47 protein-coding genes and 2 pseudogenes (1 of these 49 running past the window's edge) are annotated in these 57,671 nt (G+C 57.0%); 29 read left to right on the top strand and 20 right to left on the bottom strand.

Going from position 1 to position 57,671, the window contains the following annotated elements; translation table 11 throughout:
- From QPL95_RS15625 to QPL95_RS15560, 14 genes and pseudogenes are all read left to right on the top strand, one after another.
- Positions 1-492, top strand: the 3' portion of a protein-coding gene (locus QPL95_RS15625) for an NADH-quinone oxidoreductase subunit B (RefSeq protein ID WP_286803849.1). The gene continues 186 nt to the left of window position 1, outside the view; the window shows 492 of its 678 coding nt (coding positions 187-678); the start codon falls outside the window, past its left edge; the stop codon is at positions 490-492.
- 48 nt (positions 493-540) lie between these two features.
- Positions 541-2,319: an NADH-quinone oxidoreductase subunit C/D gene (gene nuoC / locus QPL95_RS15620; protein WP_008169457.1), complete on the top strand. Its 1,779-nt coding sequence runs from the start codon at positions 541-543 to the stop codon at positions 2,317-2,319.
- Complete coding sequence (gene nuoE / locus QPL95_RS15615; protein ID WP_273017227.1) at positions 2,319-2,834, top strand: NADH-quinone oxidoreductase subunit NuoE; 516 nt, start codon at positions 2,319-2,321, stop codon at positions 2,832-2,834. Before nuoC ends, nuoE begins: the two co-directional genes overlap by 1 nt.
- Positions 2,831-4,231 carry an NADH-quinone oxidoreductase subunit NuoF gene (gene nuoF / locus QPL95_RS15610; RefSeq protein WP_303291899.1) on the top strand — a complete coding sequence of 467 codons (1,401 nt, stop codon included), beginning with the start codon at positions 2,831-2,833 and terminating at the stop codon, positions 4,229-4,231. The genes nuoE and nuoF overlap by 4 nt, the downstream gene beginning before the upstream one ends.
- Positions 4,232-4,291: 60 nt before the next feature.
- On the top strand, positions 4,292-7,048 hold the full coding sequence (gene nuoG, locus QPL95_RS15605; RefSeq protein WP_303291898.1) for an NADH-quinone oxidoreductase subunit NuoG: 2,757 nt from the start codon (positions 4,292-4,294) through the stop codon (positions 7,046-7,048).
- Positions 7,045-8,022, top strand: a complete 978-nt coding sequence (gene nuoH, locus QPL95_RS15600; RefSeq protein ID WP_008169464.1) for an NADH-quinone oxidoreductase subunit NuoH — start codon at positions 7,045-7,047, stop codon at positions 8,020-8,022. Before nuoG ends, nuoH begins: the two co-directional genes overlap by 4 nt.
- Before the next feature lie 9 nt (positions 8,023-8,031).
- Positions 8,032-8,592 (top strand): NADH-quinone oxidoreductase subunit NuoI, encoded by a 561-nt coding sequence (nuoI, locus tag QPL95_RS15595; RefSeq protein WP_039881756.1) that lies wholly within the window; start codon positions 8,032-8,034, stop codon positions 8,590-8,592.
- Positions 8,593-8,610: 18 nt separating this feature from the next.
- A complete protein-coding gene (gene nuoJ / locus QPL95_RS15590) occupies positions 8,611-9,135 on the top strand; it encodes an NADH-quinone oxidoreductase subunit J (RefSeq protein WP_117620015.1) in 525 nt (174 codons plus the stop codon).
- Positions 9,132-9,440: an NADH-quinone oxidoreductase subunit NuoK gene (gene nuoK, locus QPL95_RS15585; RefSeq protein WP_153741180.1), complete on the top strand. Its 309-nt coding sequence runs from the start codon at positions 9,132-9,134 to the stop codon at positions 9,438-9,440. The genes nuoJ and nuoK overlap by 4 nt, the downstream gene beginning before the upstream one ends.
- Positions 9,437-11,305, top strand: a complete 1,869-nt coding sequence (gene nuoL, locus QPL95_RS15580; protein ID WP_303291897.1) for an NADH-quinone oxidoreductase subunit L — start codon at positions 9,437-9,439, stop codon at positions 11,303-11,305. Before nuoK ends, nuoL begins: the two co-directional genes overlap by 4 nt.
- Positions 11,302-12,825 carry an NADH-quinone oxidoreductase subunit M gene (nuoM, locus tag QPL95_RS15575; protein WP_092031080.1) on the top strand — a complete coding sequence of 508 codons (1,524 nt, stop codon included), beginning with the start codon at positions 11,302-11,304 and terminating at the stop codon, positions 12,823-12,825. The genes nuoL and nuoM overlap by 4 nt, the downstream gene beginning before the upstream one ends.
- Positions 12,825-14,267, top strand: coding sequence for an NADH-quinone oxidoreductase subunit NuoN (gene nuoN, locus QPL95_RS15570; protein WP_303291896.1), 1,443 nt, complete (start codon positions 12,825-12,827; stop codon positions 14,265-14,267). Before nuoM ends, nuoN begins: the two co-directional genes overlap by 1 nt.
- Before the next feature lie 136 nt (positions 14,268-14,403).
- A pseudogene (locus QPL95_RS15565) lies at positions 14,404-14,724 on the top strand (P-II family nitrogen regulator).
- Positions 14,725-14,824: 100 nt separating this feature from the next.
- A complete protein-coding gene (locus tag QPL95_RS15560; RefSeq protein WP_158217735.1) occupies positions 14,825-15,961 on the top strand; it encodes an NAD(P)/FAD-dependent oxidoreductase in 1,137 nt (378 codons plus the stop codon).
- A gap of 208 nt (positions 15,962-16,169) precedes the next feature.
- On the opposite strand, the gene QPL95_RS15555 is transcribed toward QPL95_RS15560, so the two are convergent.
- Positions 16,170-16,604, bottom strand: coding sequence for a hypothetical protein (locus QPL95_RS15555; protein ID WP_303291895.1), 435 nt, complete (start codon positions 16,602-16,604; stop codon positions 16,170-16,172).
- A 438-nt stretch (positions 16,605-17,042) separates the two neighbouring features.
- Here QPL95_RS15555 and QPL95_RS15550 point away from each other — a divergent pair, with 438 nt between their 5' ends.
- The 3 genes from QPL95_RS15550 (at position 17,043) to QPL95_RS15540 (ending at position 20,770) form a co-directional block, all read left to right on the top strand.
- The gene (locus QPL95_RS15550) at positions 17,043-17,405 is read left to right on the top strand and encodes a hypothetical protein (protein ID WP_008174513.1); all 363 of its coding nucleotides are present in this window, start codon (positions 17,043-17,045) and stop codon (positions 17,403-17,405) included.
- A gap of 358 nt (positions 17,406-17,763) precedes the next feature.
- A complete protein-coding gene (locus tag QPL95_RS15545; protein ID WP_303291894.1) occupies positions 17,764-19,125 on the top strand; it encodes a hypothetical protein in 1,362 nt (453 codons plus the stop codon).
- A 58-nt stretch (positions 19,126-19,183) separates the two neighbouring features.
- On the top strand, positions 19,184-20,770 hold the full coding sequence (locus QPL95_RS15540; RefSeq protein ID WP_303291893.1) for a hypothetical protein: 1,587 nt from the start codon (positions 19,184-19,186) through the stop codon (positions 20,768-20,770).
- Here the strand turns inward: QPL95_RS15540 and QPL95_RS15535 are convergent.
- From QPL95_RS15535 to QPL95_RS15525, 3 genes are all read right to left on the bottom strand, one after another.
- Positions 20,767-21,144, bottom strand: a complete 378-nt coding sequence (locus QPL95_RS15535) for a cytochrome c biogenesis protein CcdA (protein ID WP_319795863.1) — start codon at positions 21,142-21,144, stop codon at positions 20,767-20,769. The genes QPL95_RS15540 and QPL95_RS15535 overlap by 4 nt on opposite strands.
- 107 nt (positions 21,145-21,251) lie before the next feature.
- Positions 21,252-21,755, bottom strand: coding sequence for a hypothetical protein (locus QPL95_RS15530; RefSeq protein WP_303291892.1), 504 nt, complete (start codon positions 21,753-21,755; stop codon positions 21,252-21,254).
- The gene (locus tag QPL95_RS15525; protein WP_194841919.1) at positions 21,704-21,952 is read right to left on the bottom strand and encodes a hypothetical protein; all 249 of its coding nucleotides are present in this window, start codon (positions 21,950-21,952) and stop codon (positions 21,704-21,706) included. The genes QPL95_RS15530 and QPL95_RS15525 overlap by 52 nt, the downstream gene beginning before the upstream one ends.
- Positions 21,953-22,236: 284 nt before the next feature.
- Between QPL95_RS15525 and QPL95_RS15520 the strand changes: the two genes are divergently transcribed.
- Positions 22,237-23,592 carry a hypothetical protein gene (locus QPL95_RS15520; protein WP_303291891.1) on the top strand — a complete coding sequence of 452 codons (1,356 nt, stop codon included), beginning with the start codon at positions 22,237-22,239 and terminating at the stop codon, positions 23,590-23,592.
- A gap of 167 nt (positions 23,593-23,759) precedes the next feature.
- Here the strand turns inward: QPL95_RS15520 and QPL95_RS15515 are convergent, their stop codons facing one another.
- Both QPL95_RS15515 and QPL95_RS15510 read right to left on the bottom strand, forming a co-directional pair.
- Complete coding sequence (locus QPL95_RS15515) at positions 23,760-24,533, bottom strand: copper resistance protein B (protein ID WP_063744308.1); 774 nt, start codon at positions 24,531-24,533, stop codon at positions 23,760-23,762.
- A gap of 11 nt (positions 24,534-24,544) precedes the next feature.
- Positions 24,545-26,383 carry a copper resistance system multicopper oxidase gene (locus QPL95_RS15510; RefSeq protein WP_303291926.1) on the bottom strand — a complete coding sequence of 613 codons (1,839 nt, stop codon included), beginning with the start codon at positions 26,381-26,383 and terminating at the stop codon, positions 24,545-24,547.
- A gap of 234 nt (positions 26,384-26,617) precedes the next feature.
- Here QPL95_RS15510 and QPL95_RS15505 point away from each other — a divergent pair, with 234 nt between their 5' ends.
- Together QPL95_RS15505 and QPL95_RS15500 are read left to right on the top strand one after the other, a co-directional pair.
- A complete protein-coding gene (locus QPL95_RS15505; RefSeq protein ID WP_303291890.1) occupies positions 26,618-27,289 on the top strand; it encodes a response regulator transcription factor in 672 nt (223 codons plus the stop codon).
- Entirely contained in the window at positions 27,249-28,637 is a 1,389-nt protein-coding gene (locus tag QPL95_RS15500) for an ATP-binding protein (RefSeq protein WP_227497845.1), read from the top strand. Before QPL95_RS15505 ends, QPL95_RS15500 begins: the two co-directional genes overlap by 41 nt.
- A gap of 52 nt (positions 28,638-28,689) precedes the next feature.
- On the opposite strand, the gene QPL95_RS15495 is transcribed toward QPL95_RS15500, so the two are convergent.
- From QPL95_RS15495 to QPL95_RS15455, 9 genes are all read right to left on the bottom strand, one after another.
- Positions 28,690-31,887 carry an efflux RND transporter permease subunit gene (locus tag QPL95_RS15495; RefSeq protein ID WP_303291889.1) on the bottom strand — a complete coding sequence of 1,066 codons (3,198 nt, stop codon included), beginning with the start codon at positions 31,885-31,887 and terminating at the stop codon, positions 28,690-28,692.
- A 14-nt stretch (positions 31,888-31,901) separates the two neighbouring features.
- Complete coding sequence (locus QPL95_RS15490) at positions 31,902-33,110, bottom strand: efflux RND transporter periplasmic adaptor subunit (protein ID WP_199456066.1); 1,209 nt, start codon at positions 33,108-33,110, stop codon at positions 31,902-31,904.
- Between the two features lie 21 nt (positions 33,111-33,131).
- Entirely contained in the window at positions 33,132-34,271 is a 1,140-nt protein-coding gene (locus QPL95_RS15485; RefSeq protein ID WP_303291888.1) for a TolC family protein, read from the bottom strand.
- Between the two features lie 285 nt (positions 34,272-34,556).
- Positions 34,557-34,913: a P-II family nitrogen regulator gene (locus tag QPL95_RS15480; protein WP_303291887.1), complete on the bottom strand. Its 357-nt coding sequence runs from the start codon at positions 34,911-34,913 to the stop codon at positions 34,557-34,559.
- Positions 34,914-34,930: 17 nt separating this feature from the next.
- Positions 34,931-38,038 carry an efflux RND transporter permease subunit gene (locus tag QPL95_RS15475; RefSeq protein ID WP_288944191.1) on the bottom strand — a complete coding sequence of 1,036 codons (3,108 nt, stop codon included), beginning with the start codon at positions 38,036-38,038 and terminating at the stop codon, positions 34,931-34,933.
- A gap of 14 nt (positions 38,039-38,052) precedes the next feature.
- Positions 38,053-39,237, bottom strand: a complete 1,185-nt coding sequence (locus tag QPL95_RS15470; RefSeq protein WP_303291886.1) for an efflux RND transporter periplasmic adaptor subunit — start codon at positions 39,235-39,237, stop codon at positions 38,053-38,055.
- Positions 39,238-39,286: 49 nt separating this feature from the next.
- On the bottom strand, positions 39,287-39,913 hold the full coding sequence (locus QPL95_RS15465) for a TolC family protein (RefSeq protein ID WP_303291885.1): 627 nt from the start codon (positions 39,911-39,913) through the stop codon (positions 39,287-39,289).
- 19 nt (positions 39,914-39,932) lie between these two features.
- A complete protein-coding gene (locus QPL95_RS15460) occupies positions 39,933-40,154 on the bottom strand; it encodes a hypothetical protein (protein WP_303291884.1) in 222 nt (73 codons plus the stop codon).
- A 284-nt stretch (positions 40,155-40,438) separates the two neighbouring features.
- Positions 40,439-41,167: a TorF family putative porin gene (locus QPL95_RS15455; RefSeq protein ID WP_303291883.1), complete on the bottom strand. Its 729-nt coding sequence runs from the start codon at positions 41,165-41,167 to the stop codon at positions 40,439-40,441.
- Positions 41,168-41,447: 280 nt separating this feature from the next.
- Here QPL95_RS15455 and QPL95_RS15450 point away from each other — a divergent pair, with 280 nt between their 5' ends.
- Positions 41,448-42,533 carry an OprO/OprP family phosphate-selective porin gene (locus QPL95_RS15450; RefSeq protein ID WP_303291882.1) on the top strand — a complete coding sequence of 362 codons (1,086 nt, stop codon included), beginning with the start codon at positions 41,448-41,450 and terminating at the stop codon, positions 42,531-42,533.
- 410 nt (positions 42,534-42,943) lie between these two features.
- Here the strand turns inward: QPL95_RS15450 and QPL95_RS15445 are convergent, their stop codons facing one another.
- A complete protein-coding gene (locus tag QPL95_RS15445) occupies positions 42,944-45,085 on the bottom strand; it encodes a TonB-dependent receptor (protein ID WP_303291881.1) in 2,142 nt (713 codons plus the stop codon).
- A gap of 539 nt (positions 45,086-45,624) precedes the next feature.
- Between QPL95_RS15445 and QPL95_RS15440 the strand changes: the two genes are divergently transcribed.
- Both QPL95_RS15440 and QPL95_RS15435 read left to right on the top strand, forming a co-directional pair.
- Complete coding sequence (locus tag QPL95_RS15440) at positions 45,625-46,869, top strand: alginate export family protein (protein ID WP_303291880.1); 1,245 nt, start codon at positions 45,625-45,627, stop codon at positions 46,867-46,869.
- Positions 46,870-47,195: 326 nt separating this feature from the next.
- Positions 47,196-47,393: a hypothetical protein gene (locus QPL95_RS15435; protein ID WP_091855216.1), complete on the top strand. Its 198-nt coding sequence runs from the start codon at positions 47,196-47,198 to the stop codon at positions 47,391-47,393.
- Positions 47,394-47,814: 421 nt separating this feature from the next.
- Here QPL95_RS15435 and QPL95_RS15430 read toward each other — a convergent pair whose 3' ends face one another.
- The 4 genes and pseudogenes from QPL95_RS15430 to QPL95_RS15420 all read right to left on the bottom strand — a co-directional run bounded on the left by QPL95_RS15430 (position 47,815) and on the right by QPL95_RS15420 (position 50,117).
- Complete coding sequence (locus QPL95_RS15430) at positions 47,815-48,312, bottom strand: hypothetical protein (RefSeq protein ID WP_092034298.1); 498 nt, start codon at positions 48,310-48,312, stop codon at positions 47,815-47,817.
- Between the two features lie 10 nt (positions 48,313-48,322).
- The gene (locus tag QPL95_RS15425) at positions 48,323-48,562 is read right to left on the bottom strand and encodes a hypothetical protein (protein ID WP_091855218.1); all 240 of its coding nucleotides are present in this window, start codon (positions 48,560-48,562) and stop codon (positions 48,323-48,325) included.
- Positions 48,563-48,699: 137 nt separating this feature from the next.
- Positions 48,700-48,948 (bottom strand): annotated as a pseudogene (locus QPL95_RS18560) (hypothetical protein); the annotation flags it as partial.
- A gap of 128 nt (positions 48,949-49,076) precedes the next feature.
- On the bottom strand, positions 49,077-50,117 hold the full coding sequence (locus tag QPL95_RS15420; protein ID WP_303291879.1) for a cyclopropane-fatty-acyl-phospholipid synthase family protein: 1,041 nt from the start codon (positions 50,115-50,117) through the stop codon (positions 49,077-49,079).
- Between the two features lie 432 nt (positions 50,118-50,549).
- Here QPL95_RS15420 and QPL95_RS15415 point away from each other — a divergent pair, with 432 nt between their 5' ends.
- The 6 genes from QPL95_RS15415 to QPL95_RS15390 form a co-directional block, all read left to right on the top strand.
- A complete protein-coding gene (locus tag QPL95_RS15415; RefSeq protein WP_091854502.1) occupies positions 50,550-50,822 on the top strand; it encodes a DUF5676 family membrane protein in 273 nt (90 codons plus the stop codon).
- Between the two features lie 40 nt (positions 50,823-50,862).
- Positions 50,863-53,217, top strand: a complete 2,355-nt coding sequence (locus tag QPL95_RS15410) for a cation-translocating P-type ATPase (protein WP_303291878.1) — start codon at positions 50,863-50,865, stop codon at positions 53,215-53,217.
- A gap of 169 nt (positions 53,218-53,386) precedes the next feature.
- Positions 53,387-53,845, top strand: coding sequence for an ATPase (locus QPL95_RS15405; RefSeq protein ID WP_303291877.1), 459 nt, complete (start codon positions 53,387-53,389; stop codon positions 53,843-53,845).
- Positions 53,846-53,891: 46 nt separating this feature from the next.
- Positions 53,892-55,406 carry a thymidine phosphorylase family protein gene (locus QPL95_RS15400; protein ID WP_303291876.1) on the top strand — a complete coding sequence of 505 codons (1,515 nt, stop codon included), beginning with the start codon at positions 53,892-53,894 and terminating at the stop codon, positions 55,404-55,406.
- The gene (locus QPL95_RS15395) at positions 55,403-56,323 is read left to right on the top strand and encodes a ribose-phosphate diphosphokinase (protein WP_303291875.1); all 921 of its coding nucleotides are present in this window, start codon (positions 55,403-55,405) and stop codon (positions 56,321-56,323) included. Before QPL95_RS15400 ends, QPL95_RS15395 begins: the two co-directional genes overlap by 4 nt.
- The coding region (locus tag QPL95_RS15390; RefSeq protein WP_273085723.1) for an MBL fold metallo-hydrolase RNA specificity domain-containing protein at positions 56,320-57,671 on the top strand (1,352 nt) is incomplete at its 3' end. The genes QPL95_RS15395 and QPL95_RS15390, both read left to right, overlap by 4 nt.

Below are 57,671 nucleotides of genomic sequence, written 5' to 3'. Positions count from 1 at the left end.
AACTTCGGTCTGTCCTGCTGCTACGTGGAAATGACTACCGCATTTACCTCGCCCCATGACATTGCGCGCTTCGGGTCGGAGGTGATCCGCGCCTCGCCGAGGCAGGCCGACTTTATGGTGATAGCGGGTACCTGTTTCATCAAAATGGCTCCGGTTATTCAGCAGCTCTACGATCAGATGCTGGAACCCAAGTGGGTCATTTCCATGGGCTCCTGCGCCAACTCTGGCGGTATGTACGACATCTATTCGGTGGTTCAGGGGGTTGACAAGTTCTTGCCCGTGGATGTCTATGTAGCGGGCTGTCCGCCGCGGCCCGAGGCCTTCCTGCAGGCACTTCAGTTGTTGCAGGACTCGATTCAGGAGGAGCGCCGGCCGCTGTCCTGGGTCGTGGGGGATCAAGGGGTTTACAAGGCCGAGATGGGGTCCCAGCGGGAGCAGAAACGGAGCCAGCGAATCGAGGCCACCGAACTGAGGACTCCGGACAAACTCTGAGCGCCGCCTCCCGATTTGCCCAACCTTGACAGGAGATGAGTCAGCATCATGAGCACAGACGCTCTCGACAGGCATGCACCGGCCCAGTCCGGCATTGACCGGGCCCTCGGGCTTCTGGACGGATTCCGGGAACACATCGAGCACGTTCAGCCTACCCTGACCGGGCTTCCGGTGCTGTGGGTGCGACGTGAGCGGATAGTGGAGATACTGCGCCACCTGAAGGCGCCGCCGGCGTCTTTTTCCATGCTTTACGATCTCTCTGCCGTGGACGAGCGGCTCCGTGCCCACCGTGACGGGCTACCAGCCGCGGATTTCACGGTCTTCTATCATCTGCTGTCGGTGGATCGTAATGAAGACCTGATCATCAAGGTGGCGCTGACCGGTGGCGACCCGAACCTGCCAAGCGTGACCCGGGTGTTTGCCAATGCCAACTGGTATGAGCGGGAAATCTGGGATCTGTTCGGCATTACCGCAACCGGCCATCCCCATCTGCAACGGCTGCTTATGCCGCCCACCTGGCATGGCCACCCATTACGCAAGGACTATCCCGCGCGGGCCACGGAATTCGACCCCTACACCCTGACAGTGGAGGGGCAGCAGACGGAGCAGGAGGCGCTGAAATTCGAACCGGAAGCCTGGGGCATGCAGCGTGAGCGGGATGGCAGCGAGTTCATGTTCCTCAATCTGGGCCCCAATCATCCCTCTGCCCACGGTGCCTTCCGGATCGTGCTTCAACTGGACGGCGAGGAGATCATCGACTGCGTGCCGGATATTGGCTATCACCACCGGGGCGCGGAAAAAATGGCCGAGCGCCAGACCTGGCACAGCTTCATTCCCTATACCGACCGCATCGACTACACCGGCGGCGTAATGAACAACCTTCCCTATGTCCTTGCGGTTGAGAAACTGGCGGGTATCGAGGTGCCCGACCGGGTCAAGACGGTCCGGGTGATGATGGCGGAGATGTTCCGTATTAGCAGCCATTTGCTGTTCCTGGGGACCTACCTGCAGGATCTGGGCGCCATGTCGCCGGTGTTCTACAGCTTCACTGACCGCCAGCGGGCCTACAAGGTGATTGAGGGCATCACCGGTTTTCGCATGCATCCGGCCTGGTACCGGATCGGCGGCCTTGCCCAGGACCTGCCCGTGGGCTGGCAGCAACTGGTGCAGGAGTTCCTTGACTGGATGCCGCCGCGGCTGCGGGAATACGAGCTGGCCATGATGAAAAACGCCCTGGTGCGGGAGCGGACCCGGCATGTGGCTGCCTTCACCACCACCGAGGCCCTGGAATGGGGCGTGACCGGTCCCAACCTGCGGGCCACTGGCTGCAACTTCGATCTGCGCAAACAGCGGCCCTATTCCGGCTATGAGAACTTCGACTTCGAGGTGCCTCTGGGGCAGCACGGAGACGTTTTTGACCGGGGCCAGCTGCGTATTGAGGAAATGCGGCAGAGCCTGCGCATTATCCAGCAATGCGTCGATCACATGCCCGCGGGCGACTACAAGGCGGACCACCCGTTGACCACCCCGCCACCCAGGGAGCGGATGTTGCAGCACATCGAAACGCTGATCACGCACTTTCTGCAGGTGTCCTGGGGTCCGGTTCTGAAACCCGGCGAATCCCTGCAAATGGTGGAGGCCACCAAAGGCATAAACAGTTATTACCTGACCAGCGACGGCAATAACATGAGCTACCGAACCCGCATCCGGACTCCGAGCTTTCCGCACCTGCAGCAGATACCGTCCTTGATGCGCGGAGGCTTCGTGCCGGACATGATCGCCCACCTGGGCAGTATCGATTTCGTAATGGCAGACGTGGATCGCTGATGATGGCAACAACCCCGCACACAACCGAACTGATCGGCAGTGACCGTTTTGAACTGCACCCGGACGACGAAGCCGCGATTCTCCGGGAAAAGGAACACTACGAGCAGCCCCAGGCCGCTTGTATCGAGGCGTTGAAGATCGTCCAGCGCCGCCATGGCTGGGTTCCCGACGGTGCCATCATGGCCATCGGGCGGTTGCTGGGCCTGGGATTCGCCGCGGTGGACGGCGTGGCTACCTTTTACAGCCTGATTTTCCGTCAGCCGGTAGGGCGCCATGTGATCCTGGTCTGCGACAGCAGCTCCTGCTTCCTGACCGGGTATGAAACGCTGAAACAGGCCCTGGTGGAGAAGCTGGGAGTGGACTACGGCGCCACCACCGCCGATGGCCGCTTCACCCTGTTACCCGTGTGTTGTCTCGGCGCCTGTGACGGTGCCCCGGCGCTGATGATTGACGGCGAAACCTTCGGGCCGGTCACACCGGAGGATCTGTCCGACCTGCTGGAGGGCTACGAATGAGCGGATCCACCTCAGGTCAAGGCAACCCGCTGCGTTATCACAGCCGGATACGGCAATCCGGTACCGAGCGTCAACCCGAAACCCATCCGCTGACCTGGAGGCTGAGGGACGACGGCGAGGTGGTCTGGCTCGGCGAATATCTGGATAAGGATGGTTATCAGTCGGTCCGCCGGGCATTGGCCGAGAGCGACCCCCAGGGCATCATCACCGTGGTGAAAGACGCCAATGTGCGTGGCCGGGGCGGCGCCGGTTTTTCCGCTGGCGTCAAGTGGAGCCTGACGCTGCAGGGGGGTGACATGCCCCGGGGCTACCTGATCTGCAACGCGGATGAAATGGAACCGGGCACCTTCAAGGACCGGTTGCTGATGGAGCAGCAACCCCACCTGCTGATTGAGGGGATGATCCTCGGAGCCCGGGCCAACAACGCCCGGCAAGGCTACATTTTTCTGCGGGGTGAATACGTGGAGGCGGCCCGGGTGCTGAACCGGGCCATTGATGAGGCCCGCGAAGCCGGCTGGCTGGGGCCGGATATTGATGGCAGCGGGTTCGATTTCGACATCGCGGTGCATACCGGGGCGGGGCGCTACATCTGCGGCGAGGAAACGGCTCTGATCAATGCACTGGAGGGGAAGCGCGCCAATCCCCGGGCCAAGCCGCCGTTCCCCGGCCAGTCCGGAGCCTGGGGCAGGCCCACGGTAGTTAACAACGTCGAGACCCTGTGCAACATACCCGCCGTGATTCTCCATGGCGCTGACTGGTATCAGAACCTGTCCGGCAACCGTACCGGTGACGGCGGCACCAAGCTTTATGGCGTGTCGGGGCCGGTTGCGGAGCCGGGCCTCTGGGAGCTGCCCATGGGCGTCACCGGGGCCGAGCTGCTCGACCGGGCCGGGGGGCTGCGGCAAGGCCTCCGGCTCAAGACATGGTTGCCCGGCGGCACCAGCACCGGCTTCCTGTTGCCGGAGCATCTGGAGCTGCCCCTGGACTTTGACTCTATCGCCAATGTCGGCAGCCGGCTGGGCACCGGCCTGATGATGGCGGTCCCCGAGGACCGGGGCATGGTATCGCTGATGCGCAACCTGGAGGAGTTCTTCGCCCGGGAATCCTGCGGCTGGTGCACTCCGTGCCGTGATGGTCTGCCCTGGGTGGTAAAACTGCTCCGGGACCTGGAAAAGGGACAGGGGCAGGCCGGCGACATCGAATTGCTCGACAAGCTGGCGGCGGACTGTGGCCCGGGGCTGACATTCTGCGCCCTTGCCCCTGGCGCCGCCATGCCGCTGGAGACAGCGCTGCGGCACTTCCGGCAGGAGTTTGAGCAGGGCATTGGCAAGGTAAGCGGCGACACCCGGGGCGTTCCGGACCGGGTCGCAGCGGACGCGCCGGCAAACAACCGTTAGTTTCAACAGTCACTTTCAACAAACAGTGATCGTACTTTCTAGGTGAAGGCAGAAGCAAGCATGGCGACGATTCACGTGGACGGAAAAACCTACGAGGTCAACGGGGCGCACAACCTGCTCCAGGCCTGTCTGTCACTGGGCCTGGATATTCCCTATTTCTGCTGGCATCCGGCCATGGGAAGTGTCGGCGCCTGTCGCCAGTGCGCGGTGCGCCAGTACAAGGACAAGGACGACAACAAGGGCGTTCTGGTCATGTCCTGTATGACCCCGGCGGCGGACCAGACCCGAATCGATATCGATGACGAGGAAGCCCGGGCTTTCCGGGCCAGTGTGGTGGAGTGGCTGATGATCAATCACCCCCACGACTGCCCGGTGTGCGAGGAGGGCGGCCATTGCCACCTGCAGGACATGACGGTAATGACCGGCCATGACCGCCGCCGCTACCGGTTCAACAAGCGCACTCGCCGCAACCAGTACCTGGGGCCGTTCATCGCCCACGAAATGAACCGCTGCATTACCTGCTACCGGTGCGTGCGCTTTTACAACGACTACGCCGGTGGCACCGATCTGGGCGCCTTTGGTGCCCGGGACAACATCTACTTCGGACGATACGCCGAAGGCGCACTGGAAAGCCCGTTCTCCGGCAACCTCACCGAAGTCTGCCCCACTGGGGTGTTCACCGACCAGAGTCATTCCGATCACTACACCCGAAAGTGGGACCTGCAGTATGCCCCCGGCATCTGCCACCAGTGCGCGGTCGGTTGCAACATCAGCCCCGGGGAACGCTACGGCGAGATTCGCCGCATCGAAAACCGCTACCACGGTGAGGTTAACAGCCACTTCCTCTGTGACCGCGGCCGGTTTGGTTACGGATACGTCAACCGCGCCGACCGGCCACGGGTTCCGGAATGGACCGAACGGCCGGGGCAGGAGGCCGTGACGCTGGGGGTGGATCCGGCCCTGGAGCGTATCACCGGCGCCCTGCGTCAGGCCCGGCGCATCATCGGCATCGGATCGCCCCGGGCCAGTCTGGAAAGCAATCACCAGCTATTGGCCATGGTGGGGCCGGAAAACTTTTCCACCGGGATAGAGTCCCGGGAGCAGGCGTGCCTGGCCATGATGAACCGGCTGCAGGAAACGTCGGGACTGCCCACCCCGACACCCCGGGAAATAGAACGCCACGATGCCATTCTGGTGCTGGGCGAGGACCCGGTCCAGAGCGCCGCGCGCCTGGGGCTGAATCTGCGTCAGGCTGTGCTGTCACGGCGGGAAGAACTGGCTGAACAGATCGGCGTGCCGGCCTGGAATGCCGAGGCCGTCAAGACCCTGGGGCAGGACCGGTACCACCCGCTGCACATTGTCTGGCCAGCGCCCACCGAGCTGGACAGTGTCGCTGTCGCCCGCCATGCCCTGGCGCCGGATGATATCGCCCGGCTCGGTTTCGCGGTGGCTCATGCCATCGACCCGGCGGCGCCCCCGGTGGACGGCCTCGACCCGGCCAGCCAGGAGCGGGCCGGAGAAATCGCCGTCAGCCTGTTAAAAGCGGCGCGGCCGCTGGTTGTCAGCGGCGGCTCCCTCGCCAGCGAGGCCATCCTGGAAGCCGCCGGTGCGGTTGCCCGGGCCCTGTCCAGGCGGGCAGCGCAGGGTGGGCTGGTGTTGATCCGGCGGGAGGCCAACAGCACCGGGCTGTCGCTCATGGGGGGGCAGACACTGGACTGGGCGCTGGATGAGTTGAGTGAGGGTCGGGCCGATGCGGTGGTGGTGCTGGAGAACGACCTGTATCAACGCCTGCCCGCCGACCGGGTGGAGCAGGCCCTGGCCCGTGCCAACACCCGCGTGGTGCTGGACCACCAGCGGACGAGAACCGCCGAGGGGGCGGACTTCATCCTGCCTGCTGCCAGTTTCGCGGAAGGGAGCGGAACCCTGGTAAATCTGGAAGGGCGGGCCCAGCGCTTCTTCCGGGTGTTCGAACCGGCCTACCTGCGCCCCGAGACCCGAATTCACGAGAGCTGGCGCTGGTTACACACCCTGGCCGCCGGGCTGCGGGGCGAAGCCCCCGGGGATATCAGCCTGGATCTGGCCACCCGGGCCTGCGCCGGGGCCCATCCAGGCCTGGCCGGGATTGTGGATGCCGCGCCCGGGCCCGATTATCGCATAGAGGGCCTGCGGCTGGCCCGTGAGCCCCAGCGTTACAGCGGCCGCACCGCCATGCGCGCCAACCTCGATGTAAATGAACCCCGCCCGCCACAGGATACCGATACACCCTTCGCTTACTCCATGGAAGGCTACAGCGGATTTGACCGGCCCCGGCAGCAGATACCTTTCGCCTGGGCGCCGGGCTGGAATTCCCCGCAGGCGTGGAACAAGTTCACCGATGAAGTGGGCGGTCACCTGCGCGGAGGGGACCCGGGCATAAGATTGATTCGGCCTCAGCCCGGCCATCGCGAATACCCCGACCCGGTCTTTGATGACGGCGCCACTGACAGCAGCGGGCTGCGGGCGCTGGTGTTGCCACGGGTGTTCGGGGGCGAGGAAACGTCTGCCCGGGCTGAACCTGTCCGGCAGCGGATGACCGCGCCGGTGGTCATCCTGGCCCGCCCGGATGCCGAGGCGCTGGGCGTGCGCGACGGCGACAGTCTGACGCTGCTTGGTGTGCGTGAGGGCGACAGCCTGATGCTGTTTGGCGGTCCGGACATTACGGTATCGGAGCAGGAAGACTGGCCCCCCGGCTGGGCTGGCCTGCCCGCGGGATTGTTGCCCGGCCTGGGGCAGGGCGCGACACTCACTTTAGGAAAACCCACGGGAGGTGAGTCATGAGCTGGTGGACTCCACAACTGGCAGCCACTCTCTGGGCCATGTTCCAGGCGCTGGTGATCCTGCTTGCCGTGGTCGTGGTGGGAGCGGCACTGACCGTGGTCGAACGTCGGCTGCTGGGCCTCTGGCAGGATCGTTATGGTCCCAACCGGGTAGGGCCATTCGGCACTCTTCAACTGATTGCCGATATGCTGAAGATCTTTTTCAAGGAAGACTGGACTCCGCCCTTTGCCAGCCGCGCCCTGTTTATGCTGGCACCCAACCTTGCCTTCGCTTCCCTGCTGCTGTCTTTCGTTATTATCCCCATAACACCGGGGTGGGGGGTGGCGGACATGCACATCGGGCTGCTGTTCTTCCTCGCGCTGGCCGGCATCAACGTCTACGCGGTGTTAATCGGTGGCTGGGCCAGTGGCAATAAGTATGCCTTGCTCGGCGCGTTGCGAGCCTCGGCCCAGACCCTGTCCTACGAAGTGTTCATGGGGCTGTCGCTCATGGGTGTGGTGGCCATGGCCGGCTCCTTCAACCTGCGCGACATCGTCGCGGCCCAGGAAGGCCTGTGGTTCGTGATTCCCCAGTTCCTGGGTTTCGTCACATTTCTGATCGCCGGCATCGCGGTAACACACCGCCACCCTTTCGACCAGCCGGAGGCGGAACAGGAACTGGCGGATGGTTACCATGTCGAGTACTCCGGTATGAAGTTCGGCATGTTTTTCATTGGCGAATACGTGGGCATGGTGCTGGTTTCCGCGCTGATCGTGACATTGTTTTTCGGCGGCTGGCAGGGCCCCTGGCTGCCACCCATTGTGTGGTTTGCCCTCAAGACCAGCTTCTTCCTGATGCTGTTTATCCTGCTCCGGGCATCGCTGCCACGGCCCAGGTATGACCGGGTGATGAGCTTTGGCTGGCGGGTGTGTCTGCCGCTGACCCTGGTCAATCTGCTGGCTACCGGGGCGGTGCTGCTACTGACCGGTTCATAGGGAGGAAAGATGCGAAAAAACAAGGTGTTGTCGGTGTTATGGCTGATACCGGCCAGTTGGTCGCTGTTGCGTACCATGTGGATGGTATTCATGCACGGCTTCCGCAAGCGGGAAACCGTGAACTATCCGGAAGAGGAGGTTTATCTGCCTCCCCGGTACCGGGGCCGCATCATACTCACCCGGGATCCGGACGGCGAAGAACGATGCGTGGCGTGCAACCTTTGCGCGGTGGCCTGCCCGGTGGATTGTATTTCCCTGCAGAAAGGTGAAAAAGACGACGGCCGCTGGTATCCGGAGTTCTTCCGCATCAACTTTTCCCGTTGCATTTTCTGCGGCATGTGTGAAGAGGCCTGCCCCACCTCCGCCATCCAGTTGACACCGGATTTCGAGATGGGCGAGTACCAGCGTCAGCAGTTGGTGTACGAGAAGGAAGATCTGCTGATCAACGGCCCCGGCAAGGACCACGACTACCACTTTTACAAGGTTGCCGGCATGGCTATCGCCGGCAAGGATAAAGGTGAGGCACAGAACGAGGAGGTCCCGGAGGATGTCCGTACGCTTTTACCCTGACCAAAAAAGGAACTACTGATGGAACTGGGATTCTACCTTAGCGGCCTGGTGGCGGTGCTGGCCACGGTCGGTCTTATCAGCGGCTCCAGTCCGGTGCATGCGGTGGTGTACCTGATTGTTTCGCTGATTGCCGTCGCCCTGGTGTTCTTCGCCCTGGGTGCGCCCTTTGCCGGTGCTCTCGAGATTATCGTCTATGCCGGCGCCATAATGGTGCTGTTCGTGTTCGTGGTGATGATGCTCAACCTGCGTCCGGAGGCCAAGCGGGATCCCCTGTGGCAACGTCCGGGCTACTGGCTCGGGCCGTCGCTGCTGGCTCTGGTGTTGCTGGTGGCGCTGGTGGCGCTGATCGGCGACGGGCAGGCAGGCATGACCATTGACGGTGAGCTGATAACCGCCCGGGACATCGGCCTCACCCTGTTCGGCCCATGGCTGATAGTGGTGGAACTGGCCGCCATTCTGCTGCTGGCGGCGCTGGTGACGGCGTCCCACGTGGGCCGGCGCAACAAACCCCGGGGCAATCGCAACCGTGGAGGCACCCGATGACTGGTATCCCGATGGAGCATGGCCTGATCCTGGCCGTTATTCTTTTCAGCCTGGGGTTGGCCGGGTTGATGCTGAGGCGCAGTATGCTGTTCGTTCTCATGAGCCTGGAAGTCATGCTCAATGCCGCCGCGCTGGCCTTTGTGGTGGGCAGCACCGCCTGGAACCAGCCGGAGGGGCAGGCCATGTTCCTGCTGGTCATCACCCTGGCGGCAGCCGAGGCCAGCGTCGGCCTGGCGCTGATGATACAGCTTTACCAGCGTTTCCGTTCACTTGAGCTGCACGAAGTCAGCAGGATGCGTGGATGATGATGGCTGCGACTTTACTGTCATTTCTGTTACCTCTGGCCGGTGCCATTGTTCTCGGCTTTTCCGGCGGGCGGCTGGGACCGCGGGCCAGCGCGGCCATTGGCGTGGGCAGCGTGGGGCTGGCCGCGCTGGCCACCGCCTGGGCGCTGCTGACCTTCTCCGGCGACAGCCAGGGCTTCACGCTCTGGACCTGGGTTTCCGTGGGCGAGTTCCAGCCGACCATGGGCGTGGTGGTTGATCGTCTCTCGCTGGTCATGATGTCGATCATCACCGGCGTGGGTTTCCTGATTCACCTGTTCGCTGTCTGGTACATGGTGGGCGATGCCGGTATAACCCGCTTCTATGCCTGGATGAACCTGTTTGTGTTCAGCATGCTGGTGCTGGTGCTGGCCGATAACCTGCTGTTGCTGTTTCTCGGTTGGGAAGGCGTTGGCCTTTGCAGCTACGGCCTTATCGGCTACTACTATCAGAACGAAGCTAATGGGCGGGCGGCGTTCAAGGCGTTTATCGTGACCCGCACAGGTGACGTATTCCTTGCCCTGGGGCTGTTCCTGATCTTCGTGGAACTCGGCACCCTCGATATCGGATTGGTGCTGGAGCAGGCACCACGGGTCTGGGCCGAGGGGAGTGTCACTGCCAATCTTGCGGCATTGCTGGTCCTTGGCGGTGCCCTGGGCAAGTCTGCACAGGTGCCGCTGCACACCTGGCTGCCGGATGCCATGGCAGGCCCCACTCCGGTGTCGGCCCTGATCCACGCGGCCACCATGGTGACCGCCGGCGTTTATCTGATTGCACGCCTGAACGGGCTGTTCCTGCTGGCACCGGATGTGATGTGGCTGGTGGGCATCATCGGAGCCCTGTCGCTGTTGCTGGCGGCCTTCGCGGCCCTGGCCCAGACTGACATCAAGCGGGTGCTGGCCTATTCCACCATGAGCCAGATCGGCTACATGTTCCTGGCGCTGGGGGTCGGGGCGTTTGACGCGGCCATTTTTCACCTGATGACCCACGCCTTCTTCAAGGCATTGCTGTTCCTTTCAGCCGGGGCCGTTATCATCAGTTGCCACCATGAACAGGATCTGAGCCGGCTGGGTGGGCTCTGGCGCAAACTGCCGGTCGCCTATGCCGGTTTCCTGGCGGGGGGCGCGTCGCTGGTGGCATTGCCGCTGGTAACCGCGGGCTTCTTCAGCAAGGACGAGATTCTCTGGCAGGCCATGGCCTCGGGCCACTACGGACTGTTCGCGGCGGGTCTGACCGGAGCCGTGCTAACCGGCCTGTACACGGTGCGGCTGATCCTGGGCATTTTTCATGGCCAGCCCCGCAGTGATCATGCACGCCATCCCCGGCCGGGCACCAGTCCCCTCAGGCATCACCTGCCTTTGGCAATCCTGGCCGTGCTTTCCACCTTCGTTGGTGCCTGGCTGTACCCGGGGCTTGAGGTGGTGTTCCCGCCGCGCCCCGATGATGCCACGAACGCCGGCCACACCCTGTTTCAGTTCCTGGCGACCGGAGCGGTGCTTGCTGGCCTGGCTCTGGCTGGCTGGCTGTTCCTGGCGCGGCGCCGGTGGCTTGACGCAAAGGTCGGTCGGGGCCTGGGGGCGCGGCTCTGGATCCTGTTCAACCGGGCCTGGGGCTTCGATGCCCTGTTCGACCGGACACTGGTCCGGCCCTGGCAGACCCTGGTACGCGTGCTGCGTTTCGACTTTATTAACCTGGGGATGAACCTGCCGGCCGTGATTGCCCGCCTGTGCAATGCGGGCCTGGTGCGGTCCCAGGACGGCCAGCTGCGGACTTACGCCAAAGTGATGGTATTCGGTGCCACGGTGATACTGGTTGGCCTGGTAATGACTCAGGGAGGTGGCGCATGATTCTGTTCTGGCTGATTCTGATTCCCTTCCTCGGTGGCATGCTGTGCTGGCACTCGGAGCGTTGGGGCGAACAGGCGCCGCGCTGGATTGCCCTGGCCACCATGCTGTTCGTGCTGGCGGTCAGCGTCGTGCTTTGGGCAGGCGGTGATTTCAGCGCCTATGGCACCGGCGAGAGACCGTGGCTGCTGGAGTGGCGAGTCCCCTGGATTCCTCGTTTTGGCATCGAGATTCATCTGGCTCTGGACGGCTTGTCGCTGATCCTGATTGCGCTGACCGGCTTTCTCGGTGCCTTGGCGGTACTTTGCTCATGGAAAGAGATTGTCGAGCGGGTGGGCTTTTTTCATCTGAATCTGCTGTTTGTTCTGGGTGGCGTCGTGGGTGTGTTTCTGGCGCTGGACCTGCTCCTGTTCTTCCTGTTCTGGGAAGTGATGCTGGTACCCATGTATTTTCTGATTGCCCTCTGGGGGCACAGCGGCTCCCCGGGGCAAACCCGGATTCGTGCCGCCACCCGCTTCTTCATCTACACCCAGGCCAGCGGCCTGCTGATGCTGGTGGCGATCCTTGCGCTGGTGTTCGTGCATTACACCAGCTCCGGCGAGATAACCTTCAGCTATGACGCACTGTTGAATGCCGACGTGCCCGACAATCTGTCCTTCTGGATTATGCTCGGGTTTTTTATTGCCTTTGCGGTGAAGCTGCCTGTCGTGCCTTTTCATGGCTGGCTGCCGGATGCGCACGCCCAGGCGCCCACTGCCGGCAGCGTGGACCTTGCGGGCATTCTGCTGAAAACCGCCGCCTACGGCATGCTGCGCTTTGCGATTCCGCTGTTTCCGGAACAGTCCCAGGCCTTTGCGCCGGTGGCCATGGCGCTGGGGGTCGTGGGTATTATTTACGGCGCGGTCCTGGCCTGCGGCCAGCAGGATATCAAGCGGCTGATTGCCTATGCCAGCATATCCCATATGGGGTTCGTGCTGATTGCCGTTTATTCGGGGTCCGAACTGGCGATCCAGGGCGCAATCGTACTCATGGTGGCCCATGCGTTCTCCAGTGCCGCTCTGTTCATCCTCAGTGGCCAGCTCTTTGAACGCATTCATACCCGGGATATGCGTCGCATGGGCGGGCTCTGGGGCCGAATACCGGTGTTGCCCGGCGTGACCTTGTTTTTCCTGGCGGCCTCTCTGGGGATGCCCGCCACGGCCAATTTCCTTGGCGAGTTCATGGTACTGTTCGGTACCTTCCGCAGCGCTCCGGTGGTGGTGGTCATCGCCAGCGCCGGGCTGGTGCTTGGCGCGATCTATTCACTGCTGATGATGCAGCGGGTGCATTTCGGTCGCGAACAACAACCGGGCCTGCTCGCGGGTCCGGATGTGCGGGAGTACGGCATGATGTTGGCCTTGATCGGACTCACCCTGGCAGTGGGCCTGAATCCGCAACCCCTGCTTGATACCACGGCGTCAATGGTCCGGCCGGTGGCGGACCTGTTCATGGCGGGCCCGGTCCGGGCAGGAGGGATGAACTGATGCTGACCCTGATCGATCTTGTGGGGCTGCTGCCCCTGCTTATTGTCGCCTCGACAGCCGTACTGGTAATGCTGGGCGTCGCCTGGCGACGCCACCACGGTGGTACCGCGGCGGTCACTGTCAGCGGTCTGGCCCTGGCCCTGGCGAGCCTGCCGCTGGCCTCGGCCGCGCCCTCTTCGCCGCCGCTGATGATCTTTGACGGCCTTGCCCTCATGGGCAGCGCGCTGGTGTTGGTGAGCGGCCTGTTTATCGCCGCCATGAGCCATGGTTACCTGGCCGGCTACAGGGGGCCGCGGGAAGAGTTTTACCTGCTGTTGCTTTGCGCGGTAACGGGTGCCCTGGGCCTTGTGGCCAGCAACCACCTGGCCACCCTGTTCATCAGCCTTGAATTGCTGTCGATGCCTTTGTACGGCATGGTGGCGTACAGTTTCCGGACAGAACGGTCCCTGGAGGCGGGGATCAAATACCTCATATTGTCCGCCGCCGCCACCGCCTTTCTGCTGTTTGGCATGGCGTTGATCTATGCCCGCACCGGCCACCTTGAGCTGACGGCACTCGCCGCGGGGGTTGCTGGCAGTCCGGACCCCTGGATTCTGGGCGGCGCCGCACTGTTACTGGTGGGGCTGGGGTTCAAGTTGTCCATCATACCGTTTCACCAGTGGACACCGGACGTATACCAGGGAGGTCTGGCGCCGGCGACCACTGTGCTGGCCACGGTGAGCAAACTGGCGGTGTTTCTGGTATTGCTGCGGCTGGTACTGGTGGCCCCGGTCTTCGGCAGTGGATGGCTCCTTGGCCTGATCAGCCTGCTGGCTCTTCTCAGCATGTTCGGTGGCAACCTGCTGGCCCTGTTCCAGCCTGACCTGAAGCGCCTGCTGGGCTACTCTTCCATCGCCCATATGGGCTACCTGCTGGTGGTCGTTATAGTAGGTGGCCCCCTGGCGTTGGAAACCACCGGGGTTTACCTGTTCACCTATATTGTGGCCACCATGGGGGCGTTTGGCGTGATTATGCATGTCTCCGGCACCGGCAGTGGCGAGGATGCCTCCGGGTTGCACCATTACAGGGGACTGTTCTGGCACAGCCCCTGGCTGGCAGCATTATTGACTCTGAGCATGTTGTCCCTGGCCGGCATTCCGCTGACCGCCGGATTCTTCGGTAAATTCTATATCATCGCCCTGGGTGTGGAAGGCAGCCGGTGGTGGCTTGTTGGAGGGATCGTTATCGGCAGCGTTATCGGGCTGTTCTACTACCTGAGGGTGATCGTCACCCTGTATCTGCGCGAACCGGGTATGCAGCAGGCGGTGGCGGATGCCGGCCGGGGTCGGGTAGAGAAACTCGCCCTTCTGATTGTTGCCGTCTCAATACTGCTGCTGGGTATTTACCCGGTGCCGTTTATTGACTGGGTGGCGGGTCTCGCCTGGGCGGCCAGGCTTCTTTGACTTAAATCAGTATAGCCCCGGCTGGTTTCAGATTGTTCCCTATTTTCAGTGTCAGTTCAGTTGTGGGTGATTAACTGTCATTTTCAAGCCGAAGAACCGGAGCGATCCTTCTTCAGCTCACTGACGAGGAGGCGAAATGAATACGAAGTTTTGCAAAGTGACTGCGATCTTCTCCAGTCTGGACTTGAAGAAAGTAGAGGATGCGCTGATCGCGGCTGGTTTTTCCGGTATGACGGTGTCTAAAACCCATGGCCGTGGTCGATATAAAAACTACTAAGCCAAGGACACCATGGCCGATTCCGTTCGCGTGGAGATATTCACGGAAGCCGAGCAGGCAGACGAGATCGTTGACCTCATTGCCCGAACGGTGCACAAGGGGCTTGCCAGCGACGGAATCATAGCCGTGCTGCCGGTGGAAGACCTGCTGCACATCCGTGACTTCAAGGAGGCCCAGTGATCGGGTATCGCTGTGTTTTATGTCTTTGTGACAAGGTGAGGGGAAGGCGGGTGCGGACATGATAGGCGTCAACGAGGCTGGGACTGGTATCGGAGCCATGATGTCAGACAACAGAAATGGCGCGGTCGAGATTGCCGGCGCCGGGCCGGCCGGGCTGGCAGCCGCCATCACACTGGCGCGCGCGGGGCGGTCAGTCATCGTGCATGAGGCCCGGGCCGAGGTGGGGCACCGCTTCAAACGGGACCTTCAGGGGTTGGAGAACTGGAGCACGCAGCAGGATGCCCTGGCGGTGTTGCAGGAACTCGGAATCACCACCGACTTCAAGCGAGTTCCATGCCGCCGGGGTACCGCCTTTGATGCCTGGGATTCCCCGTACGCCATTGAGAGCATTGAGCCGCTGTTCTACCTGGTGGAGCGTGGCTCCGGGCCAGACACATTGGACACGGCGTTGCTGAGACAGGCCAGGGAACTGGGCGTGCAGGTGCATTTCAAAAGCCGGCTGCGGCATGCCCGGGGCCCGGCCATCCTGGCGACTGGCCCAAAGGCCGCCGATGCCATTGCGGTCGGCTATCATTTCGATACATCCATGCCGGACGGTTTCTGGGCAATTTGTGATAACAACCTTGCCCCTAAAGGGTATGCCTACCTTTTGGTAATGGGAGGCAAGGGAACGGTAAAGAGTTGCATGTTTACTGGTTTCAGGGATGAAGCAAAGTATGTGGAGCGAACTGTCAGTGCGTTTCAGAGGCTGGCCGGCATGGAGATGATGAATCCTCAGCCGCACGGCGGTGTTGGAAACTTCCGTATCCCTGTAACCGCATTGTCCGGGGTGCACCCGGTAGCGGGTGAGCAGGCCGGTTTCCAGGATACGCTGTGGGGCTTCGGGATGCGCGCGGCCATCACCTCCGGCGTGCTGGCCGCACGCAGTCTGCTGCATGGTGACGACTACAACCGGCTTTGGCGAGAATCCCTGGAGCGTCCGATGGCGGCGGCGTTGGTGAACCGCGCGTTTTATGGGCTGCTGGGTAACCGCGGTTATCGCTGGTGCATGCGCCGCCAGGAAAACCATCTGGATGCGCGCGAGTTTTTGCGCCGTCTCTACCGGCCCACACTTGCCAGGCGTCTGCTGGCGCCGTTGGCGGGTTTGCATTTGCGGAGCCAGCGACGGGATATAAGCTGCAATCATGTCGACTGCGGCTGTATCTGGTGCCGGCATGGCCGGGAGTGGCATACGTAATGCCAACCGTTCGCAAGGACTTCGGAGTTGAGTGATGGATGAGTCGATCAGTCACAGTGGAACATCGTATTATTGTGATCGTACTTGTCTACGTCTGGCAATGGTGGCAATCATCAATAGTGTAGTGTCGCTGACCGCCACACTCGTGATTGGTGTGGATGTGCAGTTGTCTGTAGGGCGGTTTATATGATGCCCGGGGCTCCGGCATTCATTGCTGGGGGTGATCGCGGCCCTGACGTCTGAGATCAAGCCAGCCTCTGTAGAGCCAACGCAAACCAAAGAGCGAGACTGTTGGAACGATAATCCACTGCGCTAGAGGGGCGATACCTGTGCCAAGGAAGGGAAACAGGGGCATAGAATCATTGTAGCTCCAGCGCTGGCCTGCGCCTGTGGCCCAGGCTTCAAAGACTATGGTTATAAGCAGACCGGTAGCAAAATACACTCCTAAAACATGGCGGCGCCACCGCCCCTGTATCCAAAAGCCATCTTTAGTTGCCGCTGCGGCGACGCCATAGGCAAATAGTGCAATATTGGCATCGCCGATTGCCGCCCGCGTGCACAGCCAGACGACCGCACCATGGGACGCCTCCATCATCCCTGTAAAGAAAGGCACCTGGATCATTTCCCAAAAAAAATGCAGCAAAAAGCTGACAGACCAAATTAAAAAAACAGGAACCAGCCTCTACGGGATAGTCGACTTGAACAATGCATAATCTATCCAACTAATCTATTAATTTCAGGCAGCCGAAGTTGAAATCGCCATTTCCAATTGAATACTAGCCAAGTCTTCCCAACCCTGGGAATGTTGCTAGCCTCCACAAAGCTAATTGAATTATCTGGCCGGTTAAAGCCATCGCACCCAGCACTAAGGGCCTAAATCGCCTATGTGATATGTCGTCAGATCTTATTGGCCCCTGGCAGTGTTCCGGCGAGCCGGCCGATCCCTCCTGGTATTGGCTGGCTTCACCTTGACCGAAGCTTGTACTATCCTATAGGCAGACGGTCAGAATCTGGCCCGGTCAGCGGGGGACACCTGCTGACGCAATCGCAGTTCCCAATTACTCGACGGACGGAGAACACCATGAAACGACTGACACTTGTTGCTACTGTCATTGCCGGTCTGCTTTCCATGCCGGCCCTGGCGGCGGATCACGATCAGCATCGCGATGCAAAGCATCAGGAGCAGGACCAGAAGAGAGCAGCGGCGATGCAGCAGAATATGGAAGAAATGCAGGCGCTGATGAGCCGGATCAAACAGGAGCAGGACCCTGCCAAGCGCCAGGAGCTGATGCAGGACCATATGAAAGCCATGCAGGAAAACATGCAGATGATGCATGGAGACATGAAGGGCTGCATGGGAATGATGAAGGAAATGAAGGGGTCGATGAAGGATCAGCCGATGAAATCGAAAGGGGCGGAGAAATCCGGCCATTCCGGCCATTGAGGTCATCAAGCCCTTATCCTTCGCGCTGATATTCGATCTGTTGTAAAGGTGACCGTCCAGGCGGTCACCAGAAACCGCCTTAACTCCTTTGTCTCCGACATGTTGCCAGTCCTGTCTAAGACATAAGTCGTAAGCCCTCTGGATTTTCAGCTTCGTTTCAGGTTTCATTGGTTGCGGCCTGCCTGCAATCAGGAGTTTGGTTGCCCTGCTGTATGCGACACGGCGGAATGACCGACCATCAGGTCCGTTTGCTGAGCTCTTCTGACGACTAATAAGACGACTAATAATAGGGATCACAATGAAGCAACTGAAACTTAAGCGCAGCCCGCTTTAACTGGCGATTCTCGGAGCAGCCGCAGTGTATGCTCCAAACCCTGTCATGGCGGCCGAATTTGATTTTCATGGCGACATGAACAACCGGTTTCAGGCCTACACCAATCAGAGGGATTGGTTCAGAACAGGAAACTCGGGTGGCGGTACGCTGAAAGACAGCGATCCCACCGAGACTTATGGTGAAATGAAATACCGGTTCTGGTTCACCGCCGCCTCTGACGATGGAATGGTCAAGGGCGTGTACGCAACCGAAATCGGCGGCATTCGCTTCGGCGAGGGTTCAGGTGGCGACTTTTCCGGTGACGGTGTAAATGTCGAGACTCGCTGGGCTTACGTCGACTTCGCTTTGCCCGATACCGTTGATCAGCGTCTGAAAATCGGGTTGCAGCCGGTTTCGGTCAACGCCAATGTCTGGAATGAGACCGCAACCGCTGTGGTGCTGACCGGGAAGCTTCAGTCTGGTATTGACTATCAGCTTCTGTGGGGGCGTGGTGACTCCACCAACGAGGGCGCCAACGACTCCCCGGAAGACGAGGGCTGGGATGGCGCTGATAACTTTGCGCTGAACCTGGATAAGCACTTTTCGCCCAACCTGAACGCCGGAATTTTTTATCTGTATCAGATGAACAATCAGGTTGCAGAGGGGGTCGGCGAAATCAATAGCAGGAACTACGAGCTGAAGCTGATTGCTGATAACTCGGAATACTCGGTGTCAAACCTGGGTGCGACCTTCGACTACAACAGGGAGACGTCGGCAGGCCGGCTTTTCCTCAAGGGTACCGCCATCGCCCAGACGGGAACGATAGAAGGTGTTAACTTCAACCCTATAAACGGGGCTGTGAATCCGAACACCAGCTATGACCTGTCCACCTTTCTGGGCCGTGGCGAGCTTGGCCTGCAGTTCGGTCCCAATACCGTCACCTACACAATGGTGTATGCATCAGGGGACAGCAATGAGCAGGATTCCAATTTCGATGCGTTCATCTCCACGGACGTCGATCTGACGGACAGCATGATTTTCCAGGAAAATTTCACGGACGATGATTATTTCGCCGAGACGCCTTATATCCTGGATAAGGGCTATTTCCTGAATAAGATCCAGCTCGATCACAAGGTCCGGCCTAACCTGAAGCTCAGTGGAATGCTGGTGTACAACCGGCTGGCGGAAGCCATTACGCTGGCTGACGGGAGTTCATCAAAAGATCTGGGCTTGGAGTTCGGTGGACGGGTGAGCTATCTTCCGTATCCGTCCCTGGAAATTGCGGCGGAAGCGGCTTATCTGCTTGCGGGAGATGCAGTGGATGCACTTGAGGAAGGCGCGCTTCAAAACGGCCAGAGTGATAAGGACATTGTGCATGTTGCCGGCCGCGTCCGGTATAAGTTTTAACTGACCAGAAGGTGCGAAGCCGACGCTTCGCACCTTATTCCTTTCGAAGAGCCTCTGTATGACGAATGTAATCAGCTGTGCCAGCGTCCGGATCTTTCGTTTTGTCGTTTTAATTGTTTTTACAATAACCGGACAGCTCTGTTTCGCAGCTGAGCGCTTCGATCCTTTTGTTTCCGCGATCAGCCGGATCGACAAGGACGAAGGTCTGGTTTACATAGACCGGCACAATAGTGTCGCGGGGGTGGGGGATGTTTTCGTTACGGCAAAACCCGTTCAGAACGGCGATGCCAGTTTGGTCGGTGACCGCCGGTCCGTAATCGGTATTTTACGGATTAATCCGGAAGAATTCGTTGGCAAGCTGCTGTCCGGGCCCATGCCTGGTGTAAATGCCGTTGTGGAGAGGTTTGGCCCTTTGCCGGCCGTAATTAAAAGTACAACCGAAAAAAGCGGGCCCGTGGCAGAAGAACTGAAATCCATGTTTCCACGCCTGGTCTGGGAAAATGAGGAAAGCAAGGCAGAGCCCTCTCTGACGTTCGAGTTAATAAGCAAGGGCAGGGTAGTTGTCACCTATGACCAAACCTGGCTGGTCGGGATGATTGATATCGGCGCAGCTTCATACTCAAAGGAAGAGAGTTTTCGTGTTGCGGCAGAGGCGGAGGCCGAGCTTGCTCTTGAGTTGCCGGGCCGGGCAGGTTCGATTGCGGTCCATGAAATCCCGGGGCGTTATGTCGTGGCACTGGAAGGCAAGCAGACAATCAGGTTTTTTTCGGGGCGCTCCGATGGCTCTGTAAGCGAAATCGCCGTGGTTGATATTCCACGTGGCGAGAGAATCATTTACATGGACTGGTATAGCAGTGCCGGTGAGCTTTATCTGCTGGTCAACCAATGGGATGATTACCGGGTGTCAGGTTCTGTTGTCAGGCTTGACGGGGACCGAGCCATGTTGGTCGGGTTTTCGCCATTGATGATGGGCGTGCATGATACCGACCTGGATGGGCGGAGTGACACCATTCTGGGGCAGTCCTATACGGCAGAGCACGGCTTCGGGTCAAAGATTTACACGGTTATGCCGGGGCAAGAGAAGATGGCGGAAAGCGCCAATGACACATTCAGCGCCCTGACGCCGGGTTTCAGGGTGTTGGGCTCCCGGGTTCTGGGCAAGACAGACAGCGGCGATCTGGCTTTTGTAAGTGCGTTTGACGGTAAAGCCTCTGTGTATTCCGGCAATGGCCCGGAATTGCAGCTCAGCTACGATATGGACCCTCTTGTCAGCTCGGAAATCCGGTTTGAGGTAAACCCGGAACTGATTTTCAGTCCGACAAGATCCCTGTCTCTGGGTAACCCGTTTGTCGGCGGCACCGGAGGGGCGGATAGGGTTTCGCGCCCCATGGTGGGTATTGCGCAGCGCCCGAGCCCTGCGGAGGCCGCAGGTCCCAGGGATGTCGTCGCTATCGACTGGCTGGACGCAAACCCGGGCTCGCCATCGGTTCTGGGAAGATCCAGGGTATCCATACCCCGCTCGGCGAAGCCGGCCTATGGGAGCGGCGGGCTGTTCTTTTTCTCGGTAGGAAGCCGAGGTGGAGATAGTAAGGCCGGGGAAGGCGCAACAAGGCTCTACCGGCTTCCAGCCGACCTGGGACACTAGCCAAGCCTTCCCAACACGGGAAAGGTCGACAGCATCCAGGTGGCGAACCAGGTCATCTGGCCGGTCAGCACCATTATGCCCATGATGATCAGCACCAGGCCCGCCAGTGCCCTTAGCGGCCTGCTCCAGCGGCTGAATCCGCGCACTCGCTTGCGAAAATGCTCGATGAACAGCGCGGTTCCGAGAAACGGGAGTGCCAGGCCGAGCGAATACACCGCTAGGTACAACATGCCCGTTTCTGCGTTGGCGTGGGTGGAACTGAGCGCCAGTATGGCTCCGAGTATCGGGCCGATGCAGGGCGTCCAGCCGACGGCAAAGGCGATGCCCAGCAAAAAGGCCACAGGCAAGGGAATGTCGTGGTGGCTAGAACTGATATCTGGTTGAAAGCCGTACTGATAATAGCGCTGACTGTCACACTCCTTTTGGGTGTATTTGCGCAAGTGTTTGTAGGGCCGTTTGCATGATGGCCGAAGCCCATTATTTATTGCCGAGAGTAATCACCGCCCTGACGTCTGAGATCAAGCCAGCCTCTATAGAGCCAACGCAGACCAAAGAGCGAGACTGTTGGAACGATAATCCACTGCACTAGAGGCGCAATACCTGTGCCAATAAAGGGTAACAGGGGCATAGAATCATTGTAGCTCCAGCGCTGGCCTGCGCCTGTGGCCCATGCTTCAAAGACTATCGTTATAAGCAGACCGGTAGCAAAATACACTCCTAAAACATGGCGGCGCCACCGTCCCTGTATCCAAAAGCCATCTTTAGTTGCCGCGGCGGCAATGCCATAGGCAAATAGTGCAATATTGGCATCACCGATTGCCGCCCGCGTGCACAGCCAGACTACCGCACCATGGGATGCCTCCATCATCCCTGTAAAGAAAGGCACCTGGATCATTTCCCAAAAAAAATGCAGCAAAAAGCTGACAGACCAGATTAAAAAAAACAGGAACCAGCCTCTACGTGATGGTCGACGTGAACAATGCATAATCTATCCAGCCAATCTAATAACTTCAGGCAGCCGAAGTTGAAATCGCAACCCTTCATCGCAGCGCCCTCCTGACCACCCGATATTTCGGAAATGGCCAGAACCGGTCCACCCAAAAACAACGGCAGCAGCAAGGAGATAACTCGTCGGTTCATTGCGGCCATCTCGATTTCATGCGCCAAATGGTCGGATTGCATGCTTGGCGCCCAGTATGCCTTTCAATAGTGAGCAATCATAGCACCTCTCCAAGAATGGGCGCTGGGGGCGAAATAGCCTCTTTGATGCGTCGTCAGGTCTGACAGTCTGACGGGTGGGGATGTCAGTACGAAAATCGGGAAAATGAAATTTAGCTGAAAATTCAGGTTCGTTTCAGTTGACCACTACAAACTTTGTGCGTCAAGATTAAGTGCCGTTTAACTGGCACATCCATATTGAGGCAATAAATCGTTGTCGATATGAAAATTAAAATAAGGAGTTTCACGTGAGCAAAATCTTCAAATCAATAAGCGCTCCGCTGGCGATAGCTTTAGTAGCAACACCGGCGTTGGCCGCGGAGCCGGTCGGGCGTGCGTCACCGACCGTAGAAGACCTGAAGGTTGAAATAAATCAACTGACGGCTGAAGTGGAAGAGCTCAAGAAAGGCGATTCCCCCTTCACGGTGAACGGTTATTACCGCCTGCAGGCGACCTCAGAAAGTTTGGACGAAACCAACGATAACAGCAGTTCTTTTGTTGATCAGCGCCTGCGGGCAAAGATCACCGGCGACCTCAATGATAATGTGAGCCTGGTTTGGTACGGTGAGTTCGATTCTCCCTGGGGTGAGAAGGGAAGCTGCGAGGATGAGACTTGCGGCAAACTCAGCGCCGACGGCGTTGGCGTTGAGACCAAAAATGCCTACGCTGAACTGAAGGTGCCGAACAGCGACTGGAAGGTGCGAGCGGGCGTCCAGGGGTATGGCTTCGGCAAGTACGAGAGCTTTGTTACCAACGACGACATGAATGGCGTCTCCTTTGCGGGCAATGTTGGTATGGCCACGCTGACAGGTGGCTGGTTCAAGTGGGAAGAAAACGATCAAGATTCTGCGGACGACGTGGACTTCTACATGTTGAGTGCCGAACTTCATCCCAGCGAGGTTTTCCACTACGGCCTTACCGGAGCTCAGATCAGCAACAGCAGTCCGGATGCTCTGAATGGTACGGCGGCTCGAACGGATGACAACTATTTCGGTGCCTACGCCGATTTTACCTATAACAAAATGGCCTATAGCGGCTCGGTACTTTACAAAAAGTCGTCCGGGCGTGACTCTGACGCAACAGATGGCGACACGTACATGTTGAATCTGTATGCCCAGAGGCATTGGGGCAACGCAAGCCTCAAGATTCACGGCATCTACATTCCGGCTGATGACAGCAGCAATGGTGCAGATCGCTTCGCGAAAAACAAGTCAGGCTGGGAGCTGAATAGCAGCAATCTGCAAATCTTCGGAACAGACTACTACTACAACAATGGTTCCCAGGGGGCCAAGTCAGTTTATGACGCAGCTTACCAGGGATACGGTCTGATGGGGCTGATAGTCTCGGGTGATCAGGAACTTTCCAACGACTACTACCTGAAGTACGGCACAGGATACTTCCGCGCTGCCGACGACGCGCCCGACAGCGCTGCTCAGGCCAACGGCTCAACCCTTGGTACTGAAGTCGCTGCTCAGCTTGGTAAAAAGTTTGCCGGCGTGTATGACATCAGCCTCCGCGGTTCTTACGGTTTCATGGGAGACTTCTACGGAGATGACCCGGAGGATACCTATAAGGTCGTAGCTATGGTCAATATCAGTTACTGATCAACGTGTAATTTCATGATCTGATACAACGGCCGGGCCTTAGTCCGGCCGTTTGTCATTGAGCCGAACATGCGGAAGGTCGGCAATGATTTTGACGAAATCCTCCAAATGAGGACACTAGCTGACCCACGCAAAGGGGCCAGCCTTTTCTACTGGGCATTATCGTACTAAAACCACCACCGGACGCCCGCCACGAAGCTGGAGGACTCGACGTCTTCCCCCTCGCGCTCACGAAGGTCCTCTGTGTTGCCCAGAAAGCGGGTGTAAGAAACACCCACGTAGGGCGCAAACTCCCTCGAAAAGTGGTATCTCAGACGGAGCCCCAGGCCCACATTATTGATGCCACTACCGACGCCCCACTCCTCAACATCGCTGAAGGCAACGAGCGTTTCGCCGCGGCCCTGCAAAATGAGCCTTTGGGTCAGCAGCCAGTCGTACTCGGCTTCAAGATCGTATGACACGTCACCGTCGTCGGTGACTCGGAGATTTGTGTCTACCTCAAACCAGTAGGGGGCAAGTCCCTGCAATCCAACAATGGCCGAATAGCGCTCCTTATTAGGGCTGGGGCCAAACGTTGTCTGGGCACCCAATCCTGTCTGTATATCCCAGAAGCGATCGAAGCGATAGCTGTACTGCACATCAAAATTTTCGATGTCGCCGCTGTCGCTGGATAGATCAGTCTCACCTTCCGTTTCGACCCAGAGCCGATTGCGATCTTTACCAATCCAGGCCTGGGCGTCCCACAGGGCCAATTCGTTGTCGCCGTCACGCTGGTATTCCATCCGGTCAAACAGAACCTGGCCAAACACCTGGTTGTCGTGTATCGGCAGCGTCCAGTCCGGTTCGGCCTGAACGCCAGTACCGGCGGCGCCGGCTCCCGAGGCAAGCGTTAAGGCTGAGGCACCCACAACCCACTTGATGCGATTCATCATAATGTTCATCCCCTATCCCGTTAAACGACCGACACGACACGAAACATGCCTGCGTCCATGTGGTACAGAAGGTGGCAATGGAAAGCCCAGTCACCCGGTGCATCCGCTGTGATCAGCGCGGATACACGCTCGCCGGGTTTGACGGAAATCGTGTGTTTGCGTGGACGATATTCACCTGCACCGGTTTCCAGTTCCATCCACATGCCATGCAGGTGAATGGGGTGATCCATCATCGAGTCGTTGACGAGGATCAATCGCAGGCGCTCGCCATGGTAGAACTTGACCGGGCCATCGACTTCAGAGAACTTTTTGCCGTCGAACGACCACATGTAACGTTCCATATTGCCGGTAAGGTGCAGTTCCACCTCGCGTTCGGCCGGGCGCTTGTCGGGCCAGCCCTCAATGCTCTGCAACTGGGAATAAGTCAGCACCCGATGGTTGGCTGTTTCAAAGCCTACACCAGGGTCATCCAGACGCGATTGCGGGCTGGAAGCCACCATGGCCGCCCCGGGACCGTGATTATCAGGGCCATGGGATATCGGCCGACCCGCCGTCGGGACCTCATTCATCGTTGCTTTGTCCGAGCTCATCTTGTTCATTCCCGAGTCGGCGCCATTCATCATCATTTGGCCATGGGCTTTGTCGTTGCTGCCTGACATCATTTCCATCTTGCCACCCATGTCCATGCCGCTGTCCATGTTCATATCGCCGTCCTTGCCCATGGCGCCCATGCTCATCGCGCCCATGCCCATGGCGGCCATACCGCGCTCGGTTCGCGGATACATGGGCGGTACTGGCGCCTCCATTCCCTTGCGGGTGGCTAACGTTCCGCGCACATACCCCGACCGATCCTGTGACTGGGCAAACACGGTGTGAGCCGTGTCGGTTGGCTGTACAATCACGTCGTAGGTTTCCGCCACGCCAATGCGGAATTCATCCGTTTCAACGGGTTGCACTGGTTGGCCGTCAGCGGAAATAACCGTCATCGGGAGGCCCGGGACACGGACATCAAAGTAGGTCATCGCCGAGGCATTGATGAATCTCAGGCGAATTTTCTCGCCGGGACGGAACAGCCCGGTCCAGTTACTGGCAGAAGGCGATCCGTTCATCAGGTAGGTATATTCAGAAGCGGTTACATCCAGAATATCCCGGGGGCTCATTCGCATTCTGCCCCACATGCCGGCTTTGCTCCACGCAGCATCCCAACCCATAGTTTCGACATCCTTGAAGAAGTCGCCAACGGTGCGCTGGTTGTAGTTGTAATAGCCTTCAAACACTTTGAGGTTGCGGAAGACATCGGCGGGAGAATCGAAGGTCCAGTCGGAGAGAACCACAATGTATTCGCGGTCATAGCTGACTGGCTCGGGCTCAGCCGGATCTATAATGATCGGTCCATAGTGGCCTAGCTGTTCCTGAAGGCCAGAGTGGCTGTGGTACCAGTAGGTGCCATGCTGTTCGACCGGGAAACGGTACTCAAACGTTTCGCCGGGCATGATGCCGGGAAAGCTGACGCCAGGAACGCCATCCATCTGGTACGGCAGAATCAGACCGTGCCAGTGAATGGATGTTGCCTCCGGTAGCGTATTGGTGACACGCAAGATTGCCTCGCGCCCCTGTTTGAGGCGCACCAGAGGCGCTGGCAGAGTGCCGTTGATGGTGATGGGCTGTTCCGAGACTGTGCCCCCTATCTTGAGAGGTGTTCTCGCGACGGTCAGGTCGTAGATGTCAGCGCCATTACGCACGGTGTGAAATGCGTTCGTGTTGTCCAGTTGTCCTCTAGCATAGGCCGGCAACAAGCTGTCGAAACCGGCAAGAAGTCCCATTGTGGCAGCTCCTTGGATAAGGCGCCGCCTGGACATACCTGCATAGAAATGTCTATCGCTCATAGGTTGCTCCTAAAACCATGTATATATAGCTTCTTGCGTTCGTGACTCGATTATTGATGCTACCCGGTGTAACTGAAATCAAACTGAAAAGTCGACCGGTAACCCCCCATTTTTAACGGGTTGCTGTTTTTCTGGGGAGTTGCCGTTACTGGTACAATCCATGGCAGACTGGCGAAACTTTCCCACCACGAAAAACGGCGCTTACAAATGAAAATTCTGATTGTTGAGGACAATGCGGTACTTGCCAAAAGAATATCGGACTGGCTTGCGCAGGCGCACTACACAGTCGATATCGCCAAAACCGGCAAAGAAGCGGACTCGTTGATTGAAACAAGCTCCTACCAGGCCGTTATTCTCGATATCGGACTGCCCGATGAAAATGGACTGTCTTTAATGCAAAGATGGAGAAAAAACGGGAAAAAAGAGGCCATCCTTATTCTGACCGCACGCTCCAACTGGACTGAGAGAGTAGAAGGGTTGAACGCGGGTGCCGACGATTACCTTCCCAAACCGTTTGAGTTTGATGAACTGAAAGCCCGGCTCAATGCAATTATCCGAAGGAAGGATGGCAGAACAACAGATCAAATCAGCGTCGACGGATTTCGTCTCAACGCCAGCTACCGAACGCTGACCACGCCCGACCAGAAAGAGTTCAGACTGACAGCCACTGAATTCCGCCTTTTGCAGTGTTTCCTGCGTTCACCAGACAGGGTATTTTCACAGGATGAACTGGTTGAAACCCTCTACAACATTGAAAGATGTCCCACCAGGAATGTTGTTCAGGTCTATATAGCCAGGCTCAGAAAAATAATAGGGGGCAATAAAATCAAGACTTTGCGTGGCCAGGGCTACCTCTTCGAAAAAGATCCTACTGGCTGAACGCCCGAACGAACCAGGTCAACATATGCCAGCTCCAAAGAGTATCCGAAGAACAGCCATTCAGTATGGGGCTGTTTTCAGCCTCGTCTATTTCACCCTGATATTCTTTTCACATGCCTACGTGATAAAACAACTATCGGACGAGTCCAGGAAACAACACCTGAGTAAAGAGCTGGAAAACTTTCAGGCAATCATTGAAGCCGAGTCCCCGACAACTGACGACCTCAGGAACATGATCCATCAGTTTGAAATGCTTCTGGGGCATGCCATCATCATCGAAACGGCAGGCGGGAGCGTCCTGACGAGCAACAACTTTGACCTGAGCCAAATGCAGGGCGTTGTGGATAAGCCCGAGGGTTTTATTCACATAGCGCAGGGCGCGAACACGCTTTTTGGGCTTAGACGTACGTTCACTGCTACTGGAAAGCTGGCCTCAATCACCGTTCTTGAAACCGAGGGGGCGCTCTCTGAACGACCGCTGAAGGCCCACCTGACATTGCTCGGTGCCTCGGCCGTTCTTCTGGCGATACTGCTGGCACTGATTGGAACCACCACACATCTGACGTTAAAGCCCATCAGTAGGATAAAAGAGGACCTGAGACGGCTCCAATCCGGGAAACAAAGTCGCCTGAACCCTCACGTGCCGGAAGAGTTTCGTCCGCTGATCCGGCAGCTCAATGATTTGCTCGAGCTGTCAAACCGGCGGCTGGACCGCCACCGCCGCCTGAATTCCGATCTCTCTCACCTGGTCAAAACCTCTATTTCTGCCAATCTTGCCATTTTGTCGGATATCGATACCTTGCCTCCGTCCCGGGAGGATGTTGTGTTTATGGCCTCTAACTTGCGGGAGCTTGACAAATCCCTGAAATACCGGATGAGCAAAGCAGACATATCAGGCAGACAGATGGGACGGACGTGCATGCCGGTTGAAATCACGGCAAGTGTCATCACCGTTATGGAAAAAATCTTCCCTGACACGGTTTTTCGCCTCCACACCAACTTACCTGAAAACTTCAGCTGGCCAATGGAGCGACAGGATCTTTCAGAGCTACTTGGCAATTTACTCGAAAATGGCGGGAAGTGGTGCCAGACAACCGTCGACGTTACAATCGCCCGCACGTCATCAGGACTCTCCATAGAAGTAGCGGACGATGGCCCCGGAATTTCTCCCGAGGCAGCAGCCACTGTCATGAACAGGGGTACCAGGCTGGATGAAACGGTCGCCGGTTTTGGGCTCGGATTGTCCATCGTGTCCGAGATTGTCGAAGACAACCTCGGACAGATGAACATGGGTACCTCAAAAAACGGAGGAGCCAGCATTGTCATTCTACTGCCACTTCCGGATTAGAAAACCTCCAGAAAGGCAACCGTCGATGACGCAGCGCGGCTTCTCCCATTTTTTACCGTTGGATATCACTCACCTTGGCTCTTGAAAAGCGACCGAACAGAACCGGCAAAACAAAGAGTGTCAGGAAAGTTGCAGTCACGAGACCACCAACAATCACGCTGGCCAGTGGCTTCTGGATTTCCGCTCCCACGCCCGTCGACAACAGCATCGGTATCAAGCCGAGCGCCGAGGTTATTGCTGTCATCAAGACAGGACGTAAACGGGAGACGGCACCTTCAAACACCGCGGTATCCACGTTCAACCCATCCTGTATTCGCTGATTGATGCTTTCGACCATAACGACCCCGTTAAGCACCGCCACACCAAACAGTGTGATAAATCCAACGGAACTGGGCACTGAAAGATACTGGCCGGAGACCCAGAGCGAAAAGACACCACCAATTACGGCAAGCGGCACGTTGACCAGAATCAACAGCGCTTGACCAACCGAACTGAAAGCGAAGTAGAGCAACAGCGCAATCAGCCCCAGAGATACAGGTACCACAATGGTCAATCGTTTCTGAGCTCGCTGCTGGTTTTCGAACTGACCACCAATATCCACCGAATAGCCGGGGGGAAGGTTCACTTCTGACGCGATGGTATCCTGAATATCGGCAACCACACTGCCCATGTCACGACCCTGCACATTGGACTGAATGACCACACGGCGCTGAACGTCGTCGCGGCGCACCTGGGGCGGGCCGGACTCAATAGACACATCGGCCACATCACCGAGTCTCACCCAGGCTCCGGAAGGCGCCTGCAACCTGAGATCAGCAATGGCATCCCGGTCTTCCCGGAAACGTTTGGCCAGGCGCACATAGATATCGTACCGCTCATTTCCGTTGATGATCTGGCCCGCGGCGGCACCACCCAGTCCGTCCCGGACGACACTCATCACATCAGACACGGCGAGTCCGTACCGGGAAAGTGCCTGACGGTCTGGCTGAACCACCAACTGCGCTTCACCGGCAATCTGCTCCATGGCCACGTCCCGGGTTCCCTGAACTGTTCGGACCGCCGCTTCGATCTGCTGGCCTTTCTCCGCCAGCACCTTGAGATCCGGGCCAAAGAGTTTGATGGCCAACTGCGCGCGGACACCTGACAACAGTTCATCAACCCGGGTCGCGATAGGCTGAGAAAAGTTAAACAGTAGCCCCGGGTGCTGTTCGAGCTTCTCCTCAAACAGGGCCTGCAATGCATAGCGGTTACTGGCGCTGGTCCACTCGGCTGTTGGCTTAAGGCCGATATAGATCTCGATGTTGTTCACAGGCTCCGGATCGCCGCCTATTTCCGCCCGCCCCGCCCGGGACAGCGCGTAGGTCACTTCTGGAAATTCCATCAGCATGGCTTCCAGTTTTGGCGCCACTTCAAGCGCCGTATCAAGGCTTGATGAAGGGGCCAGGGTCACCCGGAGGTTAATCGTTCCCTCTTCCAGTTCAGGCACGAACTCCGTGCCGAGTCGTGGCACAACCAGCGCCGCCAGCACAACAAGAACAGCCGCCGCGCCAACAACCACGCGGCTATGCTTCAGTGACCAGGCAAGCCCCATGCGATAGAGCTTTTCCAGGGGTTTTAGAATGAAGCTTTCCCGCTCCCGGATACCCTTACGGAACATGTATGACGCCAGCGCGGGTACAACCACCAGAGCGACGATCACCGCCGACACGATAGCCAGCATGATGCTGATTGCCATTGGCTGGAACAGCTTGGCTTCCACACCTTCAAAGCTGAACAGAGGCATGAAAACGACCAGGATAATCGCCGTCGCGAAAAAAATCGGCCGTGCCACTTCCCGGCCGGCTTCCTGGAGACGAAGGGCAATGCCATGATCATCGTGTGACGCGTCCAATGGATCGGGGTCATCTCCAGCCAACTCATCCCGATGGGCGTCATGCTTAGCATCAGGATGGGTCAGATGCTTGAACATGTTCTCAACCATAACAACAGAGCCATCCACCAGCATGCCGATTGCCACAGCAATACCGCCCAGAGACATCAGGTTGGCCGAGAGACCGAACCAGGCCATGATCATCAGGGCAATCCCGATGGAAATCGGTATTGAAAGCAGCACCAGCGTTGTTGCCCGCAGATTCATCAGGAACAGGGCAAGCACGATCGCAATAAACACAAAAGCCAACAGAAGCGCATTGGTCACCGTCTCTACGGCCTTGGTCACCAGATCCGCCTGGTTGTAATAGGGCTCAAAACGAACCCCACTCGGAAGCGCCTGATTTATGCGATCAATGCGGGCCTCGATGCCGTCGATGGTGGCTTTTGTGTTGGCCCCCATTCGTTTGAGTACAATGCCAGAAACCACTTCACCCAGTTGTTCAACCTGACCGGCTTCATCCTTCCGGGTCATGGTTACCGCACCCTGGCGAATTTCAGTGCCCAGCGTCACCTGAGCGACGTCGCTCACGGTCACCGTAATGCCATCACTGGTTTTCACGGGTACTTGTCGGATCTGCTCCAGGCCCTCCTCGCCATTACCCAGCCAGCCCATACCGCGAATAACCAACTGCTCCTGCCCGCGGCCCATATACCAGCCCCCAACATTGGAGTTGTTGTTCTCCAGGGCTTCCATGACATCGTTCTGTGATAAGTCATAGGACAGCATTCGCGCCGGGTTCAGGTTAACCTGGTACTGGCGGACCTCTCCGCCAAACGACAGGATTTCCGTAACCCCTTCAGCCGGTATCAGCAACAGTTTGACCAGCCAGTCGTGCAAGCTGCGCAATTCCATTGCGTCGTACCCCGAATCCGGGTCCGCTATCAGCAAGTACTGGTAGACCTGGCCAAGACCGGACGTATTCGGCCCCATTTCAGGCACCCCGACCCCGTCCGGAATCAGCTCCCGCGCGGCCTGCAACCGCTCGAAAACCAGTTGGCGCGCGAAATAGATATCCGTGCCCTCTTTAAAGACCACGGTGACACCAGACAACCCGGTTTTGGAGATGGACCGAACCTCCTCAACATCCGGCAACGCATACATCACCGCTTCAATGGGATAGGTGATCAGCTGCTCGACTTCCTCAGCCGCAAGTCCGGGCGCCTCTGTATTAACAGCGACCTGGACGTTTGTAACGTCGGGGAAAGCATCAAGATTCAGTTTTGGTATCTGAAACGCGGCCGTGGCGATAAGCACTGCAAGCGCAATAAGAACCAACAGGCGGTTCTGAACCGCCCAGTCGACAACTCGGTTGAACATAATGGCTCCCGGAATCAGTGGTTGTGCGGATCAAAGCCGCCTTTGGCAATCTCAGAGGCCACAAAAAATGCGCCCCGCAAAACGACTCGTTGGCCCGCAGCCAGGCCGGAAACCTCACGGAGCCCGCCAATTGAGCGGCCCAGTTCCACTTCCACGGGTTCATACTCGCCTTCGGCCTCTTCCACATAGACCGTCCAGTCGCCGTCCGCGCCACGCATCAATGCAGTCTCCGGCACGGCAAGCACCGGCTCGCTGGTCTTAAAACGAAAATACACATCTGCGAACATTCCTGGATGAAAACGATCTTCAGGATTGTCCAGCTCCAGCCTGACAATCCGCGTGCGGGTCACAGGATCAATGGTGTGGGCTTCCTGGGACACCGTTGCCACGCCCACACGACCCGCTGCCCTGACTTCGGCTTCCGCGCCCTTCTCTAGAACAATGTCGGAGCTTGCTGGCAGATGGGCTTCTACCCAAAGCTCACTCTCATCAGCAAGAGTCACCAGCGGCTGGCCAGCCTCAACTCTTTGTCCTTGCTCAAACTCATCGGTCAGTACTGCACCATCCACGCGAGCCCTGAGCATGTATTCACCGAGACTATCCACCCCGCTGGCCTTCAACGCACCAATGTCATCATCGTTCAGCCCGTAAGCAAGCAGAGTCGCCCTTGCTGCTTCAATGTTGGCTTTCGCTGTATTGAACCGCTGATCGCCAACCACGGAACGACCCAGCCCGCTGATTCGCTTCCATTCAGGAAAAGCTTTCCTGTAATCCGCCTGCGCCTGTGCCACCGTCTCACTGAACAGGGTTACCAGCGGCTGGCCCTTGGTTACGTGCTCACCCAGTTCCACGTGACGCCGCAGCACCACTGAGGCAACCCGGGGGGACACGTGATAGCTGGTATAGCCGTTGGTCAGCAGCTCACCGGGAGCGTAGATTTCATAGTCAACGTGCTTGCTTTCGAGGGTTGCTACTTCAATGCCGGCGAGCTCTTTCTGTTTGGCATTGATGCTTGCGGTAGTTGCTTTTTCCTCTTCATGCTCACCTTCTTCACCATGATCTTCCTTATGCTCGCCCTTCTCACCGGTGACTTCCTGATGATCGTCGCCACTGGCAGCATGATCATGACCGGCTTCCTGATGAGCATCTTCCTCTGCCTGTACAAAAGAAAGTGGGGCTGTAAGCAACGTCAATGCGAATACAGAAATCAGAGTTTTTTTCATAATGAATATCCAGTTTCCAGACTAGTATTGGAAGAGGGTGATCAGTTCGCCAGACTGGCTCAAGAGCTCAATCAGGCCCAACTGCGCCTGCTTTTCCAGTTCAATACCGGTTTTCAGGCTCTCCGCGCGCTGGCCCAGCGCCTGGAGATACTCAGAGGTGGAGAGGTCGCCGACCTGCCACTGCTTCTCAAGCAAATCGGCACTTCGCTGTACACGCCCCTGGGAGAGTTCTGTCCATCGGCTGAGTTGGGTGTCGTATTGCTTCCAGGCAGCTCGGGCGCCCGCCAGACCATACTGCTGCTTCCGATAAAGTGCCTGAAACCGAGCCTCGGCCTCTAATGATCGTCGGTTGGCAGCCTGGATTTCGGCACGGTAGTTATTACGGACATTCAGAGGGATCGAGAACGTCAGGCCAACCAGGTTCTCACCGCCATCACGCCCTCCGCTCAGCCCGACCGTGGGAGATGCCGCCGCTCTGCGACTGACCACCTCGGCTTCGCTCCGCAGCACCTGCCACCTCGCGCGGGCGGCAACAATTGACGGATGAGCCAGCAAATTGTCGTTATCGACCCTGGAAGCAAGAGCCGGCCAAATGTGCCCGGGGATCCCCCCATCCTGAGGCCGCCAATCCGGCAGAAGCTCTCTGACCCGGGCTTGCGCCTGATCAACCGCAGCCTTTGCCTGGGCGAGTTCACTGAGCTGCTGAGAAAGGCTTAAAAAAAGCAGCTCTGCATCGGTACGACCCAGGTCGCCCGCCTGCTGGCGTTGCTCAACCTGCTCCAGCAAGGCATCCAGACGGTGTTGCTGGGATTCCGCAATTTCTTCGGCACGCGTCGCCGCGCGCCACTCGACAAGCGCAAACAGCGACTCGGACGTTTGTGCCAAAACCGCCTCGTTCAAATCAGCTTCAGCGGAAAGCCTGATCAGCTTTGCCTTGTCCTTTAGCGCACCCTGTTGATCAGACCAATCGATCGTTTGTGATAGCCCTGCCTCAAAGTTGTTTTCACTGCCCGTTCTGTCTGCTCCAACAGACAGCTCCGGGTTATACAGCGGTTGTTCGCTTGCCTCTGCATCCGCATCCCGGGCTGCCGCCTGCTCTGTCGCCGCCATGACATCTGGATGCTTGCTTATCTGGCCAGTGAGCCAATTTGTCCAATTCACAGTCTCCGCTTGACCGAACAGAGGAATGAACAGTAGTAGTGAACACAGCATCGCCCTGGGCGAGTGCTTGCTTGCCTTCATCGACTTTCTCCCGAAGGGGTTGTTAGCCACAATTCATGGGGGCGAGACGCCCATGACAAGGTAGGTAGAGGTGGAGATAGTAAGTGAAAAGGTTGAAATGAACTTGAATTTGGAAGGCATTAGCTCAGGGAACTTGAAAGTGCTCCTCAATAAGGGCGGGGAGAAGCGGCATCGCGACTCATGGCCACGATGCCGCCATCCAATCTAGGAAAAGCGCTGGTTTGATGCCGGTTGAAGTGCGCTCTCGTCGGTCGCACCATCGTCGATACGAACAGCCCGAACCAGGCGGGATACAAGTACCTTGCCGTCACCCGGGTGCCCATTCTGGGTTCTGCCCGTTCTGACAATGAGTTCCACAACTTCACCAGCGACATCATCGGTCGCTACGTCTATTTCCAGCTTGACCATCTTCACTTTCTCCAGAGGCGACTCATCGCCGACCAGATGACCAAATTCGCTGAGAGACACGACAGCAATGCTTGTCACGCCCTTGACTCTGGCCAGAGCATCAACCACATGCCCTGCCATCACTTCTCTGACATACGCTTTTATTTCATACATAAACCGTCTCCTGACTATCAGACTGAAACGTCACGACGTTCAGATGCAAACCACTGGTACACACTGGGCAACACCACCAGCGTCAGCAGCGTTGAAGTGATCAGACCGCCAACCACAACCGTTGCCAGTGGCCGTTGGACATTAGAGCCAATGCCATCGGCCAGCAGCAGGGGAATCAGCCCCAGAATAGCCACAGAGGCGGTCATCAGAACCGGCCGCAAACGGCGTTGAGCACCCAGCTTGACTGCTTCAATGACTTCGTAGCCTTCGTCCCGCAACTGGTTGATGTAACTCACCATCACCACGCCGTTAAGTACGGCCACACCAAACACCGCGATGAATCCCACGGCAGCGGGCACAGAGAGGTAAAGCCCCGTCACAAACAGCGCGACAATGCCACCGGTAATCGCAAAGGGCACATTCATGAAGATCAGCACCGCATAGCGCAGACTACTGAATGCCGAGAAAAGAAGCAGGAAAATAAGCGCCAGGGTAATGGGCACAACGATCGCAAGCCGAGCCATGGCCCTTTCCTGGTTCTCAAACTGACCGCCGAACTCCACGAAATACCCCGGCGGCATGTCCACTTGCTCCTCGATCCGCTTGCGCAAATCCTGAACAACACCGCCCATATCGCGACCACGTACGTTCATCTGCACGTACTGTCGCCGACTGGCATTGGAGCGCGAAATTTTCTTGGGGCCAGCGTACATTTCAACATCGGCCACCCGTGAAAGCGGGATGAGCTCGCCACTATTACCCCGGAGGGGAAGCTTTCTGATTTCATCGATGGACCCGCGATAGGACTCTTGCAGCCGGGCGAAGATCTCAAATCGCCGGACACCGTCGAAGACCAGCCCCGCGCCTTTACCGCCAATCCCGGTTTCGACCGTACTCATCAGGTTATCAATGCTGATGCCAAACTGCGCCAGCACTTCACGGTCGGGGCGAATAACGATCTGTTTTTTACCTGCGCTCTGCTGAGCGCGCACATCCGTTGCCCCCGGCACATCATTCGCCAGGGCCGCCACTTCCTTGCCGATCCGGCCCAACTCGTCGAGGTCGTCGCCGAAAATGCTGGCAACCAGTTGCGCCTGAACGCCTGAGAGGAGTTCGTCGGTTCTGAGCTGAATCGGTTGTGACAGATTGTTGGCAAGCCCGGGAACCCGCTCATCCAAAGACTCCGCAATCCGGCTCTGAAGGTCCTCATAGCTCACATCTTCTCGCCACTGATCCAGAGGCTTCAGATTGACGAGCGTCGCGACAACGTTCACGGGTTCAGGATCACCGCCCACCTCGGCACGACCGATCCTGGCATAGGTGCCGGTGACCTCTGGAAATTCATCGACAACGGACTGAATCCGTTTGCCATACTTGATGGCGGATTCAAGACTGGCTCCAGGAGGCAGTGTCGAGCGAATCTGGAACGTGCCTTCCCTGAGCGTGGGCACGAACTCGCTCCCGAGATAGGGAAACAGCAGGAGACTGCCGGCAAAGGCAATGACGGCCACGCCCATTACAATTTTAGGGGCTTTGACGACAGTATTCACCACCGGCTTGTATAGCCGGTTCAGGAACAGAACCAGCTTCGGCTCTTTGTGTTGTCCACCCATCTTGAATGACAGCGAGGCCAGAACCGGCACCAACGTCAACGCGAGTAACAGCGCACCGATCAACGCAAAACTGATGGTGTAGGCCATGGGCGAAAACAGCTTGCCCTCAACGCCCTGCAGCGTAAACAGCGGCAGAAAAACGATAATAATGATGCCAATGGCAAACACAATCGGACGAGCCACTTCCCGGGCAGATTCACCTACAAGCCTCAGAACACTGACCTTTTCCTCTGATCGTTCTTCCAGATGTCGGAAGATGTTCTCTATCATCACAACGGCGCCGTCCACCATCATACCGATGCCGATAGCCAGCCCCCCCAGACTCATCAGATTGGCGGACAGGCCCGAAATCCGCATCGCAATGAATGCGAAAAGCACAGACAACGGCAAGGTCGCCACCACGATCAGTGTGGAACGTATATTTCCGAGGAACAGATAGAGGAACACCAGCACCAGAACCGAGCCCTCAAGTAATGCTTTCTCGACAGTGCCTATGGCCTTGCCCACCAACTCCGCCTGGGAGTAATAAGCCTCTATTTTCAGCCCTTCGGGAAGTGACTTGTTCAGATCATCGATTTTTGCGTTGACGTCCTCGAGTACCTGACTGGTGTTGGTTCCGATCAGCTTCATCACGTAGCCGCCCACGGACTCCTCGCCCGAGGACACCTCCGCGCCGCGGCGAATTGCCGGTCCAAGGCTAACCTCTGCCACATCCCTGACATAGATAGGAGACTCTCCCTCACTCTTGGACACAATGATGTTCTGGATGTCCTCGATGCCCTCGGTACCTGAATTAACCCAACCGTAGCCGCGAACTATATACTCTTCACCTCCTCGCGTAATGAAAGAGGCGCCGACGTTCCGATTATTCTGGGTGAGGGCGCCGCGAACGTCAGACACTGTCAGGTTCCTTGCCTGAAGCTTCTGCGCATCGATATTGACCTGATACTGTTTTACCTCGCCGCCGATGGACAGCACACCGGTTACACCCGGAACGGTTCTGAGCTGGGGCTTGACAATCCAGTCCTGGATCGTGCGGATTTCCTGCAGGCTGTATTGATCCTTATCCTCAGCTTCCAGGGAATACATCAGGATGCGCCCAAGACCGCTCGCTATGGGCCCGAGTTCCGGCTGCCCCATCCCTTCGGGAATCTGGCGCTTGGCCTCGGAAAGCCGTTCGTTTACCAGCCGCCTGGCGAAGTAGATATCGGTGCCATCTTCGAAATAGATGGTCACCCGCGACAACCCGAAAATCGACGTGCTCTGCACTTTTTCCAGCTTGGGAATTCCATACATGCTGATCTCAACGGGATAGGAGATCAGCGTTTCGATATCAACCGGCGACAGACCAGGACTGGTGGTAAACACCTGAACCATGGTCGGCGTCGCGTCCGGAAACGCATCCACCGGCAGTTTTTGAAATGAAAATACGCCGGCAACGATCACGGCGATAGCAAAAACAAGCGTCATCAGACGATTGTTCAGCGCATAATTCACAATTGCGTTGATCATGCTCCCCCCGGGGTTTAGTGTCCGTGAGCGGCGCTGCGGCCACTGGCGGTAATGGCCGACATCAGATCAAAAGCGCCTACTGAAACCACTTCCGTGTTTGCGCTAATGCCGGACTTGATCTCGATCCAGTCGTTTGCCTCCTTGCCAAGCGTGACGGGAACCGCCTTGTAAGCCCCTTTCTCATCGCCCGGAACAAACACAACGGAGTCATCGCCAATGGTTTGAACCGCATCATCCGGAACCAGCGGCAGTGAGGCCTCCGATTCCGTCATGATTCTGGCCGTGGCATAGGTATTCGGGCGAAGGTCGCCTCTGGGAGACTCCAGCACAACGCGAACCGGGATGGTGCGGGTCTTTTCATCGAGCATGCTCGACACCCAGGATACCTGCCCACTGTGAAACCGGTCAGAACTTGAATCCCTGGAGGAAATCTGAACCTCGTCTCCCGTTGAAATCTGGTCAATATCGGATTCGGACACCTGAAGAATGGCCCACAACACCGAGGCATCCGCCACGATGAAAGGCGTATCCGACGGACTCAGCGTTTGCCCCAGACGAACATGCATCTGCTCGACACGCCCCTCAATGGGTGAGCGGAGCGCGTATTGCGCCAGCCCCCCACTGTCACCTGACGACTCGCTGCCGTAAACCGCCAGTTGTTCCCGCACGGAATCGTACTCCGCTTTTGTTTCAAGAAAGGCAGCCTTGGCATCCAGGAACTCTTCTTCACTGGAAATACCCTGTCCCTGCAACTCCCTTTCACGATTGTAGTCAGACTCGGCCGCTTCTTTGCGGGCCTCCAGCGAGATTAACCGGGAGCGAATCCGGGCCAGCTCCACACTGTTCAGGGTTGCCAGTAACTGCCCCTTATTGACACGATCCCCCAGATCAACCGCCAACCCTGTCAGTTTTCCCTCCAGCAGCGGACCAACCTCGGCCACGCGGTCCGGCACATACTGAATCTCGGCAGGTGCCGTAACAATTGCGCCAGCGCGCCCCTTGGCAGCCGCCACAGTCTGAATCGACAGTAACTCTGTCTGCTCCGGCGTCAGATGGATCTGGCGGGACTGGTTTTCCTCTCCGGCATGCTCGGCTTCTTCATTTCCGTGCTGGTCACCCTCGGCTTCTCCGGCAGCGTATACCTGCTGCAAGCTCAGAATGCTGACAACAATTAAAAATATCTTCAGATTGCGAATCATTCATTCACCCTCAATATATAGAGAACGGTCAATTTCGAGTTTTATACCCTCAGGAACCGGCTGACATCGACAGAGCACCTCCCGTGCTTATCTCCAGCGCCCGGACGGCATCGATATAATCATTCTGCACCTGAACGTATTCCTGCCTTACCGACAGGAGATTGTCCTGTGCCGCCAGAACATCCGAGGCACCGACCTTGCCCGCCCGTAGTGCTTTCTGCATCAGCTGCAACGTTTCCTCGGAACGCTCCAGGATCGACTCGTTCATCTGGCGCAGCCGAACGGCGGTGGATTCATACCGGGTCACAGCCGACACAACCTGACGCTCTGTAGCCAGGCGCAAGGCCTCTGCCTCAAGCTCGGAGGTTTTCAGCCGCGCAGCAGCTTGTCTCTGCTCACCGGAATAATCATGAAAAACGGTCAAAGGCATCGACACCCCTGCACCGAAAAGGTTGGAGCCTTCCTCACGATCATAAAATCCGAAGACTTTCAGATTTGGAATCGTCAGGCTTTTCGCAACTTCAAGGCCAGATTCATCCGCTGCAATTCTGGCGGCCGCCGCTTTCAGGTCCGCTCTCTGGCTCTGTGCCATCTCGACGAGCTGGCTGGTCGGAGGCAGGTCTTCGAGCGTCACATCAAGCTCGCCGGTCACCCCAACGGCATCGGAGGGGGACACCCCGAGCACTTCGGTAAGGTCAATTTTTGATTGCTCGAGCTTTTGTTCCGCCGAGGCTTTTTGATTCCGGGCTATTCTCAAAAGCCATCACCATGGCCTCGTTCAGGGAAACAGCCTGGCTGGCTTTGGCCTGCTGATATTCTTTCAGCGACACTCTCTCTTTTGCCTGGGCCGACACCATAGGAGAGACGGCCAAGGCTCCCGGAACTATCATCGCGCACAACAACAATCGTTTGTTCATTCAGTATCATCCTGGCTGTTTGACTGAGGTCAGTGAGTCAGCATTTTTGCGTGGGATTCCGGAGCAACCCTACAGACACATCTTTAATACAGTTTGAAATTCAGACATCGGACAAGAAGTGAGTTTTGGCGGCAGGGGGCAGAGGTAAGGGCGAGGATGTCGAGTCACCCGGCGTCAAGGCAGGCGCACGATGGGTGGGTCTGTGCAATATAAACAAAAAACCGGCCCAAACGACGGGCCGGTTTCTTAGTTAAAATGTGAATTGGGTGTGATCGCTGGTCCGATCAGAAACTCTTGCTCCAACCCAGCCAGAACTTCGGGTCATCCGAGTTGACAGAGCCAAGCTCGTCGGTTGACTCAATGTCCGCGTACTCCACGTTAACACTGAAAGAACCGAAGTTTCCCGCATCCTTTGTAACGTTGGCGGCGACGTGTGAATAACTTGCCTCGCCGACAGAAGCCTTGCCGTCATCAGCGAAGTCGTAATAGCCAAGCGTCACACCGGCACTGTAGCTGTCCTCCAGAGGCACCCCAACAGAGGCGTAGTAATAGGCATCCCCCTGCACGAACACCCCATCACCACTGGTGTCGCTGTTGATCGTGTAGGCCAGGCCGATGGCCGCAATGCCATAACTGATCTCGCCGTACAGTTCGCCGAAGTCGATGGAGTCCGGCGCGTCAGGATACGCATAATAAATGTACCCAACGTCATAACCCAGTTCTTCCACAGAGCCGGAGAATCCGGCATAAAGGTCAAGCTCATAGCTGGTGCCGTCACCAAAATCGACATTGGAACCCCAACCACCGGCGTAGAAGCCCGACGCATGCTCATAATCCAACCCTCCCTGGACAGCCGCAGCCCCGTCTGTCTGGGTGACGCCCCGGAACAGATAGTTGCTGCTGGCGCTCACATTTGAGCTGACGTCAGCGCTAACAATGGCGGGCGCAGCCTGAAGTGCTGCAAGCAAAGTGATACTGATAAATCCGGATTTGGTGAAAAACTGCTTCTTCATAATGGATGCCTTCGGTTGGGTTTCATTGCTCCAAATATGATTTAGCAAAAGTCTTGCCACATCTTATTTATTCTTTTTTATCATTATTATAGAGACAAATCGGCACATTCTGAGCTTGCCCCCGAAAAACGACCCAACACCTAGCGCCCCAGAACCTGTCACCGGCCCGGACCAGCGCCCTGTTTTGATGCATTCTCTGTAACCATTCTGTAATCTTTGCCAAATAGACTTTAATAGCGCTTCAACACACACAAGCAAACCGAAAAAGGTGAGACAGATCATGAGCAAGAAATATTTGGGCTTGGCTTTGGCGATTTCTGCCGCTTCTGCTGCACAGGCCGGAAACGTTACGACCAGCGGCGAAGACCTTGTGATCGATACCGACAGCGGTATCAAAGTGAAAGTGTCGGATAACTCTGCGTCTTTTCAGCTCGGCGGGCGCATTCAGTGGGATTACGACGCCACGCAGTCTGACGACAACGGTGTTGACACTACCGATTTCGATGTGCGCCGGGCACGCCTCTACGCCAAGGGCCACTTTGGCGACTGGGCGTACAAGACCCAGTTCAACGTCGCTGAAAGTGATGGCGCCGACGGCGGTACTGCTGAAGACCTGTACATTCGTTACATGGGATTTGGCTCAGCTGCAACCGTGACTATCGGTAAACAGAAAGAGCCATTCGGCCTGGAAGAATTAACGAGCTCAAAAGACATCTCAGCGCTTGAGCGATCTGCCATGACCGAGCGTTATGCCCCCGGTCGCAGCGGTGGCATCCAGCTCAGCGGCAAGGGCAGCAACTGGACCTACGGTATCGGCTATTTCGAGGCAGACGGCAATGGCAGCGACGACTTCAATAACACGGCAGTAACCGCACGGGGCACGGTTGCACCGATTCAAACGAACAATATGGTTGTTCATCTTGGTGCGGGTTATACCACGCGTGATGCCGACACTCAGGCCGATGAGGTCGATACGTTTAATCTGGAGCTCGCCGGCGCTTCCGGGCCCTTCCATGCCCAGGCCGAATATTTCGATTCCGAGGAAGGCCAGGTGGATGTTGATGGCTATTACGTACAGCTTGGCTGGATCATCACCGGCGAAAGCCGTCCTTACAAAGCTGGAGCATTCAAGCGGGTAAAACCGGCATCACCCAAAGGGGCCTGGGAAGTTGTTGCCCGCTTTGAGGATGGTGACGGAAAATACAGTGATGTGGGGCTGGCCACGACCGACGGCGAGCAGACAACACTGGGCGTTAACTATTACGCCAACAAGAATGTTCGACTTGGAATGAGCTACATGGATGGCGAAGAAGCCAATGGCACTAGTGGAGATGAAGTGCGTGCAAGGTTGCAATATGCATTTTGAACGCATGGGAGGGGGCTTGGTTGAGCTCACCACTTGATAGGGCACTGGTACGGGAAACATTGCGATCAAAAACAATCGGAAAATTCAGTTAGAGTTCAGTTTAGCTTGATATAGTTCTTGCGAGTTAATGAAGTACTCAGGTTTTTAGGGCAGATATTCATCTGCCCATTTTTTTGTCTGCCCCGCTCTGAATAGAGTTCATCTGAAGTTTCTGGGTACATAGCTATCTGGCAATAATCAATTCCTGAAAAAGGGGCGCACCGACGCGCACGTGGAGTCGTCTGGCAGTCTGTCGGGATTAGGTTGTTAGGTCTCTCATAGCCAGAAAACCCCGGCTGGAAACCGGGGCTATGACAGAGAGGGAATGCAAAGGCGAACTCGCCGCCGATCAGTTGGCCTTGGGTTGTTGATCAGAAATTAACGCTGATCCCCAGCGAAGCGGTACGTGGCATGTTTGGCCTGGCGCCATCGGGCAAACGTGAGACAATTTGCTGTTCATCGAACAGGTTGTCCACTTTCAGGAAGACATCGGCACTGGCGGTCAGTGCGTAGCGGCTGATGAAATCGACCAGGAACAGGGACTCGGTCTCGTCCAGTTTCGTGGCGGTGTTGTTGCATCCCGCGCTGACACACATCTCATCGACGTAGGTGGCCACAAGGTAGTTGTCCCAGCCACTCGGGTGTTCCATGCCTGTCCGGAAGCTCATCTGGTTTTCAGGTACGTCCTTGAGCTGCTCGCCTTTTTTCAGGCCCGAAGCGGCATTGTCCTTGCTGATTTCCGCCTGGGTAAAGGTGTAGGTAAGGCTGACCGGAAGGTAGAACTCGCCTGCCCGGGTGCCGGTCTGGAGCTGGAACTCAACACCGGAAATTTCAGCCTCGCCGGTTACAAAGCTGCCAGAGGTGGCGCCATTGCTGCACGGCGAGCCCACGGAACAGTTTTCGGCCTTGTTGGAGAAGTCGCTGTAGAAGCCGATCATTTCCGCGAAGAACGCATTGCCAAAGTACCGGAGGCCGGCCTCCCAGTTCTTGCTGGTTTCCGGATCTTCGTTTGCCCTGGCACCACCTCCGAGAGGGGAGAAACCCCGGTGCACACCGCCCAGAACCTGCCAGCTTTGGGTCAGGTCGTAGGTAAAGGAAGCGCCGGGCAGGAGTTCAGCGCTGTCATTGGCGCGGGTGCTGTCGATGGTTGTGCGGCCGGGATCCGCGTATTGGGTGCGACTGGTCTGCACATCTTCGTAGCGCAGGGCCAGATTAATGCTGAGCTTGTCCGTCGCCTGCCATTTGTCGAGTGCCCAGAAGCTCAGGGCTTCGCCGGTCTCGAAGCGGTTGTTGCTGCCCGTTGGGGCCACGCTGTTCTGGAACACCAGGGAGCCATTGACCTGGTCGTACACATCCACCGGCTGGAAGCGATCCATTTCATCTTCGTGGGCGCGGGCGCCGAAGTCGAATTCGTGGTTGCCAATGTTTACATCGAAGTTTGTCTGCACGCCCTGGGAGACGTACTCTCTGGCGTTGTTCTTGTAATTCAGGCCGCTGGTGTCAACGGTACCGTCGAGAATACCCTGGGCATTGGCGTCACCGGCGTTTGCCTGGTCGATGATGTTTCCGGCGCCACTGAGCTTGTACCAATTGCGTTTGAAGTCGTTGCGATAGAGGGTTGTGGTGCTGCTTACATTGTCGCTCCACTCGAACTGATGAGTCAGGCTGACACCGGAGTGAGTATTATCCATCTGGTCGGGACTGGAAAGCCCGTAGCGCCGGTTGGGGTCCTGGTTGAAGTCCGCATCCGTCAGTCCGACATAGGTCGAGTTGGAGGTTTCCTCGGAATACTGCAGCTTGGCGGTCACGCTCTGGCGATCACCCTGCCAGCGTAGCTTGCCGACATAATCACTGATGTCGAAGCCACTGTTGCGGTTACTTCGGTCAATGTCCTTGAAGCCTTGCGCTGAGCGCTGGACCGTTTCAAACAGGTAACCCCAGTCACCGTTCGTGTCGCCATAGGTTGCATGAACGTCGGTGGAGCCGCGCTCGTTGGTGACGGCTTCGACGTAGCCCTTCTGCTCGTCGGGAATGGGTGTGGAAATCAGGTTGATCACGCCGCCGGTGGTTTGCGGACCATAGCGCAGCAGCGGGGCACCCTTGAGTACTTCCAGCGAGGACATGCGCTTGAACGTCGGGAAATAATAGGCGGCCGGATTGGAGTAGGGCGCCGGGGCGATCAGAACGCCATCTTCCATCAGTGTGACGTTGCTGCTGCGCTCGGCGGTGGCACCGCGAATGCCAATGTTAGGGCGCAGGCCCTGACCTTCCTCTTCCCGTACATACACGCCCGGGACGGTTTTCAATACCTGGTTGATGTCGGCCTCAACCTCGGTTTTCAACTGCTGATCGCCAACTACATAGCCTGACCCCGGCAGAGTTTGGGCTGCAGACGCATCGCCAATGATTTCCAGGGCGTCAAGGGTCTGGGGCTGGTCATCGCCAGCGGCAGAGCCCATGGCTGGGGCCAGGCTGATCGCCACAGCCAGTGATAGTTGGGAAGGTCTAAACATACGGTTGTTCTCCGTTATCATTTAAGTTTCTGGGTACAAGTGATAATCATTGGCATTATGTTGCGAAACTTTATGGCTTTGTAACTATTAAGTCAATTGCTAATCCTTATGGGTCGGAAACGTGTCTACAGGCTGAAAACCGTCAACTCCCGCTTTTCCTTTATCGACCGAGAGGATTGTTCAGATAGCTTGCGGGTATGCCGATGCTAATGACGTCAACACCCTGCGCCATGGCCCGGTGTTCAAGCCGGACGCCGAGTGAAACCGCTTGAGGCAGAGTAGGGTCTGGCCAGCGCGCCGGCCTTCTCAGCCCTGGAGAATGCTGTGAGTGCCTAGGGTGTGCGGGTAATTCTATAAACTAGAGGCTGCCGGGGAGGGTCACGAGATTTACTCTAGGCTGTGTATAGGGTGCGAGTCAGGCTCAACCTGACCGATATCAAGGTTGCCGCGGACATAGGCGCCCTAAACTGAATTATCGACTCATGAATGAAACATTGACTCCACTCACCCCTTATACGGCCACAGAAGGTACCACTAGGATGAAAACGATGCTAACGCCGCTCACTGCCAGGAAAGGCCAAAGAAACCAGAAGTCGTTGCTGACCTTGGCCATTGGTTCGGTTCTGGCCTCTGCCGCAACGCCTGTCCTGTCCATGACCTTTACCGAAGCCTTAACCGGGGGAAAGGTTTCGCTTGATGTTCGTTACCGTTACGAATTTGTGGATCAGGACAACCCTCTTGATCAAGCCCATGCTTCTACCGTTCGAACCCGACTGGGGTACCGGACTGGTGATTTTAAGGGGTTTGAGGTGTTTGCCGAGGCGGAAGATGTGTCCGCTGTGGGGAATGAGAACTACAATAGCACCATCAATGGCATAACCGATCACTCAGTAGTCGCTGATCCGACGGAAACCGAAGTCAACCAAATTTACGTGCGTTACAAAGGTTTTTCGGATACCAGCCTGACCTACGGCCGTCAGCGCTTTGCTCTGGACAATCACCGGTTTATCGGTACGGTTGGCTGGCGCCAGAATGAGCAAACCTTCGATGCCTTTGTCGGCACCAACGAGTCGCTTCCGGACACGACGATTACAGCGGGCTATCTTTACAATGCTAACCGGATATTCTCGGACGCCAGCCCGAATGGCAATTTCCCCATGCAGTCGCCGATTTTTAATGTTCAGTATCAGGGATTGGCCGCCGGAACCCTGACCGCCTACGGTTACCTGTTCGACTTCACCACCGCAGACGTCAACTCAACCCAGAATTTTGGCCTGCGATTCACTGGTGGCACCGATGTAACGGAAGACGCCAAAGTCCTGTACACTCTGGAGTACGCAATCCAGAAGGACTATGCAGACAACCCGCAAAGCTTTGAGGCCGCCTATTGGCTGGCGGAAGCGGGCCTCGCCGCGTATGGCGTTACGGTCAAGGTGGGCATGGAAACCCTGGAGTCGGACGACGGCCGATCATTTCAGACTCCTCTGGCTACGCTTCACGCAATGAACGGTTGGGCCGACCAGTTCTTGGTCACCCCGGACGATGGCCTGCAGGATCTTTACGTATCGGCGGGTGCCGCAGTAAAGGGAGTCAAGTTGCTGGCCATATTTCATGACTACAGCAGTGACATCAATAGCTTGAGCTATGGCTCTGAGCTGGGGCTGCTGGCTGCCTACCCAGTCAACAAACATTACACGGTGGGTGCCAAGTTCGCCAGCTATGCCGAGGATGGTCGCGGTGTGGATACGGACAAGGCCTGGTTGTGGGGACAGGTCAAGTTCTGACTTTCTCACTGTTGCGTTAATCAGACATCCGCCTGAAAGAAAGCGGAGTCACCCCGACCGAGGGGAAGATAATCCGAATGGCAAGGGCCACTGGCTAACGGTGCGGTCGAGGAGGCCTCAGGAAGTTTTCCGCACACAACACGAATCGCGGTCAGCTCTGTTACGCAGGCGTGTGGCTGGCCGGCGATCATCCGCGACTTACGGGTCTTAAGCCCTCCGCGAATGGTTTCAAGGACGGCGCTCGGTCCGTGGCAATGTCATAAATTTACAGAAATTGATGTGTTATCTATGCTTTATGCAGAAGCTAAACAACAAGGAGAAACAAGATGGGTAAAGCTATTAATGGTAAGTTCGAGAACATGGATCAGGCACACAATACGCGAGACGACCTTATTGGCAGCGAAATTCCACAGGATCTGATCTATATTGATAAGGATGAGCAGACGATCCGGGTGATGTTGCCGGCGGAGGAAGCAAGAGAAGTCTATGAAATATTTGACCGACACGGTGTCACTTATAAGTGAACGCTCGTTAACATAGATCCCTGATCTTCAAGCCGCCTTCTTTCGCCTTAGCTCCACTCGCATGACGTTAATACCGCCTGTGCGACCCAGCCGATCAACGTGGCGAGAGGCCCATAGGAGATGACGCCTTTATAATCCACGTCATAGGGAGCAAGCTCTTCCGCCAGATCGATATAGACCCTCGGGGTGACAAAATTGTTTTTGCTTTCAAAAGGTTCCTTTAAGCTGTCGCGAGTGGTTTACCCACCAACCATCAGATCTTTTAACCAACCCTGCTTCAGGCAGCGTTTGAACTCGCTGTGGCTCAGTTCCCTGTAGATGACGGTTATGCCCAGAAGCTCTGAAACAGCAACGCCCCCCCACACCGCGCCGCAAAAAGGTAGACTAAGTGTAGTTGATGCCTTTTCCCATGCTTTCTTGCTCAATGACAGTCACTGTTTTTGGTCAGGTGTGCGAGATTGTCGAGCTCACACTCCTCGCTGTAATGAATCAGCCCGCGTTTTACCTGTTCCGCCATACCTTTTGACAGCCGGGCTGCCGCCTGTTCGATGGTTTTTTCGATATCTTCCAGGGAAGCCTGCAGCAGATCGTAAGTCACATACAGCTCCTGATCCGTGAAGTCCACTGCATCAATACCCATCAGCGACTGCAGTGATGTTTTCAAATCAGCCTTGAGGTCATCGCTGATTATTTCGCGGAGTCGCATGCGGCGTTTTTTTAGAATCACTTGATTTTTCTGCTTGGGCGACAATCCGTGTTGAGGATCGCCCACAAACAGATGCGGGCGGGATTTAAATCGCTCTAGGCACTGACGCGAACAGAAATAGTGGTTGATACCCTGGTAATTCCATAGTAGCGAGCGATTGATTTTTTTCATATCACACACGGGGCAACGAATCGTGGACGCCAGCTTGTTCATCAAGCCCTCCTCAGGGGTTTTGGCCTATACCATTCAACAGTTGGTGTAGCTCGCTTTCAGTGGTTAATGCCAGCGTGGTGGAAGAGTCGATCACCCGGTTATAGGTCTCCAGGGTTTTGACAAAGTCATACAGATCACGGGATATTTCCGACTGGTTATACGCCGCTGCGTAAATTTCCGTGGCTTTCGCGTCCGCCACCCCCTGAATGGTTTGAGCTTCCCGATAGGCTTCAGACTCAATGCGCTGCAAATCCTTTTCCTTGTCGCCGATAATTAGCGGCTTCGCCGGCACCCTCGGAACGGAATCGCTCGGCAATCTGCTGGCGTTTGCTGATCATTCTGGCGAACGCTTTCATTGTAGTTGATCCGCTTAAAACGAATGTCGGGCAATTCAATGCCAAATTTAGCCATCTTTGCCGAAGCCGCGGCAGAGATGTCCGCTTCTATTAGCTGCCGCCCCCGTCGGACGGACCGCGGTTGGCCAATCACCGCTTTTGTGAGCGGCTGGTCGAAGGCGGGCTCCCTGCCTTTCTTGGTGTGTGCAAGTTCTATCAATTCGTGTTTGGCAACAGCTTTGCGGGTTTCACTACCGAGAATATCTTCCAGTCGCGACCGAACACTGTAATCGTCCCGCAACCGCAATGCCTATATACAGAGTGATCTGACGTGGTGAAACCGGTATATCCGACAAGGAGGGGCGGAATCGATCGTTCATGGTTGTTTCCTTTTATCGATTAATGATTCCTGCAATCGACGGACACGCGTTAACCGGTTGTGGCATCGGTGCCTATCTCCAACACATTGTTATCAAGATATTGATGTGGTGGAATAATCAGGTTGGTGGGTGCCCGCAAAAAGTCGTTGCCGGAGCGATACCGCTCAAATCGCTCCTCGGCAATGGTAATGGTTTGTATCAGTGCTTTGCCGCCGGGTCTCAGATAATCGTGTACATCCTTCATGTAAGTGGGCCAATAGGTCTCGCCCACGTGTTCAAACATCCCGATTGATACCACGAAATCAAACGGACCCGACAGTTCCCGGTAGTCCTGTAAACGCACCTCGGTATTTCCCTCCAGTCCGGCGGACCGGAGTCGTTGGCGGGCACAATCCGCCTGTTCGCTGGACAAGGTTGCCCCGGTTACATGGCACCCGTGTGCAGTTGCCACTTCCATAAAACCGCCCCAGCCACAGCCTATTTCCAGGATGCGGCTTCCGGGTCCCGGTGCCAGTCGCTGAAGGATCCGCTCATATTTCGCTTGCTGTGCCTCGTAAAGCGAGAGGGACTCGTTGCCACCAAACAGGGCGCAGGAGTAGGTCATGCTCTTATCCAGCCATAGCTGATAAAAGTCGTTGCCTAAATCGTAGTGCTCATGGACGTTTTCGCGGCTGCGCTTAACCGTATTGGAAAACAACCGATGTTTGCACCAATGCCATAACCGGAGCCCCACGCTGGAGCGTAAAGCGCGGTCAAAAACGACTATGTTCACCGTGACAAGGCGCATTAGGGCAAGCAAATTGGGCGTGGACCATTTGCCTGCCATGTAGTCTTCTCCCAGTCCCACATCACCGTGGGTGATCAGACGATCAATGACATGCCACTGCAGGATTGTCATTTCTGCATGTACACCGTCTTGCTTCCCTTCATGGCACGTCTTTTCTCCATCTGGCCATGTAAGCGATAACGAGCCGAACTGAAGAGATCTCAGCGCCTTTCGAAAAAGATTGAGCTGAATGATGCTGCTTTTCCCCGCAGGCCTTTTTTGAGGCTCAAGGTGCATGCTTGCCGAGAAAGATTCGTTGCTCATGCCTTTCTCTCCTCAGAGTGTTCCTAGAAAACATGTTTCCAGTAAATTCAGTAACCGGCAAGTGCATGCGTCATCAATTTTAGGACATTGTTTCTAATTTGATCGAGATCAAGGTGTGCTCTGTTTCGGTCCGGTAATTCAGTTTGAATTCAGGCAGATGTGGTTGACTTGCGTCAGGAAATGCCATGCCCGGGCCTGAAGTAATGCAAAGGCAGCTGGTACAGCAGCAGACTGGAGAGGTCTTTATGGAATGGTTGGCGGAAAACTGGTTCTCGGTGCTTATTGGCATCGTTTTCGTGGGCATGCATATGTTCGGTCACGGAGGACATGGTGGTCACGGCGGGGGCGGGCATGGTGGACATAGTGCGCCGGACAAGTCGGAAAACGACCCGGACAGACGTTCTGGCCATCGGCATTAACGGAGGACGGAACATGCTTGACACAAGACTGGTTACCTGGGCGTTGGGCCTCTTTGCGGCGGTCACCTTCATCGTTTGCGTGATCTATGGACTGGTGACGCCGCAAAGCCTGCACATGCACACGTTTCTCGAGCAGGTGCTGCCGGCGTTCAAGTGGCTGACCTGGTGGGGATTTCTGCTCGGATTGATTGAGAGTTTTCTATATGGCGCTTATGTCGGGCTGGTGTTCTGCCCGATCTTCAATTGGCTTCATCGCCATCTCGGTGTCGGGCGCGCGTCGGGCTGACGAAAGCTCCGGTCTGCAAATAAGGAAAGGGAAACAAGGAATGAAAAATACCGTTGTGGAGATCCGCGGCTTGCTATCGGCACTGAGTGCCCGGGGCGTAGAGAAACAGCTATTGAGATTGCCCGCCGTCAAGAAGGCCGAGGTCAACTATGTGGCCGGCAGCGCGACCGTCACCTATGATGAGGCGACGGTGGACCTTGAGGCTATCAAGGCCCGGATACACGAGTGCGGCTATCACTGTTCCGGAGAACAGTTGCCCAGGCACGTTTGCGACCCGGGGGACCCGCCGACCGAAGCCGGGGCTGTGTCCACGCCCGTCCACGATGGCCATGCCTCCCACACCGGCCACGACGATACGGCGCATCCTGCTGAACACGGCGAACATACCGGCGCCAAGGACGAGATGGCCCACGAGATGGGCCACGGCGGCAGCATGGACATGCAGGCAATGGTGCGCGACATGCGCAACCGTTTCTGGGTCTGCCTGATCTTCAGCCTCCCGATTTTCATTTATTCGCCCATGGGTGGGATGTTCGAACCACCGGTGCCACCCTTCGGGCTGCGGCTAGACCTATGGTTGCTATTACTGGCAAGCATCGCCGTGCTCTGGCCAAGCTGGCCGTTCTTTGTTGCCGCTTGGCGCGCGCTGAAAAACGGCGTGCTCAACATGGCTGTGCTGGTCGTTCTCTCGGTGGGTACTGGCTACCTGTTCAGCGTCGGTTCCACGCTCTTTTTCCCGGGTGTGCAGTTTTTCGAGGCGGTGGCGGTGCTGCTGGTGTTCATCCTGCTCGGCCATTGGCTGGAGATGCGCGCCCGTGCCGGTGCCTCCGACGCCATCCGCTCGCTGATGGATCTCGCGCCGCCCAAGGCCACGGTGTTGCGTGATGGCCAGGAACGGGAGGTTCCCACCGCTGAGGTTCTGAAGGACGACATCGTCGTGATCCGCCCCGGCAATAAGATTCCGGTGGACGGCGAGGTTCTAGAGGGCGAGTCCCAGGTGGATGAGTCCATGCTCACTGGCGAGTCCATGCCGGTGGAAAAAAAGCCCGGCGATAAGGTGATCGGCGCCACCATTAACAAGAGCGGCAGCTTCAGGTATCGCGCCACCAAGGTAGGTTCCGACACCGCGTTAGCGCAGATCGTCAAGCTGGTGCAGGAGGCGCAGAACTCCAAGGCCCCGGCGCAGCTGCTGGCGGACAAAGCGTCACAGTGGCTGGTTGTGATTGCCATCGTAATCGGCCTGCTCACCTTCGCCGTCTGGTTCTGGTGGATCGGCCAAAGCCTGCTGCTTGCCGTGACCCTGACTATCACCGTGTTCGTGATCGCCTGTCCGGATGCCCTCGGCCTTGCCACGCCCATGGCGGTGATGGTGGGCACCGGCCTCGGCGCCAGGAACGGCATCTTGTTCAAGAATGCCTCTGCACTTGAGGATGCCACCCGGCTGGATATTGTGGTCTTCGACAAGACCGGCACCCTGACCATGGGCGAGCCGCAGGTGGTCGAGGTGGTCGTGGTGGCGGGCAGCACCGAGGAGGCGGTCCTCGCACTGGCGGGGACGGTGGAGCAGGGCTCGGACCATCCTCTGGCCAAGGCGATACAAAGTAAGGCCGAAGGCTTGCAGCTCGATCCGCTGACCGGCTTCACCAACATCGAGGGCAAGGGCGCGCGGGCGGAGATTGGCAGCAAGACCGTGCTGCTCGGCAACCGCCGGCTGATGGACGAAGAGAAGGTCGACATGGCGAGCCTGAAGGACGAGGCCGCGCGTCTGCAGAGCGCGGGGCAGACCGTGGTGCACGTCGCCCAGGACGGGAAGCTGGTCGGCCTTATCGCCATTGCCGATGCGCCTCGCCCCACCGCTGCGGCGATGGTCAAGAAAATGCGGGAACGCGGGGTGGAGGTGGCGATGCTCACCGGCGACAACCAGGCCACCGCCGAGCGCATCGCCCGGGAGCTGGGCATCGGCACTGTGATCGCCGATGTACTGCCGGGGCAGAAGGCGGACAAGATCAAGGAGCTCCAGGCTCAGGGCAAGAAGGTTGGCATGGTGGGCGACGGTGTCAATGACGCCCCGGCACTGACCCAGGCGGAGGTGGGTTTCGCCATCGGTGCCGGCACCGATGTGGCCATTGAGAGCGCTGACGTGGTGCTGATGAAGAGCGACCCCTACGATGTGCTGGGAGCCATCGAGCTGTCGCGCGCTACCCTGCGCAAGATGCACCAGAACCTGTTCTGGGCGGTGGGCTATAACGTCATCGCCTTTCCCGCGGCGGCAGGCGTGTTCTATCCGTTGGTGATAAGCCCCGAGGTGGCGGCGCTCGCAATGTCTGGAAGCTCCGCTCTTGTTGCGGTAAATGCACTCCTGCTAAAGCGAACCCGACTGGACGGCTTAGGGTAGACGAACACTTCCAATTGGAAAAATTGATGTTCATCAAGCCCACGCTATTGAGCGACTCTTTTTGCATCTTTTGTTGGGGTTTTTCAGTGTGAATTCAGGCTTATGAGTTTAAGTGGTAGGTAATTGCTGTTTGCTGACATGATTAATGACAACAAGGGGGAACGGGTAAATGGACATCAAAACCTTTGGAGAACTTATTAGCTGGACACGGGATTTGCATGCTCATCTTGCAAGATGCCTGTCCGACTGCGCCACTAAGAATGAAGAAGAGCGAGCACAAGCGTTGCTGGACTATTTGGCGACCCATGAATCGGAAATGGAACGTATTGTGAACGAGTTCAAGTCGCAGGGCGATTCCAAAGCGTTGGAGACAAGGGTCTACGACTACCTGTCTCACCATCCCATTAAGACCCACAGAACCTGCGATGAGTCATACGCACAGCTGGATTTTGAGGGCATATGCAGAGAAGTATTCGATTTCCATGATCAGATAGAGGACCTTTATCGTACCATGGCCGACAAAGCCGAAATTCCCGAGGCGAAAGAATTACTGCAGTCGTTGCTAACCATGGAAGAGAACGAAGCTATGCGATTGGCCAGGCAGATAGGGCGTATGAACGACCTCTGATCAGAACACTGAAATTATTCTTCAACGCAGAAAAGGATGTTGATACATGGTGGCGTCTTCCAGTCAGTTACGGGTTTTCAAGATGGGTATCAATACTCATCAGGAGCCTGTCGTCTACATGCGTGATGATTGTGATGTGTGCCTTTCAGAAGGATTCTCCGCCAGTTCCAGGGTGGGAATTTCCTCACAGGGACGATCCATCATCGCAACTCTCAATATTTCGTCTGATGAAACGGTTCCCAAAGGGTATGCGGGGCTTTCAGATATCGCCATAGAGCGGCTCGGGGTGGCTCAGTCTGACCTGGTTTCAGTACATCATGCGCCCTATATCGAATCCTTGAGTCTGGTTCGTCGGAAAGTATTCGGACACAGCTTGCTTCCGGCTGAGATGGCTCGCATTGTCTCCGATATCTCCGCACACAAATACAGCGATGTCGAAATAGCCTGTTTCCTGAGCGCTTGTGCGGGTGGCAGATTAGGTTTCGATGAGATTGTTGCTTTGACCCAGGCGATGGTGAATTGCGGACAACAGCTCGATTGGCCAGGCGTGGATCGTGTGTTCGACAAACACTGTGTTGGAGGCCTGCCGGGCAACCGGACCACGCCGCTGGTTGTGTCGATCGTCAGCGCAGCAGGCTTAGTAATGCCTAAAACCTCCTCCCGTGCCATCACCTCACCGGCGGGAACAGCGGACACCATGGAAGCGCTGACCAATGTGAGGCTTGGGCTGAACGAGATTCGCCGTGTGGTCAGAGAAACCGGTGCCTGTCTCGCCTGGGGTGGGGCGATGAACCTCAGCCCGGCTGATGACCTGTTGATTCGCATCGAGAGAGCGCTGGACCTTGATGGTGAGGGCCAGCTCGTGGCCTCGGTGCTGTCCAAGAAGATTGCTGCCGGTTCCACCCATGCGGTGATTGACATTCCGGTGGGGGAGACGGCCAAGGTTCGAACGCCCGGCGATGCCGACCGGCTGGCCTCTCTTTTCACAAGCGTTGGGGCGGCCTGTGGGCTGAAGGTACGCTGCATCGCGACAGACGGCAGCAAGCCGGTTGGTGCAGGGATCGGGCCGACAGAGGAGGCCCGTGATGTTTTGGCCGTGTTGCAGGGAAAGCGGGGTGCGCCGGAGGATCTACGGAGCCGCGCCATCTTGCTGGCTGGCCATTTATTCGATCTGGCCGATGGTCTTGGCGTGAAAGAGGGGATGATCAAAGCAGAGCGATTACTTCAAAACGGCTCTGCCTGGGAGCAGTTCAAGCGCATAACAAAGGCTCAGGGGGGACTGAAGAGCTTAGGTGAAGCCCGTTTTCGGCGTCCAGTTCTGTCCTCGGAATCCGGAACAATCGTGTCTATCGACAACCGTCGGCTTGCCCGTGTCGCCAAGCTGGCAGGAGCGCCTGCCAGTTCTACCGCAGGACTACGGCTGCTGGTGAACGTCGGCGATATCGTCATTAAGGGAGAGCCTCTCTATGAGTTACTCAGTGACAGTCCGGGGCAGCAGGATTATGCGCTGGCGTTTAACGATATGGGGCCGGCAATCTTCACTGTATCGCAAGAGGAATGACTGTGGGCATTATTGAAAAAAATGTGCTGTTTAGCCTCACCCCGCACCCATTACAGGAGAAGCTTTGTGATCAGCTTAACTTGGAGCCGGGAAGTTTGCAGGTGCGGAGGTTCCCTGATGGTGAGTCCTACTTACGTGTGCTCACATCAGTCAAAGGTGCGAACTGCGTAATATTGGCCGACCTAACGCATCCAGACACCAAATACCTTGCTCTCCTGTTTCTCTTTGAAACTCTCCGGGAACTCGGTGCCAGGTCGATTGGGTTGGTGGCGCCCTATCTTTGCTATATGCGCCAGGATCGACGCTTCGAAGAAGGGGAGGCGGTCACTTCCAGGGTGTTTGCCCAGTCTTTGTCTTTACATATCGACTGGCTGATCACCGTTGATCCACATTTGCACAGGTACCAGTCTCTTGACGAAATCTACAGCATACCCACGCAAGTTGTTCAGGGAGCACCGGCGCTGGCGGATTGGCTACGGGGGCAAAACGGTCTGTTGCTGGTAGGTCCGGACGCGGAAAGTGAGCAATGGGTATCAAGTATCGCGCAGGCCAGTAACCATCCTTATGTCATTGGCACCAAGCAGCGTCTGGGTGACCGGCGCGTTGAAGTCACCTTGCCGGATATCTCGGCGTATAACGGCCGGAAAGCCGTCATCATTGATGACGTTATTTCCAGCGGACGCACCATTGGCGAGTGTGTCAGGGCACTTAAGGCGCAAGGCACGGAGGCCATCCTGTGTGCGGCGGTGCATGGCATTTTTGCGGAGGCCTCGGACACCTACCTTCTGGGTACCGGCCTGCAGACGCTGGTGACCACCAACACGGTTCCACACAGCAGCAATGAGATCGATGTCAGCGAGTTGCTGGTGCCGCCGGTCAGGCATTTTCTCAATCAGGTGGAGGGTGAGCGCCGATGAACATTACATTTCTGGGTGGCACGGAAACCGTGACCGGCTCCAAGTTCCTGGTTGAAACCGGCCAGACACGTGTATTGGTCGATTGCGGCCTGTTTCAGGGGTACAAGTGGCTGAGAAAGCGCAACCGGCAACCGTTGCCGCTCGATATTGCCTCGCTGGATGCCGTGCTTCTGACCCATGCCCATCTGGATCATTCAGGCTACATCCCCGTGTTGTACAAGCAGGGCTTCCGGGGGGCGGTTTATACCCATCATGCCACCCGAGAGCTATGCAGCATATTGCTGGCCGATAGCGGCCACCTTCAGGAAGAGGAGGCACATTACCTCGGCCGCCATAAGCTGAGCAGGCATGAGAATCCGGAGCCCCTGTATGATCAGGAGGATGCAGAAGCCTGCATGGAGCTGTTTCAGTCGGTGGACTTTCACCAAGTGATCCAGCTCGGTGATATACGCTTTCATCTGCGACCGGTCGGGCACATTCTCGGGGCGGCCTGTGTCATCATCGAGGCGGAAGGTAAATGCGTCGGTTTTTCCGGCGATGTGGGCCGCCTCAATGATATTTTCATGAGGCCACCTGCGCCTCTGCCAGCTCTGGACATGCTGATGCTGGAGTCAACGTATGGCAATCGTCGCCACGACGATGCGGACCCGTTGTCGCAGTTGGCGGACATCGTCAACGAAACGGTCGACAAAGGGGGCAATATACTGATTCCGGCCTTTGCCGTGGGCAGAGCGCAGGTCTTGCAACATATGCTCACCGACCTGATGAAGGCGGGACGAATTCCAAGGTTGCCAGTTTATCTGGATAGCCCCATGGCGATTGATGTTTCTGAGATTTACTGCCGCTACGAAGATCAGCATCGGTTGAGCAGTTCAGAATGCCACGAAATGTGCAGCACCGTTCATTATAGCCGCAGCGTCCAGGACTCCAAGGCGCTGGCTGATCAGGCCTACCCGCACGTAATTATTGCAGGCAGCGGTATGGCAACGGGCGGTCGCATTCTTCATCACTTCAAACGTCTCCTCGGCCAGCACCGTACAACCGTTATCTTTGCCGGTTATCAGGCAGGGGGGACACGAGGCGCCAAAATGGTTGATGGAGCGGAAAGGATCAAGATCCACGGCGACTGGATTCCGGTCAAGGCCCGGCTGGAGGTGTTGAGTGGGCTTTCCGGACATGGAGATTTCACAGAGATCGAACAGTGGCTGGCTCAAAGTGACTTAGCCCCCGAAACGCCGATCAACTTGATTCATGGAGACCCTGATGCGCTGGAGGCCATGAAGGATCACTTGCGTCAGAACACCCGGTTTGAGGTGGATGTGGCAGGCTACCAATCCATTTTGCGTCT

Source organism: Marinobacter sp. SS5-14b, assembly GCF_030541005.1.
Lineage (GTDB): Bacteria > Pseudomonadota > Gammaproteobacteria > Pseudomonadales > Oleiphilaceae > Marinobacter.
Note: the sequence above shows the minus strand (reverse complement) of the source record. Positions and strands in the feature narration are given on the sequence as shown.

Coding starts and splice junctions, on each gene's coding strand:
- QPL95_RS15510 (WP_303291926.1), bottom strand. CDS start 26,383: ATGTCCAGGCGGCGCCTTATCCAAGGAGCTGCCACAATGGGACTTCTT.
- nuoN (WP_303291896.1), top strand. CDS start 12,825: ATGCTGACCCTGATCGATCTTGTGGGGCTGCTGCCCCTGCTTATTGTC.
- QPL95_RS15445 (WP_303291881.1), bottom strand. CDS start 45,085: ATGTTTAGACCTTCCCAACTATCACTGGCTGTGGCGATCAGCCTGGCC.
- QPL95_RS15480 (WP_303291887.1), bottom strand. CDS start 34,913: ATGTATGAAATAAAAGCGTATGTCAGAGAAGTGATGGCAGGGCATGTG.
- QPL95_RS15420 (WP_303291879.1), bottom strand. CDS start 50,117: ATGAGCAACGAATCTTTCTCGGCAAGCATGCACCTTGAGCCTCAAAAA.
- QPL95_RS15540 (WP_303291893.1), top strand. CDS start 19,184: ATGACGAATGTAATCAGCTGTGCCAGCGTCCGGATCTTTCGTTTTGTC.
- QPL95_RS15410 (WP_303291878.1), top strand. CDS start 50,863: ATGAAAAATACCGTTGTGGAGATCCGCGGCTTGCTATCGGCACTGAGT.
- nuoM (WP_092031080.1), top strand. CDS start 11,302: ATGATTCTGTTCTGGCTGATTCTGATTCCCTTCCTCGGTGGCATGCTG.
- QPL95_RS15395 (WP_303291875.1), top strand. CDS start 55,403: ATGACTGTGGGCATTATTGAAAAAAATGTGCTGTTTAGCCTCACCCCG.
- nuoI (WP_039881756.1), top strand. CDS start 8,032: ATGCGAAAAAACAAGGTGTTGTCGGTGTTATGGCTGATACCGGCCAGT.
- QPL95_RS15400 (WP_303291876.1), top strand. CDS start 53,892: ATGGTGGCGTCTTCCAGTCAGTTACGGGTTTTCAAGATGGGTATCAAT.
- QPL95_RS15440 (WP_303291880.1), top strand. CDS start 45,625: ATGAAAACGATGCTAACGCCGCTCACTGCCAGGAAAGGCCAAAGAAAC.
- QPL95_RS15560 (WP_158217735.1), top strand. CDS start 14,825: ATGTCAGACAACAGAAATGGCGCGGTCGAGATTGCCGGCGCCGGGCCG.
- QPL95_RS15430 (WP_092034298.1), bottom strand. CDS start 48,312: ATGAACAAGCTGGCGTCCACGATTCGTTGCCCCGTGTGTGATATGAAA.
- QPL95_RS15550 (WP_008174513.1), top strand. CDS start 17,043: ATGAAACGACTGACACTTGTTGCTACTGTCATTGCCGGTCTGCTTTCC.
- QPL95_RS15475 (WP_288944191.1), bottom strand. CDS start 38,038: ATGATCAACGCAATTGTGAATTATGCGCTGAACAATCGTCTGATGACG.
- QPL95_RS15470 (WP_303291886.1), bottom strand. CDS start 39,237: ATGATTCGCAATCTGAAGATATTTTTAATTGTTGTCAGCATTCTGAGC.
- nuoG (WP_303291898.1), top strand. CDS start 4,292: ATGGCGACGATTCACGTGGACGGAAAAACCTACGAGGTCAACGGGGCG.
- nuoH (WP_008169464.1), top strand. CDS start 7,045: ATGAGCTGGTGGACTCCACAACTGGCAGCCACTCTCTGGGCCATGTTC.
- nuoJ (WP_117620015.1), top strand. CDS start 8,611: ATGGAACTGGGATTCTACCTTAGCGGCCTGGTGGCGGTGCTGGCCACG.
- QPL95_RS15515 (WP_063744308.1), bottom strand. CDS start 24,533: ATGAACATTATGATGAATCGCATCAAGTGGGTTGTGGGTGCCTCAGCC.
- nuoK (WP_153741180.1), top strand. CDS start 9,132: ATGACTGGTATCCCGATGGAGCATGGCCTGATCCTGGCCGTTATTCTT.
- nuoE (WP_273017227.1), top strand. CDS start 2,319: ATGATGGCAACAACCCCGCACACAACCGAACTGATCGGCAGTGACCGT.
- QPL95_RS15530 (WP_303291892.1), bottom strand. CDS start 21,755: ATGCATTGTTCACGTCGACCATCACGTAGAGGCTGGTTCCTGTTTTTT.
- QPL95_RS15450 (WP_303291882.1), top strand. CDS start 41,448: ATGAGCAAGAAATATTTGGGCTTGGCTTTGGCGATTTCTGCCGCTTCT.
- QPL95_RS15460 (WP_303291884.1), bottom strand. CDS start 40,154: ATGAACAAACGATTGTTGTTGTGCGCGATGATAGTTCCGGGAGCCTTG.
- QPL95_RS15505 (WP_303291890.1), top strand. CDS start 26,618: ATGAAAATTCTGATTGTTGAGGACAATGCGGTACTTGCCAAAAGAATA.
- nuoL (WP_303291897.1), top strand. CDS start 9,437: ATGATGATGGCTGCGACTTTACTGTCATTTCTGTTACCTCTGGCCGGT.
- nuoF (WP_303291899.1), top strand. CDS start 2,831: ATGAGCGGATCCACCTCAGGTCAAGGCAACCCGCTGCGTTATCACAGC.
- QPL95_RS15495 (WP_303291889.1), bottom strand. CDS start 31,887: ATGTTCAACCGAGTTGTCGACTGGGCGGTTCAGAACCGCCTGTTGGTT.
- QPL95_RS15455 (WP_303291883.1), bottom strand. CDS start 41,167: ATGAAGAAGCAGTTTTTCACCAAATCCGGATTTATCAGTATCACTTTG.
- QPL95_RS15415 (WP_091854502.1), top strand. CDS start 50,550: ATGCTTGACACAAGACTGGTTACCTGGGCGTTGGGCCTCTTTGCGGCG.
- QPL95_RS15525 (WP_194841919.1), bottom strand. CDS start 21,952: ATGCAATCCGACCATTTGGCGCATGAAATCGAGATGGCCGCAATGAAC.
- nuoC (WP_008169457.1), top strand. CDS start 541: ATGAGCACAGACGCTCTCGACAGGCATGCACCGGCCCAGTCCGGCATT.
- QPL95_RS15405 (WP_303291877.1), top strand. CDS start 53,387: ATGGACATCAAAACCTTTGGAGAACTTATTAGCTGGACACGGGATTTG.
- QPL95_RS15490 (WP_199456066.1), bottom strand. CDS start 33,110: ATGAAAAAAACTCTGATTTCTGTATTCGCATTGACGTTGCTTACAGCC.
- QPL95_RS15435 (WP_091855216.1), top strand. CDS start 47,196: ATGGGTAAAGCTATTAATGGTAAGTTCGAGAACATGGATCAGGCACAC.